At 49.5% G+C, this 56912-nt stretch carries 60 protein-coding genes and 2 pseudogenes (2 of these 62 only partly in view); 50 read left to right on the forward strand and 12 right to left on the reverse strand.

Translation table 11 applies throughout. The features are described 5' to 3' along the window. The 5 genes from AC506A_RS03710 to AC506A_RS03730 form a co-directional block, all read left to right on the forward strand. Positions 1-189, forward strand: partial view of a DUF2705 family protein gene (locus AC506A_RS03710; protein WP_495459622.1) — the 3' end only. Its footprint begins 591 nt before the window's first position; only the last 189 of its 780 coding nucleotides appear in the window; its start codon lies off the left edge, out of view; its stop codon occupies positions 187-189. 76 nt (positions 190-265) lie between these two features. After that, entirely contained in the window at positions 266-979 is a 714-nt protein-coding gene (locus tag AC506A_RS03715) for a response regulator transcription factor (RefSeq protein WP_495459623.1), read from the forward strand. Beyond that, complete coding sequence (locus AC506A_RS03720; RefSeq protein WP_495459624.1) at positions 969-1910, forward strand: sensor histidine kinase; 942 nt, start codon at positions 969-971, stop codon at positions 1908-1910. Before AC506A_RS03715 ends, AC506A_RS03720 begins: the two co-directional genes overlap by 11 nt. A gap of 19 nt (positions 1911-1929) precedes the next feature. Further along, entirely contained in the window at positions 1930-2880 is a 951-nt protein-coding gene (locus AC506A_RS03725) for an ABC transporter ATP-binding protein (RefSeq protein WP_495459625.1), read from the forward strand. Further along, complete coding sequence (locus tag AC506A_RS03730; protein ID WP_495459626.1) at positions 2849-3532, forward strand: ABC transporter permease; 684 nt, start codon at positions 2849-2851, stop codon at positions 3530-3532. The genes AC506A_RS03725 and AC506A_RS03730 overlap by 32 nt, the downstream gene beginning before the upstream one ends. Before the next feature lie 109 nt (positions 3533-3641). Here the strand turns inward: AC506A_RS03730 and AC506A_RS03735 are convergent, their stop codons facing one another. Together AC506A_RS03735 and AC506A_RS03740 are read right to left on the reverse strand one after the other, a co-directional pair. Next, positions 3642-4283, reverse strand: a complete 642-nt coding sequence (locus tag AC506A_RS03735; RefSeq protein WP_495459627.1) for a ThuA domain-containing protein — start codon at positions 4281-4283, stop codon at positions 3642-3644. 25 nt (positions 4284-4308) lie between these two features. Beyond that, positions 4309-5031, reverse strand: coding sequence for an SDR family oxidoreductase (locus AC506A_RS03740; protein WP_495459628.1), 723 nt, complete (start codon positions 5029-5031; stop codon positions 4309-4311). 147 nt (positions 5032-5178) lie between these two features. Here AC506A_RS03740 and AC506A_RS03745 point away from each other — a divergent pair, with 147 nt between their 5' ends. Next, complete coding sequence (locus AC506A_RS03745) at positions 5179-5916, forward strand: WecB/TagA/CpsF family glycosyltransferase (RefSeq protein ID WP_495459629.1); 738 nt, start codon at positions 5179-5181, stop codon at positions 5914-5916. Positions 5917-5926: 10 nt separating this feature from the next. On the opposite strand, the gene dapA is transcribed toward AC506A_RS03745, so the two are convergent. Beyond that, positions 5927-6811: a 4-hydroxy-tetrahydrodipicolinate synthase gene (dapA, locus tag AC506A_RS03750; protein WP_495459630.1), complete on the reverse strand. Its 885-nt coding sequence runs from the start codon at positions 6809-6811 to the stop codon at positions 5927-5929. A gap of 109 nt (positions 6812-6920) precedes the next feature. Between dapA and AC506A_RS03755 the strand changes: the two genes are divergently transcribed. Together AC506A_RS03755 and AC506A_RS03760 are read left to right on the forward strand one after the other, a co-directional pair. After that, positions 6921-7787, forward strand: a complete 867-nt coding sequence (locus AC506A_RS03755; RefSeq protein ID WP_495459631.1) for a LysR family transcriptional regulator — start codon at positions 6921-6923, stop codon at positions 7785-7787. 12 nt (positions 7788-7799) lie between these two features. Beyond that, positions 7800-8693: a polysaccharide deacetylase family protein gene (locus AC506A_RS03760; RefSeq protein ID WP_495459632.1), complete on the forward strand. Its 894-nt coding sequence runs from the start codon at positions 7800-7802 to the stop codon at positions 8691-8693. Between the two features lie 74 nt (positions 8694-8767). Here the strand turns inward: AC506A_RS03760 and murA are convergent, their stop codons facing one another. Both murA and AC506A_RS03770 read right to left on the reverse strand, forming a co-directional pair. After that, entirely contained in the window at positions 8768-10063 is a 1296-nt protein-coding gene (murA, locus tag AC506A_RS03765; RefSeq protein ID WP_495459633.1) for a UDP-N-acetylglucosamine 1-carboxyvinyltransferase, read from the reverse strand. Continuing rightward, positions 10050-10868 (reverse strand): DeoR/GlpR family DNA-binding transcription regulator, encoded by an 819-nt coding sequence (locus tag AC506A_RS03770; protein WP_495459634.1) that lies wholly within the window; start codon positions 10866-10868, stop codon positions 10050-10052. The genes murA and AC506A_RS03770 overlap by 14 nt, the downstream gene beginning before the upstream one ends. Before the next feature lie 138 nt (positions 10869-11006). Here AC506A_RS03770 and AC506A_RS03775 point away from each other — a divergent pair, with 138 nt between their 5' ends. The 18 genes and pseudogenes from AC506A_RS03775 to AC506A_RS03860 all read left to right on the forward strand — a co-directional run bounded on the left by AC506A_RS03775 (position 11007) and on the right by AC506A_RS03860 (position 25712). Continuing rightward, positions 11007-12017: an aminoglycoside phosphotransferase family protein gene (locus tag AC506A_RS03775; RefSeq protein ID WP_495459635.1), complete on the forward strand. Its 1011-nt coding sequence runs from the start codon at positions 11007-11009 to the stop codon at positions 12015-12017. A gap of 159 nt (positions 12018-12176) precedes the next feature. Beyond that, a complete protein-coding gene (locus tag AC506A_RS03780) occupies positions 12177-12938 on the forward strand; it encodes a GNAT family N-acetyltransferase (protein WP_495459636.1) in 762 nt (253 codons plus the stop codon). Positions 12939-12965: 27 nt separating this feature from the next. Then, positions 12966-13577 carry a nucleotidyltransferase family protein gene (locus tag AC506A_RS03785; protein ID WP_495459637.1) on the forward strand — a complete coding sequence of 204 codons (612 nt, stop codon included), beginning with the start codon at positions 12966-12968 and terminating at the stop codon, positions 13575-13577. A gap of 22 nt (positions 13578-13599) precedes the next feature. Beyond that, the gene (locus AC506A_RS03790) at positions 13600-14598 is read left to right on the forward strand and encodes a P-loop NTPase family protein (RefSeq protein ID WP_495459638.1); all 999 of its coding nucleotides are present in this window, start codon (positions 13600-13602) and stop codon (positions 14596-14598) included. Positions 14599-14679: 81 nt separating this feature from the next. Further along, positions 14680-15960 (forward strand): erythromycin esterase family protein, encoded by a 1281-nt coding sequence (locus tag AC506A_RS03795; protein WP_495459639.1) that lies wholly within the window; start codon positions 14680-14682, stop codon positions 15958-15960. A gap of 465 nt (positions 15961-16425) precedes the next feature. Then, a pseudogene (locus AC506A_RS03800) lies at positions 16426-16689 on the forward strand (transposase); the annotation flags it as partial. A 510-nt stretch (positions 16690-17199) separates the two neighbouring features. Next, positions 17200-18564: a DUF6298 domain-containing protein gene (locus tag AC506A_RS03805; RefSeq protein WP_495459640.1), complete on the forward strand. Its 1365-nt coding sequence runs from the start codon at positions 17200-17202 to the stop codon at positions 18562-18564. 14 nt (positions 18565-18578) lie between these two features. Then, positions 18579-19457, forward strand: a complete 879-nt coding sequence (locus AC506A_RS03810) for a GNAT family N-acetyltransferase (protein ID WP_495459641.1) — start codon at positions 18579-18581, stop codon at positions 19455-19457. Between the two features lie 88 nt (positions 19458-19545). Then, positions 19546-20106 carry an FAD-dependent oxidoreductase gene (locus AC506A_RS03815; protein WP_495459642.1) on the forward strand — a complete coding sequence of 187 codons (561 nt, stop codon included), beginning with the start codon at positions 19546-19548 and terminating at the stop codon, positions 20104-20106. A gap of 136 nt (positions 20107-20242) precedes the next feature. Continuing rightward, entirely contained in the window at positions 20243-20737 is a 495-nt protein-coding gene (locus tag AC506A_RS03820) for a GNAT family N-acetyltransferase (RefSeq protein WP_495459643.1), read from the forward strand. A gap of 45 nt (positions 20738-20782) precedes the next feature. Further along, positions 20783-21670: a LysM peptidoglycan-binding domain-containing protein gene (locus tag AC506A_RS03825; RefSeq protein WP_495459644.1), complete on the forward strand. Its 888-nt coding sequence runs from the start codon at positions 20783-20785 to the stop codon at positions 21668-21670. Positions 21671-21794: 124 nt separating this feature from the next. After that, positions 21795-22520: a phytanoyl-CoA dioxygenase family protein gene (locus AC506A_RS03830; RefSeq protein WP_495459645.1), complete on the forward strand. Its 726-nt coding sequence runs from the start codon at positions 21795-21797 to the stop codon at positions 22518-22520. Next, positions 22517-22741 carry a hypothetical protein gene (locus AC506A_RS03835; RefSeq protein WP_495459646.1) on the forward strand — a complete coding sequence of 75 codons (225 nt, stop codon included), beginning with the start codon at positions 22517-22519 and terminating at the stop codon, positions 22739-22741. Before AC506A_RS03830 ends, AC506A_RS03835 begins: the two co-directional genes overlap by 4 nt. Before the next feature lie 70 nt (positions 22742-22811). Next, positions 22812-23669: an AraC family transcriptional regulator gene (locus AC506A_RS03840; RefSeq protein ID WP_495459647.1), complete on the forward strand. Its 858-nt coding sequence runs from the start codon at positions 22812-22814 to the stop codon at positions 23667-23669. Positions 23670-23775: 106 nt separating this feature from the next. Next, the gene (locus AC506A_RS03845; RefSeq protein ID WP_495459648.1) at positions 23776-24438 is read left to right on the forward strand and encodes an MBL fold metallo-hydrolase; all 663 of its coding nucleotides are present in this window, start codon (positions 23776-23778) and stop codon (positions 24436-24438) included. Between the two features lie 49 nt (positions 24439-24487). After that, positions 24488-24673 carry a CcdC protein domain-containing protein gene (locus AC506A_RS03850; protein ID WP_495459649.1) on the forward strand — a complete coding sequence of 62 codons (186 nt, stop codon included), beginning with the start codon at positions 24488-24490 and terminating at the stop codon, positions 24671-24673. Positions 24674-24693: 20 nt separating this feature from the next. Continuing rightward, positions 24694-25035: a DUF1801 domain-containing protein gene (locus AC506A_RS03855; protein WP_495459650.1), complete on the forward strand. Its 342-nt coding sequence runs from the start codon at positions 24694-24696 to the stop codon at positions 25033-25035. A 23-nt stretch (positions 25036-25058) separates the two neighbouring features. After that, the gene (locus AC506A_RS03860; protein WP_495459651.1) at positions 25059-25712 is read left to right on the forward strand and encodes an HAD hydrolase-like protein; all 654 of its coding nucleotides are present in this window, start codon (positions 25059-25061) and stop codon (positions 25710-25712) included. Between the two features lie 12 nt (positions 25713-25724). Here AC506A_RS03860 and AC506A_RS03865 read toward each other — a convergent pair whose 3' ends face one another. Next, positions 25725-26435, reverse strand: coding sequence for a MerR family transcriptional regulator (locus AC506A_RS03865; RefSeq protein ID WP_495459652.1), 711 nt, complete (start codon positions 26433-26435; stop codon positions 25725-25727). 279 nt (positions 26436-26714) lie between these two features. Between AC506A_RS03865 and AC506A_RS03870 the strand changes: the two genes are divergently transcribed. The 6 genes from AC506A_RS03870 (at position 26715) to AC506A_RS03895 (ending at position 31084) form a co-directional block, all read left to right on the forward strand. Beyond that, positions 26715-27158 carry a MarR family winged helix-turn-helix transcriptional regulator gene (locus AC506A_RS03870; RefSeq protein ID WP_495459653.1) on the forward strand — a complete coding sequence of 148 codons (444 nt, stop codon included), beginning with the start codon at positions 26715-26717 and terminating at the stop codon, positions 27156-27158. A 17-nt stretch (positions 27159-27175) separates the two neighbouring features. Then, positions 27176-28747 (forward strand): MDR family MFS transporter, encoded by a 1572-nt coding sequence (locus tag AC506A_RS03875; protein ID WP_495459654.1) that lies wholly within the window; start codon positions 27176-27178, stop codon positions 28745-28747. A 128-nt stretch (positions 28748-28875) separates the two neighbouring features. Then, positions 28876-29400, forward strand: a complete 525-nt coding sequence (locus AC506A_RS03880) for a DinB family protein (protein ID WP_495459655.1) — start codon at positions 28876-28878, stop codon at positions 29398-29400. 161 nt (positions 29401-29561) lie between these two features. Next, positions 29562-30038, forward strand: a complete 477-nt coding sequence (locus AC506A_RS03885; RefSeq protein ID WP_495459656.1) for a DinB family protein — start codon at positions 29562-29564, stop codon at positions 30036-30038. A gap of 27 nt (positions 30039-30065) precedes the next feature. After that, positions 30066-30470, forward strand: coding sequence for a VOC family protein (locus AC506A_RS03890; protein WP_495459657.1), 405 nt, complete (start codon positions 30066-30068; stop codon positions 30468-30470). Positions 30471-30490: 20 nt separating this feature from the next. Continuing rightward, positions 30491-31084, forward strand: a complete 594-nt coding sequence (locus AC506A_RS03895; protein ID WP_495459658.1) for a YdeI/OmpD-associated family protein — start codon at positions 30491-30493, stop codon at positions 31082-31084. Here AC506A_RS03895 and AC506A_RS03900 read toward each other — a convergent pair. After that, a complete protein-coding gene (locus AC506A_RS03900; protein ID WP_495459659.1) occupies positions 31081-31446 on the reverse strand; it encodes an MmcQ/YjbR family DNA-binding protein in 366 nt (121 codons plus the stop codon). The two genes, AC506A_RS03895 and AC506A_RS03900, sit on opposite strands and share 4 nt — an antisense overlap. A gap of 349 nt (positions 31447-31795) precedes the next feature. Between AC506A_RS03900 and AC506A_RS03905 the strand changes: the two genes are divergently transcribed. The 5 genes from AC506A_RS03905 to rpoN all read left to right on the forward strand — a co-directional run bounded on the left by AC506A_RS03905 (position 31796) and on the right by rpoN (position 37345). Continuing rightward, the gene (locus tag AC506A_RS03905; RefSeq protein WP_495459660.1) at positions 31796-32578 is read left to right on the forward strand and encodes a hypothetical protein; all 783 of its coding nucleotides are present in this window, start codon (positions 31796-31798) and stop codon (positions 32576-32578) included. A gap of 133 nt (positions 32579-32711) precedes the next feature. Beyond that, positions 32712-33002, forward strand: coding sequence for a chorismate mutase (locus AC506A_RS03910; RefSeq protein WP_495459661.1), 291 nt, complete (start codon positions 32712-32714; stop codon positions 33000-33002). Positions 33003-33157: 155 nt separating this feature from the next. Beyond that, positions 33158-34519 carry a 4-aminobutyrate--2-oxoglutarate transaminase gene (gene gabT, locus AC506A_RS03915; RefSeq protein ID WP_495459662.1) on the forward strand — a complete coding sequence of 454 codons (1362 nt, stop codon included), beginning with the start codon at positions 33158-33160 and terminating at the stop codon, positions 34517-34519. A gap of 14 nt (positions 34520-34533) precedes the next feature. Then, positions 34534-35961 carry an aldehyde dehydrogenase family protein gene (locus tag AC506A_RS03920; protein ID WP_495459663.1) on the forward strand — a complete coding sequence of 476 codons (1428 nt, stop codon included), beginning with the start codon at positions 34534-34536 and terminating at the stop codon, positions 35959-35961. Positions 35962-36010: 49 nt separating this feature from the next. Then, positions 36011-37345: an RNA polymerase factor sigma-54 gene (gene rpoN / locus AC506A_RS03925; RefSeq protein WP_495459664.1), complete on the forward strand. Its 1335-nt coding sequence runs from the start codon at positions 36011-36013 to the stop codon at positions 37343-37345. Here rpoN and ablB read toward each other — a convergent pair. Continuing rightward, a complete protein-coding gene (gene ablB, locus AC506A_RS03930) occupies positions 37342-38220 on the reverse strand; it encodes a putative beta-lysine N-acetyltransferase (RefSeq protein ID WP_495459665.1) in 879 nt (292 codons plus the stop codon). The two genes, rpoN and ablB, sit on opposite strands and share 4 nt — an antisense overlap. A gap of 152 nt (positions 38221-38372) precedes the next feature. Between ablB and AC506A_RS03935 the strand changes: the two genes are divergently transcribed. The 4 genes and pseudogenes from AC506A_RS03935 to AC506A_RS03950 all read left to right on the forward strand — a co-directional run. Continuing rightward, complete coding sequence (locus AC506A_RS03935; protein ID WP_495459666.1) at positions 38373-39710, forward strand: aspartate aminotransferase family protein; 1338 nt, start codon at positions 38373-38375, stop codon at positions 39708-39710. Beyond that, positions 39707-40432: a CoA transferase subunit A gene (locus AC506A_RS03940; RefSeq protein WP_495459667.1), complete on the forward strand. Its 726-nt coding sequence runs from the start codon at positions 39707-39709 to the stop codon at positions 40430-40432. Before AC506A_RS03935 ends, AC506A_RS03940 begins: the two co-directional genes overlap by 4 nt. Next, complete coding sequence (locus AC506A_RS03945) at positions 40375-41037, forward strand: 3-oxoacid CoA-transferase subunit B (protein ID WP_495459668.1); 663 nt, start codon at positions 40375-40377, stop codon at positions 41035-41037. Before AC506A_RS03940 ends, AC506A_RS03945 begins: the two co-directional genes overlap by 58 nt. Before the next feature lie 21 nt (positions 41038-41058). Next, positions 41059-42315: pseudogene (locus AC506A_RS03950) on the forward strand (peptidase); the annotation flags it as partial. Between the two features lie 1185 nt (positions 42316-43500). On the opposite strand, the gene kamA reads toward AC506A_RS03950, so the two are convergent. Both kamA and AC506A_RS03960 read right to left on the reverse strand, forming a co-directional pair. Next, positions 43501-45003, reverse strand: coding sequence for a lysine 2,3-aminomutase (gene kamA / locus AC506A_RS03955; protein ID WP_495460962.1), 1503 nt, complete (start codon positions 45001-45003; stop codon positions 43501-43503). A gap of 157 nt (positions 45004-45160) precedes the next feature. Continuing rightward, positions 45161-46573 carry a sigma-54 interaction domain-containing protein gene (locus AC506A_RS03960; protein ID WP_495459669.1) on the reverse strand — a complete coding sequence of 471 codons (1413 nt, stop codon included), beginning with the start codon at positions 46571-46573 and terminating at the stop codon, positions 45161-45163. A gap of 134 nt (positions 46574-46707) precedes the next feature. Between AC506A_RS03960 and AC506A_RS03965 the strand changes: the two genes are divergently transcribed. From AC506A_RS03965 to AC506A_RS03985, 5 genes are all read left to right on the forward strand, one after another. After that, positions 46708-47010: a hypothetical protein gene (locus AC506A_RS03965; protein ID WP_495459670.1), complete on the forward strand. Its 303-nt coding sequence runs from the start codon at positions 46708-46710 to the stop codon at positions 47008-47010. Positions 47011-47162: 152 nt separating this feature from the next. Further along, positions 47163-48857 (forward strand): M3 family oligoendopeptidase, encoded by a 1695-nt coding sequence (locus AC506A_RS03970; protein WP_495459671.1) that lies wholly within the window; start codon positions 47163-47165, stop codon positions 48855-48857. Between the two features lie 185 nt (positions 48858-49042). After that, positions 49043-49819 carry an RNA polymerase sigma factor gene (locus tag AC506A_RS03975; RefSeq protein ID WP_495459672.1) on the forward strand — a complete coding sequence of 259 codons (777 nt, stop codon included), beginning with the start codon at positions 49043-49045 and terminating at the stop codon, positions 49817-49819. Positions 49820-49824: 5 nt separating this feature from the next. Continuing rightward, positions 49825-50808, forward strand: coding sequence for a hypothetical protein (locus AC506A_RS03980; protein WP_495459673.1), 984 nt, complete (start codon positions 49825-49827; stop codon positions 50806-50808). Between the two features lie 1325 nt (positions 50809-52133). Next, on the forward strand, positions 52134-52361 hold the full coding sequence (locus tag AC506A_RS03985; protein ID WP_495459674.1) for a hypothetical protein: 228 nt from the start codon (positions 52134-52136) through the stop codon (positions 52359-52361). A gap of 7 nt (positions 52362-52368) precedes the next feature. Here AC506A_RS03985 and AC506A_RS03990 read toward each other — a convergent pair whose 3' ends face one another. After that, the gene (locus AC506A_RS03990) at positions 52369-53121 is read right to left on the reverse strand and encodes an SDR family NAD(P)-dependent oxidoreductase (RefSeq protein WP_495459675.1); all 753 of its coding nucleotides are present in this window, start codon (positions 53119-53121) and stop codon (positions 52369-52371) included. 153 nt (positions 53122-53274) lie between these two features. Further along, positions 53275-53445: a hypothetical protein gene (locus AC506A_RS03995; protein WP_495459676.1), complete on the reverse strand. Its 171-nt coding sequence runs from the start codon at positions 53443-53445 to the stop codon at positions 53275-53277. A gap of 159 nt (positions 53446-53604) precedes the next feature. On the opposite strand from AC506A_RS03995, the gene AC506A_RS04000 reads away from it, so the two are divergent. The 4 genes in view from AC506A_RS04000 to tatA are tightly spaced (at most 27 nt apart) and all read left to right on the forward strand, a layout consistent with a single transcriptional unit that may run on beyond the window. After that, the gene (locus tag AC506A_RS04000; protein ID WP_495459677.1) at positions 53605-54375 is read left to right on the forward strand and encodes a gluconate 2-dehydrogenase subunit 3 family protein; all 771 of its coding nucleotides are present in this window, start codon (positions 53605-53607) and stop codon (positions 54373-54375) included. Between the two features lie 13 nt (positions 54376-54388). Further along, positions 54389-56110 (forward strand): GMC family oxidoreductase, encoded by a 1722-nt coding sequence (locus AC506A_RS04005; protein ID WP_495459678.1) that lies wholly within the window; start codon positions 54389-54391, stop codon positions 56108-56110. After that, positions 56107-56871, forward strand: coding sequence for a twin-arginine translocase subunit TatC (gene tatC / locus AC506A_RS04010; RefSeq protein ID WP_495459679.1), 765 nt, complete (start codon positions 56107-56109; stop codon positions 56869-56871). The genes AC506A_RS04005 and tatC overlap by 4 nt, the downstream gene beginning before the upstream one ends. 27 nt (positions 56872-56898) lie before the next feature. Continuing rightward, positions 56899-56912, forward strand: partial view of a twin-arginine translocase TatA/TatE family subunit gene (gene tatA / locus AC506A_RS04015; protein WP_494819862.1) — the 5' portion only. 184 nt of this gene lie beyond the right edge of the window; the window shows 14 of its 198 coding nt (coding positions 1-14); the start codon lies at positions 56899-56901; the stop codon falls past the right edge of the window.

Below are 56912 nucleotides of genomic sequence, written 5' to 3' on the forward strand. Positions count from 1 at the left end.
ATGCTGAAATCATTCGGCTGGACGAAATATCTGATGTTTGCCAACTTGGATTTATACTCGTATACCGCAGGCAGACCGTTTCTCAGCGACATGACACTGACCTTCTCACTGCTTATTCTAACGGGATATACGGCTGTATTCGCTGCACTCGCTTGGTATGTATTCGCAAAGCGCGATGTCGCGAACTGACGAAGCCGCTTGCTCTGTTCATCGAATGGCAGAAAACGGTATACTGGTAGCAACTAATAACCAAGGTGGTAGCAGCATGCAAAGTCAACTTTTACTTATTGAGGATGATTACGCGATTGCAGATATGGTCCGGCAGCATTTGACGAAAGAAGGCTTTGTTATTCGCCATGCGGCAGATGGGGAAGAGGCGCTTCGTCTGCTGGCCATTGAAACGTATCAGCTAATCCTACTTGATCTGATGCTGCCCGGCGTCGATGGCATGGAAGTACTGCGTCACGTGCGGGGAAGAAGTACCGTTCCGGTCTTGATCCTCTCTGCCAAAGACAGCGATGTGGATAAGGCGCTTGGGCTTGGTTTTGGCGCGGATGATTATTTGTCTAAGCCGTTCTCGCTGATAGAGCTGACAGCCAGGGTGAAAGCCGCGCTGAGAAGGGCATCGCAATATGCGAGTACCGCGTCCGTTACCGCACCGCAGCAGGTGCTTCGCGTTCATGAACTGACACTTCATTCCGAGGAGCATCTGGTGACGAAACGCGATCAGCCTATCAATCTAACAGCCAAAGAGTTGCTGATTCTGAAGCTGTTGATGACATATCCGAAACGAGCCTTTTCCAAGGAACAAATCTACCGTGCGGTGTGGAATGACGATTATTTTAACGATGTGAATGCGATCCAGGTTCATATATCACGGCTTCGGGAGAAGATTGAGGATGAGCCTGCGAGCCCGAAATACATTAAGACAGTTTGGGGTATCGGTTACAAAATGGGGGAGTTCCAGCATGATGCTTGATCTTGTTCTAGCTGGACTCGTCCTGATTCTGCTTGTGCTCGTTGTCATTCTGTTAAAACGTCGAACGGACCTCACTCGTGATCTTCGCTATGTGCAGTACAAACTAAATGCCATTATTGAACAAGATTCCACGGAGAAAGTGCTTCGGCATACGGAGGGAAGGCAGGTTCAAGAGCTGCTTATTGCTGTTAACCGACTTCTTGATGCCAATCGGAAAACGAAGTCAGACTACATCCGGATGGAGAATGCGCTGAAGAAAATGATCGCCAACATGTCGCATGACCTGAAGACACCGCTGACCGTAGTTCTCGGGCTGACTGAAACGATGGCACAAGGCGCTTCGGAAGATCCTGGCGAGCATCGCAGGCTCTCACTTAAGGTTCATGAGAAAACGCTTGATATCATCAATTTAACGAATCAATTCTTCGATTTGGCTAGGCTGGAATCCGGCGATCGACCTGTTCCGCTGTCCAAAATTAACCTAAGCAGTTCATGTAGCAGCAGCATCCTGTTCTATTATGAGGAAATCGAGGCGCATGGACTGCAAGTCGAGGCTGACATCCCGGAAGAGCCGATCTATGTCTATGCGAATGAAGACGCGATTGGCCGCGTACTCCATAATCTACTATCCAATGCCATCCGTTACGGACAAGATGGCGGTGTAGTTGGAATTACGTTAAAGCAGCAAGGAGACCAAGTGCTCATTGAGGTATGGGATAGAGGGAAGGGGATTCGGCAGCAGGAACAAGCCCATGTTTTCGAGCGGCTGTATACGCTGTCGGATTCCAGAAATCAATCGCATCAAGGAAGCGGACTTGGTTTAACGATTACGAAACGGCTTGTAGAGCTGATGGAAGCAGAAATTTCGCTAAAGAGTATTCCGGATGAGAAGACGGTATTCACGGTCCGGTTCACGAAATTCCGCTTCTAACGAAGGGGGGAAGACAGACATGAGCATGATTCTACAAACGAAGCAGCTATCAAAGACCTATAAGAAGAAAGAGGTCGTCTCAGGAGTTAACATGAACGTACGGAAAGGTGAGATCTACGGGTTTCTCGGACCGAACGGAGCAGGCAAAACGACCGTTATGCGCATGGTGACAGGACTTGTACAACCGACAAGCGGCGAAATTGAGCTGTTTGGCGAGAAGCTGAAAGCGGGCTCGTATGAGTGGATGAAGCGTATGGGAAGTATTATTGAATATCCGATCTTCTATGATCATCTGTCCGCTAATGCCAATATGGAGCTGCATTGCGAGTATATGGGCTACTATGACAAAGCTGCAATCGCAAACGCACTGGAGCTTACTGGTTTATCCGGAGTTGAGCGGGGAAAGCCGGTCAGAGATTTCTCGCTTGGCATGAAGCAGCGGCTTGGCATTGCACGTGCGATATGCACGAAACCGGAGCTGCTCATTCTCGATGAGCCGGTCAATGGCATGGATCCGTCCGGAATCAGAGAGCTGCGGGATCTGTTTCGGATGCTGAGCAAGGAGTACGGGATGACCCTGCTGATCTCCAGTCATATTTTGCAGGAAATCGAGCAGTTGGCGGATACGATTGGCGTGATCAATCATGGGCGGCTGATCGAAGAAGTGTCCATGGAGCGGGTAAGAGAAAGGCAGAGTGAATACGTGGAAGTAACGGTTACGGATAGCAAGCGAGCGGTACTTGTCCTTGAAGACAAGCTGTCCATCGCCAACTATAAAGTGATGGGTCAAGGGGCGATTCGCATCTATGATTCCGGCGTAACACCCGTTGAACTGAATCGGCTGCTTGTACAGCACGACGTTGGCGTTGAGGCGCTGAATAAGAAGTCACGTTCGCTGGAAGAGTACTTCCTCGGATTGATCGAAGGAGGCGGCGGGCATGTTATGGAAGCTGATCAAGCTCGAGCTTAAGAAGACGCGTTGGCGTGGACTGCTGCTCTCTGCTGTGGTTACCATTCTGATACTGGCGCTTTGGGTGGTAGGCAGCGACATACCTAATAATGAGGTTAAATCGTATGATCGTGCATTTCAAAGCATTATGAATTACGTGGGCATTACGTTTGTAATCTTCGCATCTGTGCTCATGTCGAGAATGGTCATCGATGAATATCGCAACAAAACAGTGACGATTCTGTTCGTGTATCCGGTGCCTCGCAATATGATCTTCGCTGCCAAATTGATTATTATCGGCCTCTGGACGTTTCTGACTGTTATCATCGGGCATCTTGCCGTATCTGGCGCACTGCTGCTTGCCAATTCTCATTATCACTATATTACAGAGGCGCTAACGAGAGAGCGGCTCTTACAGGAAGCACTTCGAATCATGATCCTCGCTGTTATAGCTGCGGGATTGTCACTGGCTCCGCTGTTCTTCGGCATGCTTCGGAAGACGATGCCCGCGCTGATCATCAGTTCGTTTATCATCTCCAATTCGGGGATGGTCGTTCTTAATAACGTTGTCCTGTATGAGAGTCTGCAATCGATGTCGATATTGGCTGCATGTAGCGTTGGAGTTGGCTCGTTGATGGCTTATTTCGGGGTAAGGCGGAGTGGTGAGTTATAGGGGAGTACGGGAAAGAAGGGAGCCGGAGGGGAGCGCTCGTCGCGTGATCGTTCGTTTCGACGGTCAATTAGCGAGCGAGTACCCACCGGCTCGTCTTGTGTTAGACGGATTATAGCGATCCTGTCAGCCAATCCGCGCTATTGCGGATCAATTGACGGCAAGTCGGATGCAGGAAAGACGGCTTATGATGTCCGGGCATTAGGTAAACCAGCCGGCCTTTTCCACGGTTAGCGGTCCATGCGGCTGGATAACGTTGGCCCTCCAGCGAATATTCCATCAGCACGTTGACGACGCTTGCCGGATGGAACTCGAACATATACGGTTCTTCTTCAAGGGAGAAGGGCTGGGCGCCAAGTGTGACCGGATGCTCCTCTCTGGAGAAGTGAAATTCAAGGCTTTGATAGTCGGGGTGGCCGGTAAAGCGCGCACCGATGAGCTCCACGCATTCTGGACGGGACTGAAGGGATATTCCGTTATGGATGACCAGCAAGCTGCCTCCTTGATGTACAAATTGCATCAGAGAAGCGGCTTGATCCGTTTCAATTGGTGTACTCCAACAGTCCGTGTAGGAGATAAACAGATCGCATGCATGCAAAATATCGGCATCGAGCGTGTTGTAATTATCGGTGTAACTGATCTCATACTGTTCCTCGCCAAGAATGGCGGAGAGCTCATCTTGAATGTTGATCAGCGGGTGGTAAGGCGCCCTCGCATTATCGCCAAGCACGAGCACATGCTTCCTTGTAGTCATCGCAACATCCCTCGCTTTCTAGTTCTCACCAAGGCATTTCATTTCCTAAGTAGTCTCTGTACAGCGGCTTATCGGACGGTTCATTATGTTTTAGCTCACGGATACGTTCGATGATATGAGCTGCAGACTGATCTGCCGTGAGGGTAGCTTCGGTATTTAATGTACCACTCATATAGGACTGAACCCAGCCGGGATGGAGGAGTAGGACTTGCCCGCCTACCTGTTTCACTTCGTTATGGATAAGTGCGCCTTGCATATTCAGCGCTGTCTTCGACATGCAATAGCCAAACCAGCTTGTACGCTCGCAATCGGCAATGCTGCCGGCTTCTGAGGAAATCGTGACGAACAGCTTAGCTTCGCTGCGAAGTACTAGCGGAGCAAGTGCGTTGGTAACGCGCAGCGGTCCGAGCGTGTTGACATTGTACACCTGCTGCATGTCGGCAAATGGAAGCGGATCCATAATTGTCGCTTGAATATCGCCTAATATCCCGGCATTATTGAGCACCAGATCCAAGGTGTCCGTGATGGCGGCTATTTGTACTGCCGCTTCGGCCACGCTTTGATCACTCGAGACGTCCAGCTGCACCAAGCTGAGCGAATCTTGAAGTTCGGACGCCAACAGCTCGAGCTGCGGACTTTGTTCCAAATAGTGACCTGCGATGACGTGATATTGTTCTTGAAGCAGTCCTTTCACAAGAGCAAAGCCAAGTCCGCGATCGGCGCCTGTTACGAAGGCATATCGTTTCATCTAAGCAGCCATCTCCTTGTGCGATCGAGTAGTAGTAATGGGAATTATCGAACCCATTTCCATTTTACTCTTTTTCAGGCTGCCGCTAAAGGGTAATATTGGATATGTAAGCGAATTCTAACTTGTAGGCAAAAGGTGGCTGTACAATTGACAACCTATTCGGGCATTATGGGCATTCCGGTTCCTAAACTAACGATGAATGAAACAATCGCCATTATTGATCAGGTTATAGACGAACGACGAACTGAATTATTTCATGTTGTTACCCTTAATCCAGAAATTACAATGTCCTGCCAGCATGATTCGCAGCTTCGCAGCATCGTTGATGAAGCGGGTTTACTTACAGCGGATGGCATCGGCGTTGTAATGGTTGCTAAACTGAAGGGAAATCCACTTCCTGAACGCGTTACCGGCTGCGATCTGCTTCTGAAGCTGCTGCAGTCCAGGGGTCCGATTGCCAGAACGTATTACTTGCTTGGCGCAAGTGAAGAGACCAATACATTAGCGGCGAAAGAGATTGATCGGAGCTATCCCGGTGCTAAAGTGATCGGAAGACAGCATGGTTTCTATGGAGAACAGGAAGAGGAGCGCATTATTGCGGAGATTGAGAGGCTGAGTCCAGATATCTTGGTTGTTGCGTTAGGAGCGCCTAGATCGGAGCGGCTGATTCACCGCTATAAGAGTAAGCTTAATGCGAGGATTGCCATTGGTGTCGGCGGCAGCTTAGACATCATCGCCGGGACCGTGAAGCGGGCACCGGCGATCTGGCAGAAGTTGAATATGGAGTGGCTGTACCGGCTGCTTAATCAACCGTCCAGATGGCGCAGACAGCTGATTTTGCCGCGTTTTGCAATTCGGGCACTGATGTATAAGGACAAGCGTTAAGACTGCGGCATTAGCTCTGCAGCAGTAGATTGTTCAATTGTTGAGCTAAATTGGCGCTGATCGGACTCATGGGCAGTCGCAGCGAAGGTGATTCTAGAAGGCCTTGCTCAGCCAGTACCCATTTGAGCGGAGCGGGATTAGTCTCTTGAAACAGGGCATGTATCCATGGAGAGAGCGAATGAAACAGACTTTGCGCTTCAGTCATATCTCCCTGGGTAAAATGCTGGAATAATTGCACAAACAGATCGGTCCGAACATTCGCCGATGCTAATATCCCTCCGGATGCTCCGTGAGCTAACATATCCAAGTACGTTTGATCATTGCCGCAGAGGATCGGTTTCGCATCGGATTGTACAAGCCGGGTAAGGAGCTGCGTGCTGCTAGTACTGTCTTTCAAGCCAATTACGCGCTGTAAATCAAAGACGCTCCGAACCGTTTCCGATGTTAACTGCAGCCCTGTGCGAGTCGGGACTTCGTATGCAATAACTGGAATTCCGACTTCGGCTGCTCTATGGAAATGCGCAATGACGCCTTCTTGCGAAGGACGGCTATAATACGGAGTTACGATGAGGACGGCATCTGCGCCTAATTCAGCGGCTAATTCGGTTCGCTGCACAGTGGAGCTGGTGCTGTTCGTTCCTGTACCGACAATGATAGGCAGCTCTCGGTTGCAGCGGGTCATCGTCTGTTTAGTCACTGCATAGATCGCTTCCACTTCATCCCATGTCACTGTCGGGGCTTCGCCGGTGGTACCATTAATGACTAGACCTTGAATGTTATGTTGCAGTAAATTCGCCAGATAGCGCTGGTAGGATTCCAGATCCAGCTCATCTGTCGGCAAGAATGGAGTAATCGTAGGCACGAATGTTCCGGTTAAATCACGTTCGTTCAGCATGACAGCATCCTCCTCAAGTCTCGTTGCTATCACTTTAACATGTTCTTTCGCATCACAGTTATCTATAATAAGTGATGAGCGTTATCAATAATTTTGAAGTGGTGACAACATGGATCTTACCTATTTCCAGACCTTTCGCGAGGTTGCATTCCATCAGAGTTATACGAAAGCAGCGGGAGAACTAGGTTATGCGCAGTCCAGCGTTACGATGCAAATCCAGAAGCTGGAGCAAATGTACGGGGTAAAGCTGTTTGAACGGTTTGGCCGAGGATTGCGGTTGACCTTGGCAGGAGAAGAGCTGCTTAAGATCTCCGTTCAGATGCTGAATTTATTCGAACAATCGAAAGGAATGCTGGCCGTTCAAGGCGGGGGAACCTTGACGATCGGGACGATCGACTCGCTGGCATCCTATTATCTCCCGCCATTTATTCAGCATATGAGGCAGCAGTACCCGGCTCTTACGATTCGAATTCAGCCGGATCGCGAAGCTGCTATTGTGGAGAAGGTGCGAGAAGGGGAGTATGATCTTGGCCTTTTGCTGGAAAACAAGCCAGCTCATACTCCGCTAACCTGGACGGCGATAAGGGAGGAGCCGCTTGTTCTGGTAACAGGCGCAGATCATCCGTATACAGCGGTTGAAGTCGTTAACCTAGAACAGCTTCAAGACGCGGAGTGGCTGATGTCCGAGCCCAGCTGCAATTATCGGGTTATGCTGGAACGGGTTTTGCAAGAGCAAGGCATTTCGTATCGTGTTGGTTTAGAGCTCGGCAACCCGGAAGCGATCAAGCGCTGCTTAAAAGCTGGCTCAGGCATCGCTTTGCTGCCTCGAATGGCTGTGCAAGAAGAGATCGAACGCGGGGAGCTGAAGGTTCTGCCTTTCGTTCATGCAGATATCAGGCTGGACCTGCAGTTAATCCTTCACCCGAAGAAATGGATTTCTCATGCCTTACAAGACTTTATCAAAATGTTGCACTAGGAGGTGACTGGAGTGCTTCACAAGTTAGGTTTTGCAGCTGGGGATCGATTGTTAATGATCAATGCGGATGATTTGGGTATTACGAGGGGGACGAATGAGGCTGTCTTGAAACTGTTTGCCAGCCGCGCCATAACATCGGCTTCTATCATGATGCCATGTCCAGGTGCGAAAGAGGCAGCTCAACTATGCATCCAGGATGACAAAAGTCATATTGGCATTCATCTCACTTTATCCAGCGAGAAGACACATCGATATCGACCTGTGTATGAAGCAGGAAGCTTGTCCAGTTTAGTGACTGCCGATGGTTATTTTCATAATGACGATTCATACATCGGGCAGCATGCCGAGCCGGATGAAGTTCGCAGCGAGCTAGATGCGCAGATACAGCTTGCGCTATCTCTTGGCATCGACCCGACCCATTTGGACAGTCATGGCGGTACGATTATGGGACTTGCGGGAGGGCGTGATTTCTTAGCGATTGTGTTTGATTTATGCGAGAAGTACCGACTTCCTTTTAACCTGCCGACACGCATCCTAGAACAGCCTATGATCACTTCGGAGCTGCGGATGATGTTTCAGGCGAGGATAGATACGGCTCGGCAGCGGGGGATCGTGCTTATCAACGACTTGATCTCTTTGCCGTACTGCATCGATGAATCGATGGGTTACGATCAAACGAAGGATCAGCTAATGAAGCTTATAGACCATCTAAAGCCAGGCGTCACGCAATGGACAGTTCACCCTTCATTCCAAACGCCTGAGGTGGAAACGCTCACATCCTGTGCACGTGATAGGGAAAATGAATATCGATTGTTAATGGATGTTGATGTCAGACGTCACATGACAAGAGAAGGCATTCATCTGGTTTCTTGGAAAGAGATAAGAGATTTGCAGAGAAGTCAGTAAGGAATGGATTTCTTCCATCTCCATGCAACAAAGAACAGCCTGCCAACAAGGGCAGGCTGCTCGTAGACAAATAGTTACTTCATTCCTGTGATCACGCTTTGTGCCGGCAGTTCATTGCTATCATACATACTGATGTTCGCGCCTAGGGAGCGGAAGGAGCCGACAACATCCTCATAACCGCGATCGATATGCTGGACACCGGCAATCGTGGTTGTACCTTCTGCGCGTAAACCGGCAAGGATCAAGCAAATGCCTGCTCTCACATCGGATGCGTGCACCAATGTGCCATGCAATACGCTGCCGCCTCTAATGGAGGCTACGCCTGAACGGATCTTAATATCCGCACCCATGCGAATCAGCTGATGGGCATGATTGAATCGAGCCGGATAAATTCGCTCGCCGATGATGCTTTTGCCGCGGGCTTGGGTAAGCAGTGCGGTCAATGGCTGCTGCAGATCGGTCGCAAAGCCCGGATACATGGCAGTACGCACTCTTGTTGCTCGAAGGATACCGGTTGAATGTGCGGTAATGGCGTTATCGTGTACATCCAACTCCAATCCGATTTCGCGCAGCTTTGCTAAGCAGGATGAGAGATGCTCGGGGATCACATTGTCCACGGTAACCGAACCGCCTGTAACGCCGGCTGCCATCAGAAATGCTCCGGCAATCAGCCGATCCGGTATAACGGTATAGGAACCGCCGTGCAGGGAAGATACACCTTCAATGCGAATCGTATCTGTACCGGCTCCGGTAATTTTTGCACCTAACAAATTAAGTAAATTCGCCGTATCCGTGACTTCCGGATCGCGAGCCGCGTTAAGCAATACGGTCGTGCCTTTCGCACGAACCGCTGCCATCATGACATTAATCGTGGCGCCACATGTAATCATGTCGAAGTATATAGTGGCGCCATGCAGCTCCTTAGCTTCTACGGTGTAAGAAGTCGGTTGAAACGTGAACGTTGCGCCCATCATCTGGAGCGCTTTAATATGTTGATCCATCGGACGGCTGACGAAGTCGTCACCGCCGGGGTATCCGACGGAAACCTTGCCGAATTTAGCTAGAAGTGATCCGACGAAATAATAGGCAGCCCGGAAAGAAGACGATTTGACAGGATCCAGTACAGTACTCGATATATTTGACGGGTCCAATGTAATTGCGCCTGATTCATGGCGCTCTACTTGAAGTCCGATTTCACGGCTTATTTCATAGATGACTCTTAAATCAGCAATGTCCGGAATACCGTGCAGCGTAACCGGCTCATCGGCCAGACAGACTGCCGCAAGCAGTGCAAGCGAACTGTTCTTGGAACCGGGGATTTGAACGCTGCCATGAAGAGAGTTGGACCATTCCACTTTAATTGCTTTCATCGATTACGCCTCCGCTTGGATATTGTTCATCGGCTATGATGACATTGACGTTACGGTTCTCACATTCCTGTATGAATGGATCGGGAGCCTTCTGGTCGGTAATCAGCAGGTTGATCTGCTGCAGGGGGACAGATGTGGCAAAGCTTCGGACGCCAATTTTCTCATGAGGAGCAAGACAAATTCTACGCTGAGAGGCATCGGCGACCGCACGGATTAATGCGGCATTCTCCGGCGTAGCGACACAGATACCATTCTGAGCAATTCCGCCACCGGTAATAAAACCGATATCGAAATTAAATCTGCTGATCATTTCGACGGCTATGACATCGATTAAGCTTTCTCCTGCAGCCCGAAGCTTACCGCCGACAAGATACGCTTCAATATGAGTCATTGTTCGTATAGATTCAGCAATCATGAGTGAATTCGTAACAACGGTAAAAGGAAAGTCAGTAGGGAGATATTTCAGCATGCCGTATTGAATACCGGCTCCTCCGATAAAGATCGTGTCGTTCCGTTGAATGTAAGAGGCCGCTAATTTGGAAATGGCGTTCTGGTGCGGCGCACCTTCCCCGTACCGGATGTTCTTCGGCTGCGGTTTGGCACGTACTTTATGCGATTCGCTCGGAGCAAGCGGAATCGCGCCTCCGTATGTTTTCTGAAGGAGGCCTTGCTCTTTCATAATCGTTAAATCACGGCGAATCGAGTCAATGGAAAGCTGGAATTGCTGAGCCAGCTCTTGTGCGACGACTCTTCCGTCCTTGGCAAGCATCTCTAGGATGCGCTGCCTTCTTTCCTCTGCGAGCATAGTGACAGTGACCTCCGCGGCTTTACTTCCTATCGAACTCTTTTGCCTATATCCTATTCCGTATTGTTCATTATTGTCAACAGCTTTATTCGGTTTTCTTCATGGTTGTTCATTATTGGTCAAGAGAGGGAGAAGAACATGAATATCGAACACAATGAAGTACTTATCCGGCAATGGGCGGAATCGATTGTAGATTCATTAGGGCTGCAGCACGGGACTGATGTGAAGGTTACTTATATTTACAATCCTGGCGGATTTGTGAATCAGTCTTATCGGGTATCCGATGGAAAGACGATGAGGCATCTCAAACTCGCACCTGATGAGAAAATGCATCGACTTCAGCAATGGGCCGAGGTCAGCGACCAGCTGTCGAACCGATATAACGCTCCCCGGTTAATCCGTGAAATACAAGGTGAAATCATACCCGATTATCGATATGGGCTGGTGTTCGAATATATTCGTGGCGATTCTTTGACATCGATTCCGAATCCTTCGGATGCGATTCCGAATGTGCTGCTCAAGTTACAGCAGCTGCATGGCGATCAAGAGCTCGCATCGGCACTCGCTCAAAGTAATGAGGAGTTTACATATGCAGATGCTTTCTCTGATGCTTATATCTCTCGCTTTGAAGGGGACATGGTTACGATCAGAGAAGGGAAGCATCTGCTTCATTTCGTAACGGAAGAGACGCTGGATTGGTTTGATGCTGAGATTAAGGCGTTGCGCGAAATCGTGTATGCTCATCCGGCTTTCCGGAAAGCAGCGAAGGATATTGTGCACAATGATTTAAATTGGAACAATGTCCTGGTGGATGAGAGTAATCAGATTTGGATGATTGATTGGGATGACTTATCTGCAAGCGGAGACGCGGCGATGGATTATTCCGTACTGCTATGGCCGTTCTATCATACGGCTGATTGGCCTTATTGGCAGGCGAAAGTGATCGAGCAGGCAGGCGAGGAGCTTTACGAGCGACTGTCGATCTATTTTCGAGCTAGTCTATTAGATGATGTTATCGACATCCTCGCTGATTATGTAGATTCCGAGGCGATACCGGAGCTGAGAGAGAAGACGCAGGCAAGAGCACAAGCGGTACATCTGCGCGCTTATCCCGAGTATTTGAGGTTATATTCGGCTGAAACCAACTAGGTTAGGAAGGCGGAGAACCTTTTGAACATTGAAGTAACTTTACTGCCGTATGAGGACAAAACGATCCTTTACCAGCTCATTCAACTTTATCGTTATGACAGCAGCGAGTAATGATCAATAATGTGTCGCTCTCGTACCTCACAGGAAAGTAGGGATTGTATGACTGTGCTTAGCCGCAGCGCTGCGAAACAAATGATCTTGTCGGTATTGTCAGCCAATTTGGCTTGTTCGGCATCCCATCTCACCAACCCAGGTGTGACCTATCATCTAGCAGCGAAGAGGGAAGGTGCGTTTCGGTTTCCTTTTCGCGAGAAATCTCTACAGATTGTCACATTGGGGCAAGGTGTCGTGGTGTCTTGCAGCGCTGATAGGATGGACTGGGTAAGAGGGCAACTAGAGCATTTGACGCGAGGACAAATCTTCTCGGCCCGATCGTTGGCAGCGCTCGATGCTTATGTAAGAGAAGACAAGCAACTATTGGCTGGTCCGGATCAGAAATATGTCTGTTCATCGGATGATATCGTCCAGTTTGATGTGCCGCAGGATATTGTGATCAGGATGTACGATGAGGCGAATGTCGCAAGTTTATATTCCCAAACCCAATTTAACCATGCACTCTCCTTTAGTTTGGATAGTTCAAGACCGGATCGATTAGCAGTAGCTGCGGCGTGCAACGGAAAGATCGTAGGCATTGCCGGAGCATCGGAGGATTGTGAGCGAATGTGGCAAATTGGCGTCGATGTACTTCCCGAGTATCAAGGACGTGGTATTGGAAAAGCGATTGTCGGGAGGCTAACTCAAGCTATATTAGCTAATGGCATTTTGCCGTACTATTCAACAGAGGTAAGTAATCTCCAATCTCGTCAGCTAGCGATATCATTAGGATTTTGGCCGGCCTGGGTAGAAGTATATGCACGGTAGATGAGTTAAACAAGGGGAGTAGAAGGGATGCTCGTGACGTCATATTTTGCCCAAAATCAAGATCTCGCAACTCAGATGGACAGCCTTATCCGGATTGTTCAAATGAATCCGGTACTTGAGCAAGTGACGGAGAAGGCACAGTCGCTCCAATTGGACCATTATTACATTGGGGCGGGCTGTGTGACACAAACGGTCTGGAATTATCTGTGTGGGCGTCCGCTGAATGATGGGATTAAGGATCTGGATTTTGTGTATTTTGACGAGGATTTGTCGTACGACAAAGAAGGGGAGGTCATCGACAAAGTCAGAGAAACATTCGGTGAACTGCCTTATCAGCTGGATGTGAAGAATCAAGCTCGCGTTCATCTTTGGTATGAAGACCATTATGGGTACCCGATTCAGCCGTATCGATCCTTGGAAGAAGCGATAAATAAATGGCCAGCGACAGCAACTGCAATTGGACTAAGAAGAGCGGTAGATGGAGCTTGGAAGGTATATGCGCCATTTGGCTTAAATGATCTGTTCGGACTGATTGTTCGAGCAAATAAGGCACAGATCACGCAGCCGTTCTATGTGAAGAAAGCGGAGAAATGGAAATCGAAATGGCCGGAGTTGACAGTCATTCCATGGGATGAGTAACGAAGCGGAGGCGAGACGTGTTATGAGGAATACGAAGCTCATTCTCCTTGAAGGGATTCCTGGATCGGGAAAATCGACTTCAGCACAGTTCATTTCAGGAGCGCTGACCCGTGCCGGCTTGAAGCATAAATGGTGGTATGAAGAAGAGGCCGGGCATCCCATCTATGTCTTTAACGATTCGGCAACGCTGCAAGCGGTTGTGCAGGACCTAGAGAACGGGGATTATCAGAAAGTGATAGATGCCGCTCTTGAACAATGGCACAAATTTAGCACAGCTGTTCAATCATCTGACGAGATTATCATCATCGATAGCTGCCTGTTTGGCTATCTAAGTTGGAGCTTATTCCCGCAGCTCGTTCCTCCTGATGAAATCATTCAATATGTCGCGGAAGTGGAGCGAATCATTGAGAAGTGTAATCCGCATTTGATTTATTTTCATCAGCAGGATGTCGGGAACGCTTTGGGACGTATTTTCTCCCGCAGGCGTGGTCATACGGAGTTACAGTTCATTGATGCAGCTACACAGTCCAACTATGGCCGAGCTCATCGGTTGAGTGGCTTCGAAGGAACAGTTGCTTACTGGCAGGCTTATCGTGCGATAACGGACGAGATGTTTGAGAGACTGATCAGTAACAAGCTGTCGATCGACAATACGGACGGGGATTGGTTGGATTGCGAGCAACAGTTGTTAGCTTTTCTGGGGCTTGATTCGAGTCCTGGTAGTGGAGTTCTGACTGAGGATTTGCGGCGGTTTGCTGGGATTTATTACTCAGAGTCAGAAGGTGAGATCCATTGCGAGGTGCGGTATGATCCTGATTCCGATTCGATTAACGTCGACCGACTTCCACATGTATGGACGCGAACGCCATTAATTCATTTAGGCGAAAATGTCTTCGATGTTCAGTCCTTTCCGTTCCAAATTCGCTTCGAAGAAGAGAACAGTGTTGGTATTCGCTTGCGCTTAACCGGGCCAACGCTGCTAGGCGGGAAGGTAGATCATTTGTTTATGAAGCGGCTTTAGATTGTCCTGCTCATAACTCCCGTACAAATTGGAAAATATAAACATCATATTTTCTAACTTGTGAGAAGGAGACAGTCTACGATGAGCCTTACTGGAAAATCGAACGATCGACAGGAAGTAGTCGATGCGATCAAGCAACGGGCGAACCGTTTGGAGCAGCCTGCCGATCTTCAGCGGCTTGCGAACGCAGCGGCCGGATCAAAATACGTTTTGCTGGGCGAAGCAAGCCACGGAACGAGTGAGTTCTATACGAATCGGACGGCGATCTCCCAAATGCTGATCGAGCAGCATCAATTCACATTCATTGCCGTTGAAGGCGACTGGCCTTCCTGTTATGAAGTGAACAAGTACATCAAGCATCACGCTGAGGCGAAAGGTTCCATCGAAGAAGTGCTGCAAGCTTTCGACCGGTGGCCGTCTTGGATGTGGGCTAATCGGGAAACGGCGGAGCTCATTTCTTGGCTGCGCGACTATAATCGCGAACTGCCTGAGGAATATCGGATCGGTTTTTATGGACTTGATGTGTACAGCCTCTGGGAGTCGATGGATGAAATTATTAAGCATTTGAAGAAGACGAATTCGCCGGAGCTTGCTGCAGCGCTGAACGCCTTCTCGTGTTTCGAACCGCACAGCAGGGATGGTCAGAACTACGGCATGTCCTCTGCCTTCTTCTCAGAGTTGTGCCAGGATGAGGTGCTTCAACTATTGAGGGACCTGGAAGCGAAGCGCAATCGAGCCGGAGGCACACATGAAGCGTTGTTAAATGATGAAATCAATGCTTTGGTTGCCGTGAATGCAGAGCGTTATTATGAGGCAATGGTAAAAGGCGGCCCTGAATCGTGGAATATTCGTGATCGGCATATGGTCGAAGCGCTCAATCGAGTTATGCATTTCTATGGTCCGTCTGCAAAAGCAATCGTATGGGAGCACAACACCCATATCGGGGATGCGCGTGCCACAGATATGGAAGCCGACCATATGGTGAATGTCGGTCAGCTGCTCCGGGAGCAGGGCGAAGAGATTGAAGTGTTTGCTATTGGATTCGGGACGCATAGCGGTAAAGTCATCGCGGCCGATGCTTGGGAATCACCGCTTGAGGTGCTGCGAGTGCCCGAAGCGCGGCGAGGCAGCTGGGAGGATCTGATGCACGAAGCCGGCCCGTATGATCAATGGCTTATTTTCCGTGGGACGGATACAGAGGTTTTTCACCATACGTACGGTCATCGTGCGATTGGCGTGGTTTATCATCCGCACTACGAGCGAGGTAATTATGTCCCCAGCGTCATGGCGGAACGGTATGATGCTTTCGTGTTTATCGACCGATCCAATGCGCTTCAGCCGATAATTCCGGTTACGGTGTAACGTGGTGAATGAGTAAGGAGAGCTAAGCATGAATATGCTTAGCTCTCAGTGTGTCGAGAAACCCACGTTTGATATAATTGTACACCCGCGATGAGCGAATGCTTTGTCGTATTCCAACTCTAACGGTTGTGAAAGTGGTTATTTGGCATAAATAGACCCTTTTCAAATTGTAACGGTTGCCAGCGAGCTTATTTGAACATTTTCCATTAGGAATCGACCCATTTGCTGCAAATAACGTCTGTCACAACCGTTAGCCTTTCAATAAGGCTTATTTTCATCAAATAGCCACGCTGACAACCGTTAAAAATTTTGTTCATGAATCATATTAAAATGGCTGCACTCCTAGAGTGCAGCCCCAGGCTGTCGAGAAAGTCTCGACAGCCTTCATTTTGTCCAAAAGGTTTAATACGTCACCGCGTTACTGCGTTATAATATAACTAACATATACGAACGGATGGTGCCGCTATGCTACGCTCGAATAAAGAGAAACAACAGAATTATGAATTGGTTTCCATTGAAGAGTTGGTGCCTGCCGATCACATGCTCCGCAAGATCGATAAGTATATTGACTTCACCTTTATCGACGAAAAGGTGCGCCATCTCTATTCACAAGATAACGGGCGTCCAGCCATCGATCCGTTGGTCCTCTTCAAAATGATCTTTATCGGTTATTTCTACGGCATTCGTTCTGAACGTCAGCTTGAACGCGAGGTCCAAACGAACTTAGCGTCATGGGTTTCGCTATTGCCGTTTGCGGGGGTTGCACAATGTGATGGAACAAGCGTTGATGACCGCTGCCGTGCAGAACATGAAAAAGATTGCCCTCCACCTGGAAAGGAGGGCTTCGGAGGGGTAATTCGCCCTCCAAAGCCCTGAGGCTGAACCAAAAACTAAAAAGAGAAACCCGCCGTTTTGAAAAAACGTGGGTTTCTCTACAATCTGGGAGCTAAGCATGAATATGCTTAGCTCTATTTTTCTGCTAAATCCGTTCACTTTCTGCCGAAGTGTTGCTCTAGGAGCAACACATCCACGAAATCCGCTCATATACCGCTAAAGTGTTGCCCTGCAAACCACAATTTTGCCAACGCCAACTACTTCCAGCCAAGCTGTCGCCAAACGAGCTATTTTTCTCCCGAAGACCGAAAAAACACGGACTAAAACGCCTGTTTTGTATGCTATGATGGAGATATTTGGGACGGTTCTTGATGTCTAATCAATCATCGGTAGGGGTGAGATCCAATGACGATTACGATTATGGCAAATGGGGTATTAAGAAAGAGCGAGCGGAACCCGAGGTATTTTGAAGATGGTTTAGGGAACATCATCTTGTTGACCGGCTCGCATACGTGGGCAAACCTGCAGGATATCCGATTAGAGGGTGGTCCGACGTTTGACTACGAGGAATATCTCACTATGTTGGAAGATCATAACCATAATTTCATGCGGTTATGGCAGTGGGGGCATCCGCTCTATGCACCATGGACGTTAGATAACGTGTATTTCGATCCGATGCCCTACATGCGGACCGGAGACCAAGCAGCTCATGATGGGCTGCCGCAATTTGATTTGACGAAGTGGAATGAGAGCTATTTCCTAAGATTGCGGGAACGAGTAGTGCAAGCCGGGGAACGCGGCATCTATGTATCTGTAATGTTCTTCGACGGCTGGTGCCCAAAGAATGCGAGAGAGGGCAGCGATCCTTGGCTCTCACACCCTTATAACCGTGCTAATAATAGCAACGGTATTCATGGGGATCGCAGCGGCGATGGCAGGGCTGATATTTATAGCATGGAAATTCCGGCGATTGTAGAATTGCAGCAGGCTTTCCTCCGCAAATGTATCGATACGCTGAATGACTTGGATCATGTGCTCTTCGAAATTATTAATGAAGTCGAGAACTCGGATCGTGCACTGGAGTGGCATTCCCACATGATCCAATACGTGCAGGAATACGAGTCAGTTCTACCTGAGCAGCATCCGGTCGGGATGACAGCAGTAGGCGGCGAGCAAGAGAATGCCATATTGTTTGCCTCTCATGCCGACTGGATGTCACCGGGAAATGGACCGAATCAGGAGTATAAGCTAGACCCTCCTGCTGGGGATGGAAGCAAGGTCGTCATGACGGATACCGATCACTTGTGGGGACATGGAGGAAACTATCATTGGGTGTGGAAATCATTCCTTAGAGGATTAAATCCCATATTCATGGACTCGTGGTGCCCGGTTCCGGGTGCCCCGCTGCCGGATTATCCGGGTAATACGCAGCTGAATTCTCGTGATTATCCGGATTGGGAGCCGCTTCGCCGAAATATGGGCTATATTCGGCAGTATGCCGATCGAATCGGTCTTGAACGTACGATACCAAATGAAGAAATCGCCAGTTCCCGTTATTGTCTTGCTTCTCCGGAGAACGGTTTTCTTATTTATACCCAGCAAACAAACGAAACGTTAATCGTCGATTTAAGCGAGGCCAACGGAATTTGGCGCGTAGAATGGTTTGATCCGGTGAATGGCACTGCTCAAGCGACTGATTCCATACAAGGCGGTTCAAAAGTGACGTTTGCGGTTCCATTCTCAGGTGGAGCCGTACTTTACCTATATTAGAAAGGGGTATCAGCATGATTACGTATAACCGATTCAGTCAAATCCCAGCTAACGAACTCGTCTCCCTGTGGAACAAAGGCTTTGAAGGGTATTTCACAAATGCCGCACTGGATCTCGACCGTTTCCTGGCTCGAACAGTAAGTGAAGGGTTATCGCTCGATCATTCGCTCGCGATGGTTATTGACGGGGAACCAGCTGGGTTTATCATGAACGGCTTTCGAACCATCCATGGCAAGAAAACGGCCTGGAACGGCGGTACAGGAATTGCCCCGGCACATCGAGGTAAAGGATACGGAAAACGGCTCATGGAGCAAAATATTCAATTGTATCGGGAACAAAATGTTCAACATGCACTACTCGAAGCGATTATTCAAAATGAACCGGCGATCAAGCTCTATCAAGGTGCTGGCTACCAGATAACAGGACAATTGGTTTGTTCCATTCAGGAAGACGCTTTAGACCCTGCCATATTGCTGCCTAGCTTTCCACATCGGTTTGTGATCAGGCATGCGAAACCGCGCGATGCCAGAGTACTTTCCTTCTATAACCACGATGCCGCTTGGCAGACAGGCTGGCAAAGTCAGAGGGATGGAGAATGCTGCATCATCTCGGATGGTGAAGAACAGGTAGGCTATGCGTTATACAAACGGAATTATGGCGAAGACGGATTTTTGAATTCGATCGTGCTCTTTCAATGTGAGGCTGCACCTAGCAGGTCAGATTCAGGGAAGATTATCAAAGCGCTGCTCAAAGAAGTATTCGGTCCGCTGGAAATGCCATATAAACGGATGACGCTTAACATCAGGCATACCCATCATGAGCTGCTCGAGCTGCTGGATCGTCTTGGTTTCAAGCCCTATATCGAACAGGTGCATATGTCACTCCAGCTGTGATGGACAACTTGCAACCGCTCTATGGAATGGCTTATGATGTGCATAGCAAGCTGCTATGATCTGTAATCCTATGAAGGAGTGATTATTCATGTTCGACATTATCATTATCGGAGCAGGCCCTGCAGGAGCTAGTGCAGGATTATTCGCAGCAAAGGCTGGCAAGAAGACACTTCTGATTGACAGCGACAAGAGCATGACGAAGAAGGCATGGATCGAGAATCATTACGGATTGCTGGAAACGACAGGTCCTGAGCTCGTGGAGACAGGTAAGAAGCAAGCAGTTAAATTCGGTGCAGAGCTGATTCAAGATACAGTTGTCCTTGTTACAAAGAATGAGAACGGTTTCAGCGTTGCTACCGAATCGCAGCAATACGAAGGCAGCCATGTTATTGTTGCTACGGGCATTTCGACAGATTTGGCTGAGAAAATCGGATTGTCGGTAAAAGAGGGTACAGAACCGCGCATCAAACAGGTGTTCGATGTGGATGCCAGCGGCAAATCGAACGTGGCCGGAGTCTGGGTAGCTGGCACGGCGGCTGGTGTCAGCGTGCATACGATCATCACGGCTGGCGATGGCGCTAAAGTTGCGATTAATGTAATTAGTGAGCTGAATGGAACACGTTATGTGGATCACGATTTGCTGAAATAAGGTAAGATTCTAGATTCGTTTAACATCGATGAAGCATATTAGGATATAACACAAAGAATAGCCCAACTGAACGTAGAAGTCGTTCAGCTGGGCTATTTTTTCGTTTTGATAATAATCTAGAAATGAGGTGATAAATGTGGAAAAAGATGGGCGAATTGAACTCCTTGCTCCTGCCAACGAAGAGGATAAGGAATGGCTGACAAACCTGTGGTTAAGCGAGTGGGGCAGCGAAATCATGATCTCGAGAGGAAAACAGTATCATCTGAATGACATGGAAGCAATCATCGCTTGGTCAGATGGTATGCGAGTCGGAGCAGCGACTTATCGAATTAGCGAGCACGAAGGAGAGTTGATGAGTTTTAACGCAATGATTCAAGGACAAGGAATCGGAAGTCGATTGATTTCGGAAGTGGAACAAAGAATCAAGCTTTTGGGGAAGCCTCGTATCTGTTTTGTCACGACGAACGATAATGTGAATGCGATGAAATTTTATCAACGACGTGGCTACCGAATTAGCGCCATAACTATAAACGCGATTGACGAGGCTAGGAAACTGAAGCCAGCAATCCCCTTAGTGGGTTATTACGATATTCCGATTCATGACGAAATTGTATTCGAGAAAATACTATGATCATTCGCGTGAATACCGTATATAGCCTAGAGAGGAGAACTGCGCATGATCTATGTCGTTCAAGGCGGCGATACATTAGAGCGAATCGCTGACCGCTTCGGCTCAAGTGTCGCAAGGCTGTTGGAAGTGAATGTGATCTGTGACCCGCAATTGATTCTGATAGGTCAACCCATTCTGATTCCGGACGCAGGCATCGACTACCAAAGGGCCGGCGGATATCCCTATTATGTCGTTCAATACGGGGATTCGTTAACCTGCTTAGCGCCTCAGTTTCATCAAACACCGGCTGCCTTAGCATCTAGTAATCGACTTTCGATAGCCGCGCCTTTAACGGTTGGAAGTGAGCTGCTTGCTGGCTTCACAGTACCTGATCCGATACGCTTAGCTTCCGAATGGGAGAAAACGGCCGCACCGCCAGACTGCAATCTCAACTCTATGCAGCAGCATGGCATTTACTATATTGGTTCTTTTCAGTGGGAGACACTCGGGGAAACAGCGGTTCCGTTCCTTGTGCCGCTGCTGAAGCATGCTTGTGAAACGGTGCGATACTACACGGTAATGAGTTTAGGGCGAATCGCAACAGGCGAAGCAACTCAGGCCGCATTAGAGTCGGCTCTGCAAGATAAAGCACCGTATGTGGCAGAACTTGCGAAGCAGGCCTTGCGCCGAGCGAAATTAGTGCCGGAGGTGACCAAGCGGCTGCATCTCTTAACGGCAGATCAACGTTTGTATTCGGAGCCTAATGGGAGTTCTACTTCGATCCCGTTACCTGCCGGTACGGAGATTTTCTCGATGCGATGGAACATTCCAAGCAGCACGAATGAAGAAGGTCCTAGAGGCGGACTGGAATATTATGACCAAGTGCAGGTTCGGAGCACCGGTCAGGTCGGCCATTTGGGTCGTATCGGCTTCAATGATGCTCAGATGATTTAATCGGACTAGGGTGGTGGAAAAAGTACAATAACTGCTGGAACCTGTTCATTGTCCGATGCTCGAATCTCCTTGATAATAAAGGTAAACCACCTTCTTCATCCACTATCGAGGAGTGAAATGAAACATGCTGAATGCGGAACAGTTGAAGCAGTATCATGAGTTGGGATATGTTATCTTAGATCATCTATTCACAGACGATGAGATGGACCGAATTCGCGCCATTATTGACGTTTTTGATTGGGAAGGCGAAGAGGCGTTGAAACAGAGCGGCAAAGGTTTCATCAATATTCCGAATCAAATTAATTTCACATGCAATTTGGCTAGACGGAATGAGGAGCTGGAGCAGTTCATCGGCGATCAACGTTTTGTCGATCTGACCACTAGTGTGCTGGGCGGAGACATCCGGCTGTACTGGGATCAATCCGTCTATAAACGACCGGAGGCGAAGAAAGACTTCCCTTGGCATCAGGATAATGGTTATGTGCCGACTGATCCTGTTCATTATATGACCTGCTGGCTGGCACTCGACGATGCGACCATCGAGAATGGCTGCATATGGATTCAGCCCGAATCGCATCTGCAAGGATATGTCGAGCATGTGCAGACGGACACAGGCTGGCAGTGTTATTTTGGCGAAGATCCGGGTCAACCGGTTCCGCTGCCTAAAGGCAGCATGGTGATCTTTCATTCGCTCCTCTTTCACCGCAGCACGCCGAATCAAAGTGACAATACGCGCAAAGCTTATGTCATTCAATATTCGGTTGAAGGCGCTAAGAACCCGGTAACCGGCAAAGTGTTCGACAATGGGCCGCTTATCGCCCAAGACGGCAGAGCACTGATTGCCAAATGAGTACAGTCATCGTTGTTTGTTTGCGTAATTTGCAAGAGAATCGACACGGCACGACGCTTGATCAGCTCGTCGAAGAAGGTCATGATGTCTCCTTATCTCACTGCCTGAATCAGTGCGTAGGCTGCAGAAGAGGACCGGCGCTTTCCATCGATGGGTCATGGATCGGTGCTGTCGATGAAGCAGCGCTTCGAAATGAGATTGACGCGAAGCTGATGAAATAACGTTTCCAAACGATGCTACGGCTGGTGTAAACTAGGAGTATACTAGCTGATAGGATTGGCGGGGGAACCGGTGGAAACCAGATCGCTTATTAGCACAAGCTTCGATCAGTGGCAGGTCAACGTCTACATGGTGGACGAAGGTAAATACGAGTCCCTTAATCATCAGCACATTATGTATCCGAATTGGGTTATCAGCCATGTGCGGCAAGGGCAAGTAATCACAACGACGAATGGCGAACAGCACGAGGTACGCGAAGGAGGGGTTATGCTGCACCCTCCTTTTTTGCCGTTCTCGGAACGGGCGGATCGGCCAGGCCTTCATGAATGGGTTTCGGTACAGATTCAAACGAGCTATAACGTAGACCTGTTTCAGCTCTATCAAGTGCAGCCCGTAGTGCAACTTCTAGATGGAGACGCATATAGTCTCGTGTTTCAGTCACTGCTTCGCACTTGGAAGAGCAGCTCGTCATTTCGCGAAATTTCACTAGCTGCAGATATGCTTCGATTGTCTACAATGCTTCTCGAGAGCTGGGAAGCACAGGGTAGAATCGGCCGCAGCGAAGCCTTTTCCGCGAAGTATGATCGATTCTTTCCTATTATTCGTTATATGGCTGACCATATGGCAATGAAGCTTTCGCGCGATATGCTGGCGGAACAGGTTCACTTGAATACGAATTATTTTGACCGAGCCTTTCAAGAAGCCTATGGCATTAACCCGATGCAGATGCTCAGACAAATGAGGCTGAACAAGGTGAAGCGTCTGCTCGAGACGACTGAGGAGCCGCTCAGCCAGCTGGCGCAATTATGCGGGATGGGTGACGCTGCGTATTTAAACCGCCAATTCGTGAAGACGTTCGGCATGACGCCGGGCAAATACAAGCAAACGATTCGTTCGGCGCAAACAAATTTTATGGCGGATAAGAAATAAAGACTAGTGAAGTGAAAGTAACTGACTTTTGTTCATGCGGCACAAATGGTACGATTATTAGGAAGAGTGTACAAGTTTGCAAAGTTGAGAGGAGTGGCAAGTAACCTTGGAGAAATCAGGCATTAAGGCGCTTCAGCTGCCTATGTTGGCGAATGGGAATGACTTCATTGTCCATGCAGCACTTGTTTGGGACGAGCAGGAGCTTATCCTCGTGGATACCGGAATACCCGGACAAGTAGAGGTGATTCGAGAGGCAATGGCCAAGGAAGGCTTGAATCTGACTGATCTGACCAAAATCATCATCACACACCAAGACCGTGATCATATCGGCTCGCTTCCTGAGCTTGTGGAATTGTTTGATGGCCGTATTAAGGTACTTGCTCATGAAGTAGGAGTCCCTTACATTGCCGGCGAGCTTCCGCTTCTGAAGAGTAAGACACTGGTACCTCCTGTCAAGGTTGATACTGTTCTGAATGATGGGGAGCAGCTGCCGTTTGCCGGCGGTTTGCAAGTCATCTATACACCGGGCCATTCGCCGGATCACATCGCGCTCTATCATATTCCAAGCAAGACGCTGGTTACGGGCGACGCGCTTACCTCAAACGATGGCGTACTGATGCCGCCTGCCGCTAATTTCACCCCGGATTGGGACACGGCGATTGCTTCCGTCAAGAAATTCCAAAAGCTTGATATTGCCACGGCCATTACTTATCATGGCGGCGTTTGTTCGGAGAATTTGCAAGAGCGATTGGCTGATATCGTCAAATGAATGTTCAAGTGATCACGATCCTGATCTTCGTTGCCGGTGCATCGGGTTCATGATCTCGTTTGTCGGCTTGCTATTGATTCGACTCTTTATGCGAGACTACTTGTCTGATCTGGATCCGAATGAACTAAGTGCTATTTTTATCCTGGTGGCTGTCGGTTACGTCATTCCATGGCGTGTCGCAAGTTATATTAAATTCCGTACCGTTTATGCAGGAAACATGCAAGTATCCGAATAATATTGAGGAGCGTGTGGAGGATGAATCAAGAAGTCAGCAGCTTTATCGAGGAATTGAAACAACCATGGCAGGTTGAGGCTTGTAATCAACTCCGTCAAATGGTTCATCAGACAGTTCCATCGATTGATGAGCGTATTCAGTACAAAAAGCCGCATTTTATAAAGGACGGCAAATACGCAGCAGTCATCAGCACGGCGAAAGATACGGTTACGTTTATGATCTTCAATACGTCGAATCTTGATCTGTCGGATGGAAAATTTGAAGGGCCGACGGAACGAAGATGGATGAAGTTTCGTGAAGGGGATCCGATTGACTTGGCCTTACTAGGTAAGGTGCTTACGGAGGCGTCGAGCACATTATAGACGAGAGAGAGCGTGCACTCATCATGTATAAGGCGATATTGTTCGATCTGGATGGAACGCTTACCGATCCGAAACAAGGGATAACAAGAGCAGTACAGTACGCGCTGGCGAAATACAAGATCATCGAGCACGATTTGGATCTGTTGGAGCCGTTTATCGGGCCGCCGCTTGCGAATTCTTTTCAAGAACGCTATGGTTTCACTGCATCTGAAGCGCGAACGGCGGTAGATTATTATCGTGAGTATTTTGCCGATAAAGGCATCTATGAGAATGAGATATATGGCGGAATACGAGGGCTGCTAGAGCTGCTTGTGGAACAAAAACGGACTTTGATTGTCGCGACGTCCAAACCAACCGTATTTGCGGAGAAGATTTTAACCTATTTCCAAATCGATACCTATTTCGATTATGTTTGCGGCAGCAATCTCGATGGCTCAATGTCGGATAAAAGTGAAATTATCGCTCATATTCTGCATTCGCAGCAGCTTGATGCGGCATCGGCCGTTATGATCGGCGATCGTAAACATGACTTGATCGGCGCTCATCGTAACGGAGTTGCATCTATCGCGGTAGAGTATGGTTATGGAAGTGAAGAAGAATTGCTGGCGCAATCGCCGAAGCATTATGTGCGAAGTGTTCGGGAACTGCATGAACTGTTCCAAGGTGGCGCCAAGTAAGGATCGCCGGAATCACTCCATTAGCTTAACTGTTCGACATAGCTCAATCAATTGATGAACACCTTGAAATTGATTCCGAATTCGCGCATGGATGCCTTGAATTGCAGTCTCTGTCAGCTTTCTAGCTTGCTCAACGCTCTGGTGCTCCACGGCATGAACGATGTCTTTCAAATTTCGGAGTAGATAAACGGTACTTCTTAGCGTCCTGATAATCAGGATTTGCCGGATATGCAGAGGGGTATACAGCCGATAGCCGTTGTCCGAGTCGCGTAGTGGCGTGAGGAGCTCTTCTTTCTCCCAGTGACGGAGAGCAGATGTTGTGACTCCGGTATAAGCAGCCGCTTCGCCAATGGACATCGGATGTTTCCTCCTCGAATCAACGAAAGCGGGAAGCTCCAAGTGATGAAGCAGTTCCAAGGTTTGATCTGCGGCTGTTTTATCCTGCTGCAGCAGGGCCTGTTCTTTGTTCACTAGCCAGAAAGCATCATCCATTCGGCCCGTCTGGATGTGACGCAGAACTTCACAGGTGACAGCGACACCGAATCCGGCAAACATCGTACGCAAGCATCGGAAATAAGCCAAATGGGTGTGGGTATAGAGGCGATAACCATTAGAACCGCGTTCGGGGGCTGGAACGACACCCCAAGACTCATAATGTCGTAAAGCGCTTGTACTGATCTGCAGCTCTCTGGCAATCTCGATTGGCTTATAGATTGGTTGCATGACTCCGCTTCACCTCGATTCTAAACGGATCGTTAATGATCCATATTACCAGATGGTAAGCCTACTGGCAATCGCCTGAACAATCGCCTAAATACGCGATCGTTCAGGCTTTTTTGTTTGAGTAACAAAATAATATGTAAAAATTATTATATCAAAACTATTGACGCCAGCTGTCAAAGTGTAGTATTTTCTTAGAGGCCTAATATCTTATCCAGTAAGATAATGAGAGGGTAAGCAACTGATGAAGGAAAGTAACGCATTGTTCAGATCGGAGGGAGGATGATGACCATTTCAGGCGGAAATAAACTAGCTGAGCTTCAGCTCCTCATGGAACGATTTGCGCAGAGAGCGAAGAATCAGATGAAGATGCTTGAAAATCCGTTTAACCTCGCGAATGGGCATATTTTCGTATTGATGTATTTAAAACGTACGGAAATTTGCCGGGTGAATGATGTCGTGAAGCTCCTCGGCATTACATCAGGCGCTGCTACGGGATTGACGGATAAGCTTGTTGCGCTTGGCCTCATTGAACGGACGAGACCGGAGGATGACCGCAGAGTCGTACAATTAAGCTTAACGGAGAAAGGCAAGGAAACCGTTGAACACATTCGTAAGCAGCGAATGGAATGGTTCACTAACTTGGTCGGACAGCTGGAAGAAGATCAGGTAGATCTCATCGCGGATGCGTTTAAACTGCTATTGCAAGTTCTCGAGGAAAAATGACAGAAGGAAGTGGTACCATGACAAATTTAAGTCCAAGGCAGCTACGCTGGATCGTGACAGGACTAATGCTGGGCTTGCTGCTCGGATCGCTCGATCAAACAATTGTATCGACGGCCATGCCGCATGTCATTGCAGAGCTAGACGGTTTTAGTCTGTATAGCTGGGTTTTTACGATTTATATGTTAACCTCAACAACGGCTGTTCCGATATTCGGAAAGCTTGCCGATTTGTTCGGCAGAAGACTTGTTTACTTGATCGGGATGGGGTTGTTCCTGGTAGGATCAGCTCTTTGCGGTCTGTCTCATAATATGACGGAGCTCATTATCTTCCGGGCGATCCAAGGTATCGGTGCAGGTGCGCTTATGCCAATCGCGATGACCATTATCGGGGATATCTACCCACCGGATCGTCGTGGTAAAATGCAAGGTATTTTCGGAGCGGTATTCGGATTGTCCAGTGTTCTAGGTCCCGCAGTAGGTGGATTTATCGTTGACCATATTGCTTGGCAGTGGATTTTCTACATCAATCTTCCGTTCGGCATATTCGCAGCTATCATTCTATCCATGGCATTGAAAGAATCAAAAAGCACGGAGAAAAAATCGATCGACTGGGGCGGCGCATCAACGCTTACAGGCGCGGTTGTTGCCTTCTTGCTCGCCATTGAAATGGGTGGAAGCGGTCCAGCAGAAGGCGGCATCACGCATTACGCTTGGGATTCACCACAAATTCTCGGCTTGTTCGGAGCGAGCATCCTGCTCATTCTGATCTTCATTTGGATCGAATCCAAAGTGAAGGAGCCGATCATTCCGCTTAAATTGTTTAAGCTTCAAGCGATTTCGGTCTCCAGTATTGTTGGCTTCATGATGGGAATGGGGATGTTCGGCGCGATTACGTACATTCCGCTCTACTCACAAGCTGTTATCGGTACGTCAGCATCAAATTCCGGCTACATTCTTACTCCGCTCATGCTGTCGCTTATTCTCTCCAGTATCATCGGCGGGATTCTCATTAAGAAGCTGAGCTACCGCACAATCGTGATGTCAGCTATGGCGATTATGACAATAGGTTACTTCTTTATGTCTCAAATGAGTGTGGATACAACCCGATTCGAACTGATTATTTACATGATTATTATCGGTTTCGGTATGGGTGCACTTATGCCAGTACTCACAATTGCAGCTCAAAGCGCGGTTGGTCATGATCTACGCGGAGTTGCAACCTCGACTACGCAATTCACACGCTCCATTGGCGGTACGGTTGGTGTTGCGATCATGGGTGTTATTATGACGAATAACATGACAAGCGGGATCAAAGACATTCAAGGTGATTTCACCGATATCCCGGCAGATAAGCTTAGTCAGTTTGCCAATCCACAGTCGCTGCTTCAGCCGGAAGTGAAGGCGCAAATACCGGATAAGCTGCTTGCCGCCTTGCAAGGCATTCTGAGCAATGCGATTACGTCTGTGTTCGTGATCGGTATAGTTGTCGTCTTGATCGGATTGGTTGCGGCCATCTTCTTCGGCAAACTTCGCATGCCTAGAAGTGAAGAGGGCAAGGAAGCATTCAAAGCGGAACCGGATATGCTTTAAAGGATTGAAGTGGACAGCATTGGAGCTGTCCACTTTTTTCATAATCACAGTGGGAAAAATACCCATACAAAACATGCAGAAGCTGATATAATACGGTTTATTACAAATTTGCGAATGAGGTGAGCAGTATGTACATACCGAAACCGAAAGCAGGGGAATATATCGCTGTATGGGACAATTACTATGCAACGGTTGATGAAGGTGATATTCATCAGCTTCTCGTAAGCCAAGGGAAACAAATTTGCGAGTTGTACAGTTCGCTGACGGAGGATCAAAGCCTATTTCGCTACGCGGAAGGCAAATGGAGTCTCAAAGACGTGCTGGGTCATATTATCGACACTGAGCGGTTGATGACGTATCGGATTCTTGTTGCCGGACGGGGAGATTTGACCCCAATGCCAAGGCATGCTGACGTGTATGTGAGCTTAACCAACTTTGATCGACGTCCGCTTAGTGATTTAATCGAGGAGTACCGTACGGTGCGAGCCGCATCTTCTTCACTGATCCACGGTTTAACGGAAACGGAAATCCAGCAATTCTGCATCCTAAATGAAACGAAAACGTCGGCTGCTGCAGGTGCTTATTTCATCCTTGGACATGCTGAACATCATATGAATGTTGTACGTGAACGATATTTGCCTCGTTTAACTTAATTTAGGAAGCCGCGATCAACGTTCGCGGCTTATTTATTTTCTGGCTTGCCGGGTCATGATGTTCGCATCTGGAAGACAGGATTTACGAACACGTTGGCGAATAGGTATGATGTTGAAGAATGATACCGTAAATTCTGTTCGCGAAGGAGTGTCCACGTCAAATGCTGAAACTGTTTGAATACAATTGGCAGGTCCGTCAGGACTGGTTTGCATGGTGTGAGAACGTATCTGAAGAGGAATTGCTTAAGACACGTGTTGGCGGAGTGGGCAGTATTCTCTATACCTTGTTTCATATTATCGATGTCGAATACAGCTGGATAAGCGGCTTGCAGGGCAAAGCCGAACCTCAGATGCCGCCCTTCGAAGAGTATGCAACGATTGGGAAAATAAAAGAATATTCGGAGCAATGTCACGCGGAAATTGCCTCATTCGTATATAGCTGGAGCGACAGCTTGGAAGAGAAGATCCTCTCCGACATCAACGATGAAGGCGAGACAGAAGTATTTAAATACGGTGAAATTATGAGACATGTCCTTGCACATGAAATTCATCACATGGGGCAATTGTCGATATGGTCACGTGAGCTGGAATTGAAGCCGATAACGGCCAATCTCATTCGAAGAGGGCTGTTCAATTAATTCATAGATAGAGGAGCGAGTTCAGAGATGCCGAAGGATATTTGGATTAACCTGCCTGTAAAGGATGTCTGCAAATCGAAAGCGTTTTTCCAAGAAATTGGCTTTACATTGAACAAACAGTTCGAAGATCAGGATGATAAAGCAGGGCTGATCATTGGGGAGAAGAATGTTGTCGTGATGCTGTTTCCGGAAGAAACGTTCCGGACGTTTACAAGCAGTCCAATCCCAAATGAAGCATCAGAAGTATTGCTCTCCATTGGAGCAGACAGCAAGGAAGAAGTGGACGAACTGCTCGTGAAGGTCGCTGCTGCCGGTGGAACGATCTATAGCAAGGCACATGATGCAGGCTGGATGTATGGCGCAGGGTTTGCGGATCTAGACGGGCATAAGTGGAATGTGCTCTATATGGACTTTAGCAAAATGAACGGATAGTTGAAGAGGAGTGTAATTTGATGACCAATAGCCGATTGAACCATAAAGTGGATGTGTTCTTAAGTACATCCAAGACTTGGCGAGAAGAATACGAGGAATTAAGAAATATCGTTCTGGATTGTGAACTGACCGAAGATTTTAAATGGATGCATCCTTGTTACACGTTTCAGGATAAGAACATCGTCTTAATCCACGGATTTAAAGAATACTGCGCGCTGTTGTTTCACAAAGGTGCTTTGTTAAAAGATCCGCAGGGCATTCTCATTCAGCAAACGGAGAATGTGCAGGCCGCACGCCAGATTCGGTTCACCAGTGTTCAACAAATCGTGGCCATGGAATCCACTTTGAAAGCCTATATTCGTGAAGCAATCGAGGTTGAAAAATCCGGCGTGGAAGTGAATTACAAGAAGAATACAGAATTTGCTGTTCCCGAAGAGTTTCAAACGAAACTGGGTGAAGTCCCGGCATTGAAAACCGCTTTCGAGGCGTTGACGCCGGGACGACAAAGAGCTTATCTTCTTCATTTCTCTGAACCGAAACAATCCAAAACAAGAGTGTCACGGGTTGAAAAATATACGGAACACATTCTCAGCGGCAAAGGATTAAATGATTAATTCACTTCCATGAGCTGTTTAACCAGTCGTTTTGGCGCAGCATGCAAATAAGCTTCCTTCAATAGAACGGCCATCTGATCCCAATCCGTAGGTGAATTCACGCCGACCCATCCGCGATGCCCGATATACTTGGGTTTGTAGAATTGCTCCTGCTGCAAAATAATTTCTTGATTCTCCAGATCAGACTTAAATGTCATGCCATAATCGCTCATGATAATAAACGATTTGTCTTTCACTTTAAACGTGTTATGACCATGCCCGTCGATGAGTTCGATTGTTTCGGGAAGGCTGCTGCAAATTTTTCTAACCTGTTCCAGCATGTGAATGCCTTCCGGTGTTTGCATCCCAATTGGATGATTCATTCGTTTGTCCTCCTTATGAAATGACCGGCTTGTCTGACTCTGCAAGACAAGCTCTGCATTCTCCTTATATAAACATGACAGGAAAGAGTTCGCATTTCAAGCAGATCATGTTTGGTGCAACCTTTTGAAGCCCAGTCGAGTCAGTATAAGTGTAGTGCAGCTTGACTAATGAGGGGGTTAGAGAATGAAAACATCCGTTCTCTTTATGTGTCTAATTAGTGGGGTCGTCATGGCAGCAGGCGTGTGGAGTTGGATCGTCGTTCAAACCATTTAAGTAAGATTTCGTTTTCTAATAGATATAGCAAGTTAAGAGAAGGTGGCTAGTCTGGAACTGTCAACTAGATGGCGTATGATTCGGGCATCAACCATTCTGCTGGGAATCGCAGCGGTTCTCGGCGGAATGTTACTCTTGCTGGTGAAAGCATTAAATGCCCATCATACACCGAGAGTGGTTCGATATCCTGCGCATAATTATCAATATATGGAGCGGGGAGCGTCAAACGGATTCAAGCTTCATGTGCTGCAAACGCAGCCATCGAATATAACCTTTGAAACGATACGTCAAAATATTACGTTATCCGATTATTACGGCATTAACGGTGGGTTCTTCTATGAATCCGCTCTACTCAGTATGGCGGTTGTGAATGGAAACCCGGTAGCGGGCGAATTAAATCATTATGGCTCCGGATCGGAAAATGCGAAATACCCGCGCGGCACACTCGTCTGGGATGCAGCAGGTAATAAACTGAGTGTTCAGGTCGTATCCAACGTTTCTGAGCTGCAAGTGAAGGATCGGAGACATTTCTGGGCGCAAGGCGGAATCAGCATGAACCTTGGAGATGATGAGGGGTGGCTGATGAAAGCACAACGTGAGCATGCACCCAATATGGACGATAACAGGCTCCGAACTGCAGCCGTTTATGACTACTCGGGAATGTTGTACTTAATTGTGAGCAGCACGAAGGGGACGCTTGCTGAGTTTCGAATGGCGATTATAGAGCAAATTGGAGATGGCCAGTTAGCGGATGGGATATTCCTTGATGGTGATGGTTCATCGCAAATGCAAGCTGCCGAAACGGTGCTGTCAGGCGACAACAGGCAGATTGTACAGATGATTCGGCTCATTCATTGAGTGATTTCCGAACATTTTACACTTACATAACGATTCAAATTGTGGTAATCTAGTAGCTATTATTGCTTTATTGCAAAAAAGCGTCAAAGCGCGAAACTGCGACGTTTGCTAAGCGACTAAGGAGAGACTTTAGATGACTACTAGATTGGATGAACTCAGACAAAACATTGATGTCATTGATAACGAGCTGGTTGCGCTGCTTGCCAAACGGTTCCAACTGACGGAAGCAGTAGGGAACTATAAAGCAAACCACAATTTGAATGCCCAGGATACAAGCCGCGAAACGCAGCAGTTTCTCAAAATCGTGCAATTGTCGGAAGCTCACGGACTAAACGCTAATTATGCGACAGCTATATTCAGATGTGTGATGGATCAAGTGATCGCCAGGCACGAGGAGTTAAGGAACATAAGTGTACCTCGGTAACGAATCACGGGGATAACATTACAGCATGAAGGAACAGACGCCAAAGGAAGTGAGGCGTCTTTTTCTTATTTCAGAGAGGTTGGCACGGGAATTGCTCATTCAGCATACAGAAGGAAGAACCACTTCGCGCGCGGAGCGCGGAAGGAGCGCGATGAATGAAGAAGCACAGAGCCTTTGTATCGGTTTCGGAACCATTTCCAGGTCCAGTGGCGAAAGCGCTGCTGGAGAAGCGAAAGCAATACGTACCGCTCGGCATTGGCAATACGACTCCGATCTTTGTGCAGCAGGCCAGCGGCGCACAGGTGACGGACGTGGACGGGAATGTGTTCCTTGATTTTGCCGGTGCGATCGGTACACTTAATGTCGGGCATTGTCCGCCAGAGATTGTAGTTGCCGTGCAGAAACAAGCTTCACAATATATCCACACCAGCTTCCATGTGGCGATGTATGAGCCTTATGTTCAGCTTGCGGAGAAACTGGCGGAGATCACGCCGGGCAAGTATTCGAAGAAAACCATTCTGCTGAACAGCGGGGCTGAGGCGGTAGAGAACGCAGTTAAGATTGCGCGGAAGTTTACTGGGAAGCCCGGGATTGTGTCGTTTACCCGCGGATTTCATGGGCGTACGCTGCTCGGGATGTCGCTCACCAGTAAAGTCAGGCCGTACAAATATCGTATGGGACCTTTTGCGCCTGCTACTTACAAGGCGATGTATCCATATCCCCTGCACAGACCAGATGAAATGACTGAAGAGCAGTATGCTACATTCTGTGTGGAGCAGTTCGAGGATTTTCTGTTGACGGAAGCGGCCCCCGAAGAGCTGGCAGCGGTCATTATGGAACCGGTTCAGGGAGAGGGCGGCTTCATCGTTCCACCTGTATCATTCGTGAAAGGGATCTATGAGATATGTAGGAGAAACGATATCTTGTTTATTTGTGATGAGATCCAAACCGGCTTCGGGCGAACGGGATCGATGTTTGCTTCGAGTTATTTTGGCATAGAACCGGATCTGATTACGATGTCCAAATCTCTTGCAGCAGGTATCCCACTAAGCGCAGTTACCGGTCGAGCAGAGATTATGGATGCCCCGGCTCCGGGTGAAATCGGCGGTACTTACGGCGGCAGCCCGATTGGCTGCGTTGCTGCGCTGGCGGTTATTGAGAAGATCCAAAGGGAAAATCTCTGTAATCGCGCGCTGGAGATCGGAAAACAAATCATAGACTGCTTCACAGTGCTACAAGAACGTGTACCTGTCATTGCAGAGGTGCGCGGCTTAGGTGCGATGTGCGGCGTTGAATTTAAAGACCCCTCGTCCAAGAAGCCGTTGAAGGATTTTACCGCGAAAGTTATTCAAGCGTCGTATGAAGCAGGTGTCATCTTGCTTAGTGCGGGCATCTATGGCAATGTGATTCGTTTCTTGACGCCGCTTGTGATGACAGATGAACAGCTGCAAGAAGGGCTGGACATTATTGGTAATATCGTGGAACAGCTTTATTCGCAGGAACTGGCAAACAGATAAAGGAGGCTTGGCAGATGATAAAGAAGCAGCTTTATATAGGTGGACAGTGGCTGGAGGCCAAGGCCTATACGACGTTGACAGCGCCATACTCGGGTGAGGCATTAGCCGAAATTCCGCTCGCTGACCGAGAGGAGACGGAGCAGGCAATCGAAGCTGCCTATCAGGCAAGAGGCGCAATGGCGAAGCTGCCCGCTCATAAACGGGCAACGATATTGGAGACATTAAGCCGACTTCTAACGGAGCGAGCAGGTGAGGCTGCCCGTATTATAGCGACGGAGGCGGCCAAACCGCTCAAAGCTGCGCGGGCTGAAGTGGATCGCACCATTCAGACATATAAGTTTGCAGCTGAAGAAGCGAAACGCCTCAGCGGTGAAATGATTCCGCTTGATGCTGCTCCTGGCGGTGAGAGGCGAATCGCGTATACGATAAAGGAACCGATCGGCGTCATCGGCGCGATAACCCCGTTTAATTTTCCAATGAATCTAGTGGCACATAAAGTAGGTCCTGCAATTGCGTCTGGGAACACAATCGTGCTTAAGCCGGCATCGCAAACGCCGTTGTCTGCTTTCTTCTTGGCCGAATTGCTGGAGGAAGCGGGACTTCCCGCAGGAGCGCTGAATGTGGTGACTGGATCCGGTTCCGTCATCGGAGATATCATCGTGAAGGACGATAGAGTCAAGGCGATCTCGTTCACGGGCAGCCCCAAGGTCGGCATCGGCATTCGCAATCGTGCCGGCTTGAAGCGTGTTGCGCTTGAGCTAGGCTCGAACTCCGCTTTACTTATCGATAAAGGGGTTCAATTGTCCAAAATCATTCCGCGCTGCGTAGTCGGTGCGTTCTCTTATCAAGGTCAGGTATGTATCTCCCTGCAGCGAATTTATGTGCACTCGGATAGTTATGATGAGTTTGTCGCTCAATTCTGTGAGGCAGCGTCTAAGCTGAAGGTAGGCGATCCGCTTGATCCGGATACCGATCTATCCGCGATGATAACGCAAGGCGATGTCAGCCGCGCACTGTTATGGATCGATGAAGCGGTTCAACAAGGCGCAGTGGTTGCATGTGGAGGAGGTACTTCTTCCGCTCAGATTCTTCATCCTACGGTGCTTCTGGAGGTGGATCGTTCGGCCAAAGTATGCTGCGAGGAAGTATTTGCTCCAATCGTACTTATTAACCGGATCCGGAACGTGGAGGAAGGGATCGAGCTTATTAACGATTCCAGATTCGGTCTCCATGCCGGGATCTATACGGACAATATTCATACGGCGCTCGATGCCGCGGAGAAGCTGCATGTTGGCGGTGTCATGATTAACGATATCCCTACGTTCAGGGTGGATCAAATGCCGTATGGCGGTGTGAAAGAGAGCGGGCTTGGACGTGAGGGAGTAAAATATGCCATCGATGAAATGACGGAAATCAAAACGGTTATTATTAATCGAACCTAGCCCATCCCGAATATACTATAGGAATCCACCCTCAAAGCAGGTGATTCTTATGACCTCCCGGTACGGGTTCGGGATGTATCAGCAGCAGAAGTCGCATGTGCATATGTCTCCGCAGCTGCAGCAGGCGATCAAAATTTTGCAGCTGCCGACATCGGATTTGCTTGACTTCATTCGGGAAGAAATCGAGGATAATCCGTTTCTGGAAGCGTGGGATGGTCAGGGAGGAGCAAGGCAGAGCATGGACTTCGCACGAAGTCAGCGAAGTGCGGCTCCGCTCGATTACATCGCAGCAGAACAGGGGCAGACACTGGAGAAACACTTGAACGAACAGCTGCGTTTCGATTCGGAGATGCCGGGTTCAATGAAGAAAGTGGTCGACTATATCATTGGAAATTTAGATGCGAATGGTTATTTGGACTATCCGCTGGAGCAAATTTCCGGTGATCTGCAGATTGGGCTAGACGTGGCCGAGCAAGCGTTAAGCTATGTGCAAAGCTTGGAGCCCGCAGGGGTTGGTGCCAGAAATTTGGCAGAATGTCTGCTGCTGCAAGTGAAAAGACCGGAGGTTAGCAGTCCACTGGTTGTCGCGTTAATTGCCTCACATCTGGAAGAGGTTGCGGATTATCACATTCAGAAATTAATGAAGTTGCTGCATGTCTCGTACGAGGAGATCATATCGGCAATCGGATTCATTAAATCGCTGAATCCTAGACCGGGTGCAGCCTTTCAGCCGAAGCACGCAGATTATATTATCCCGGATGTGCTCATTCGCATGGTCGGCGATCAGTTTGTCGTGGCCGTTCAAGATTCGGCAGCGCCTAGACTTACGATGAACGCAAGGTATGAAGGGCTCGCGAGGGAGGCGGGAAAATCGGATGAATCTAGCCGCTATTTCATGGCTAAACGAAGTGCCGCTTCTTTCCTGCTCAAGTGTTTGGAGCAGCGCAGACTGACGCTATTGCGAGTGACGAGGGCGATTGTGGAAGAACAGTCTGGATTCTTTCGAGGAGGCGCCAGCCACCTGAAACCGATGGTGCTCAGGCAAATCGCGGATAACGTCGGCCTGCATGAATCGACGGTCAGCCGAGCGGTCGCAGGCAAATACGCGCAGACGCCATGGGGCACTTTCGAGCTTGGTTACTTCTTCCCGTCCGGCTTCAACAGCGGTCAGGAAGATGCGTCTACAACGGAGAGTGTGAAGGCGAAGCTTCGTGAACTGGTAGAGCAGGAAACGGGCGGTGTACCGTATTCCGACCAAAAGTTAGCGTCTATGTTAGAAGTGGAAGGCATTCCTATCTCCCGGCGAACCGTTGCCAAGTATCGGGAGGAGCTTGGCATTGCCTCCTCCTTCAAACGCAAACGTACGAACAAGGGTTGTGATTAGTGCTCCGGTAGTATTTTGCACCATAAATTCATATCCTCGAACTTATCGTAGATATCGCAGTTCTTCGTCAGACGGCCATGATAGTCATAGCCTAATTGAAATAAGGCAGCATTCATGCCGAAGGACAACGCGCGTGAGAGCGAATAAGCACAGTGGATATTTCGCAGCTGCAGATCCTCTTCCAGCGCTTGAAGCAGCTGTCGCATCAAACCATGTCCGCGATAGGCGGGCAGCGTCAGGCAGTCCGTGAGTTCCGCGTTGCGATAGGTATTGTTGATTTCGGCAGAGGCAGCGCTGATGATTCGGCCCTCATGCTCCACGACATAAAACACTGTACCTTCTTCCATGACATGTGCCACATAGGCGGGATCATTCATCGGAATGGGATAGGTTTGAAAAATCTGTCCATACAGGGAGGCCAGCTCCTGCGCATCCTGGACTGAAGCACTGCGCATGGAGAACGAATCAGGCAGTGGTTCTCTCTCTTGCTTCGGTTGTAGTGCGAGCACTTGCTCCAGAATCAGATCCTCTTCGATCCAGTGATCGCTCGAGCGTCTGGTGAGGTCGGTGTATTTGGCCATACAATACGCATCTTGCCCATCGTAATACCCCTTATAAATCCCTTCCAGCATATAGCCCCGGGCCATAAAGGATCGCATATCTTGTTCCCGCGTCTTAATAAACAGCTTCGTAAACTGGGGGTTTCCCATTAAATCCGCGAGGCGTTTGCAAAGTGAATCCACATTACCCTCGTAACTGTAATCATCGACCCGCAGCCGTTTGTTGAATTCATCTCTGCATAGTAGAAGGGTGAAATTCCTTCCCTGTTCGGTTTCCATTGCGTAATACTGCTTGTTGTTCGGCTTCGATTCCATGAAGACTGATCCTCCAATCCCGTTTCCGTTATTCTACATGGATTGGATGCAAATTCAATGCCAGATTGGTGAAATCGTAGGTTATTAGCTCGAGTTGGCACCAAAATTGCTTCAAATTGGGCAAGAAGATAGGCCGATTGGAGGGGAAGCGATTGACGCGGGAGCATTTGATCAAGCCGCTGCTTAGTACCCAATATCCGAAGATTGACTATGGCAAGGGCGTATTTCTGTACGACGAGCATGGAAAAGCATACTTGGACGCCTCGTCAGGCGCTGTAACAGCAGGGATCGGACATGGCGTGCAAGAGGTGATCGATGCGATGCTGGCTCAAGCGCAGAAGGTTTCTTTCGTCTATCGGTCCCAATTTACGAGTGAACCAGCGGAACAGCTTGCGAAGCGGCTCAGTGATTTAGCACCGGGCCAGGATTACTGGTCCTTCTTCGTGAACAGCGGCTCCGAGGCAACGGAGACTGCAATGAAGATTGCGATTCAATATTGGCAGGAGCGAGGTCGATTCGGCAAAAATAAAGTGATCTCAAGGCGGATGAGCTACCATGGCATAACACTTGGAGCCTTGTCGATGTCTGGTCATGTCACAAGGAGGCGACGTTTTATTCCGCTGCTTGAGGAGCTGCCAGTAGTAGCAGCACCGTATTGCTATCGGTGTCCCTACCACCTCTCGGCGTCGAAATGCGGGCAATCGTGCGCAGATGACTTAGAAACGAATATTAAGCGGATCGGCGCTGAACATATAGCGGCATTCATCGCGGAGCCGATTATTGGAGCGGCCGGAGGAGCCGTCGTCCCGCCGGACGGCTACTACGAGCGGATCAAAGGCATCTGCGAGAAATACGAAATCCTGTTCATCGCCGATGAGGTCATGACCGGCATTGCCCGCACGGGAGCGATGTTCGGTATGGAGCATTGGGGCGTTGAGCCGGATTTGATCGCCCTCGGTAAAGGGCTTAGTGCGGGGTATACGCCGATCGCGGCCACCTTGGTGAAGGACCGGATCATGGAGCCCATTCTGGCCGGCTCTAAGATTGTCATGTCGGGCCATACCTTTAGTGCAAATCCGTTGTCAGCGGCTACAGCGCTGGCCGTTCTCGATTACATCGATGCCAAGCAGCTTGTGGCTGCCGCCGAGGAGAAAGGCAATTATCTGCTGCAAGCGTTGGAGAGAATCGCGGCTAACTGCGCCATTATTGGCGATGTCCGGGGCAAAGGGCTGCTGCTTGGGCTGGAGTTTGTCGCCGATCGGGCGAGCAAGGGGGTTTTTCCAGCTGCGCTCGGCGTAACGACTCGGATTGTAGAGCGTGCCCAGAGCAAAGGGCTGCTCATTTACCCTGCGGCCGGAGGCGTGAATGGAGAGGGAGATGCCGTCATCATCGCACCGCCGTTAGTGATCTCAATGGAAGAAATGGACCTGCTGGCCACTCTGCTTGAAGAGACGATTGTTGAAGTGATGGGGGAGGTCATGGCCGGATGACGAAACGGAAGACGATCGCGATCGATGATGCGCTTCAATGGATTGTAGATGGCTGTACGCTTATGTACGGCGGATTCGGCGGTATCGGGACGCCTCCGACACTTGTTGATGCGCTTCTAGATAAAGGTGTAAGGGACATCACGCTGATCGGGAACGATACCGGTTTCCCGTGGATTGGCATCGGTCGCTTGGTCACGGAAGGCCGTGTTCGGAAAGTGATCACCTCGCATATCGGCTCCAATCCCAATGCCGGTCGCATGATGGAGGATGGTCGGATGGAAGTGGTTTTCTATCCGCAAGGCACGTTAGCTGAGAAGATCAGGGCAGGCGGCGTTGGGCTGGGCGGTATTCTTGTCGATGTAGGGATTGGCACGACTTTGGAAATAGGCAAGGAAAAGGTCGTGGTTGACGGCAAAACGTATCTGGTCGAACCGGCGCTCACAGCAGATGTGGCTATCGTTCATGCCTTGAAGGCTGACGAATATGGCAACTTGATCTACGACAAGAGTGGCCGTAACTTCAATCCGCTTGTTGCTATGGCTGGCACGCGGACGATTGCGGAGGCGGATGAGATCGTTCCAATAGGCGATCTGGATCCCGAGAGTATTGTGACACCGGGAATCTTCGTAGATGCGGTCGTTGCAGGGAAAGGAGTGAACTGGCAATGGGTGTGGGAGAAACAAGCCGCGACCGGATCGCTAGGCGAGCCGCCCGTGAAATAAAGGATGGCATGGTCGTTAATTTAGGGATCGGCATTCCGACGAGAGTGGCTGATTTTATTCCGGAAGGCATCCATGTGACTTTCCATGCGGAGAACGGTATCTTAGGAACGGGTCCAACGCCTGTGCCAGGCGAGGAAGACGGGTTTCTTTGCAATGCAGGCGGTTACCCGGTAACGCTTGCTATCTGCGCTTCTTATTGCGATAGTGCGATCGCTTTTGCCATGATTCGTCGCGGTTGTATCGATATGACGGTGCTCGGGGCGCTGGAGGTCAGCGAGCAGGGGGATTTGGCCAATTGGATCGTACCCGGTAAACGGACGGCGGGAATCGGCGGTGCGATGGAGCTGGCGCAGAAAGCCAAACGCGTCGTTGTCGTGATGAATCATGTGAATCGCGACGGCAAGTCGAAGATCAAGAAGCAGTGCGAGCTGCCGCTCACTGCCCAGCGTTGTGTCGATTTCATCATTACCGAAATGGCGGTTATGGAAGTTACGGATGAAGGACTTGTGCTGAAGGAAGTGATGTCTCCTTTCACGATTGAGGACGTAATCAACTGTACCGAGGCCACGCTCCTCATACCCGATAAGGTTGATTACATCACGTAGCCGATGAAGGAGGCGGACAGCATGAACCTGAAGGCGCAACTCCATGAATGGATGCTGCAGCACCGCGAGGAAGGCATTGGATTGCTGCAATGCTTGGTCCGAATCGCCAGTACGCAAGGCAATGAACAGGAAGCGCAATTGCTCGTTGCGGGCAAATTATTCGAGATGAAATTGGATGTGGATCTGTGGGAGCCCGATGGTGCCCTACTGGAAAAGCATCCTTATTTCTATTCGCCGAGATCGAGTTTCGCAGGCAGTCCCAATGTCGTGGGCATCATGCGGGGGAGTGGAGGCGGCCGATCGATCATTTTAAACGGTCATATGGATGTGGTGCCGGAAGGTGATCGATCGCAGTGGCGCAGTCAGCCTTACAGCGGCGAAGTGGTGGATGGGAAGCTGTATGGGCGCGGTGCTTCGGATATGAAGGGCGGCAATGTTTCGTTGTTGCTTGCGATACAAGCGATTAGGAGCTTAGGTATTACGCTGAAGGGAGATGTGATCTTTCAAAGCGTCATCGAGGAAGAAAGCGGAGGAGCCGGGACGCTCGCGATGATCATGAAAGGTTATAAAGCGGATGCGGCTTTGATTCCGGAGCCGACCAATATGCGCATCTTTCCAAAGCAGCAGGGGTCCATGTGGTTCCGCATTGTGGTGAAGGGCCGGGCGGCGCATGGGGGAACAAGATACGAAGGTGTCAGCGCGATTGAGAAAAGCATGCTTGTGGTCGCTCATGTACTGGAGCTTGAGCAGGTGCGCAATGCGGGGATTCACGATCCATTATTTGCGGATAATCCAATTCCGATTCCGATCAATATCGGCACGATTCAGGGAGGCAATTGGCCATCCTCCGTGCCTGATACGGTCACGTTGGAAGGACGCATGGGTGTAGCGCCGGAGGAGTCGCTTGAGCATGCCAAGGAACAAATGGCTAATTGGCTGGAGCTGCTCGAGGAGAAGGACGATTGGTTTCGCACAGCGCCGCCGGTACTGGAATGGTTCGGTGCAAGGTGGGTGCCGGGAAGCGTGGATCCGGCACATGAATTGGTTCGGATCGTGGCGGAGCAATACACGTCGGTGACGAATAATCCGGCGGTATTGGAGGCTTCGCCGTGGGGCACAGATGGAGGCCTGCTGACAGTTCTGGCCGATACGCCTTGTATTGTATTCGGTCCCGGCCTGACGCAGATGGCCCACTACCCAAATGAGCATATCGAGCTCGATGACATGTTCGAAGCAGCGGAGATTATCGCGCTCACGTTAGCGGAGTGGTGCGGGGTTGAGGTTGATGGTGCCGGCGATGGTGAGGGTGTAGTTGGGAGTGTGTCTGGCTGCTACGAGGAGAATGAAGTAGCGGTAGAGGTTGAGGTTGAAGTTGGAGCGGAAGCTGCGGAAACGGTAGCGGGAGTGAGTGTAGGGGCGGAACCGGTAGGAGTGGTCGTGGAAGCAGGCGTAGGAATGAAAGTTGAAGCAGAAGTAGAAGCAGAAGCAGAAGCAGAAGCAGAAACAGAAACAGAAACACTACTAAAAGACCGTATCAGAAACTAATCGGCACTAGATTTTCGAGCGGAAATGGTCACCGATGAAGGAAAAAAAGCTCTAACGAATCGTGAGAGCCTTATTCATGCGAAAACTGCTCTTAATTAATTCTAACGAATCGTAGAAGGCTTATTTAAAGGAATTGGAGTGCAAATGGACATTTTGACAGCCAATAAGACCTGTAGGATTCGTTAGCGTTTCAAATGGAGTCAAAAGGGCCAAATAAGGCCTCTGTGATTCGTTAGAGTTTTGCATATGGCGAACGCCGCTAAATTAGCATAACAAAGGCCGCCTCAATTGCGTATCGCGCATAATGAGGCGGCTTTTTTAGAGCTGTTCGATGACTGATGGTTGCGTTCTACTTGTGATTCGCGTCTTACGCACCATAGCCTGCCGACGTAGTTACACGCTCACGAACATGAACTCGCACACTTTACGTCTTCGCCAACGGTCGCCCGAGCTCGGATCCCACAGGCTCGCGCACCTACGCACCATCGCCCGAGCTCGCCGCCGCGCGTACTCGCTCGATCCCCCTGGCTCGCGCACCTACGCACCATCGCCCGAGCTCGCCGCCGCGCGTACTCGCTCGTGCCCCCAGGCTCGCGCACCTACGCACCATCGCCCGAGCTCGCCGCCGCGCGTACCGCTCGATCTCTCAGGCTCGCGCACCTACGCACCTTCGCCCGTGCTCGCCGCCGCGCGTACCGCTCGATCCCCCTGGCTCGCGCACCTACGCACCATCGCCCGAGCTCGCCGCCGCGCGTACTCGCTCGATCCCCCAGGCTCGCGCACCTACGCACCATCGCCCGTGCTCGCCGCCGCGCGTACTCGCTCGATCCCCCAGGCTCGCGCACCTGCGCACCATCGCCCGAGCTCGCCGCCGCGCGTACTCGCTCATGCCCTCAGACTCGCCTATCAACGCCTAGCTTACTCGCTCGAGCCCTCGGGCTCGCCCTTCGGCGCCGCCGCTTGCTCCGGCGCGCCATCCCCGCTAGCTGGCGCTGCCTGCTGCTTCGCGCCTTCGCCAGCCGACTGATCCTGCTGCCTCGCCCGCATAAGCTTTTGCTTCATCTCGTCGCGCTTCTCGCGTTTATCCTTGAGCGAGTGGTGGTCGGCCGCCTGCTCGTATAGTTTGCGTCTCCCGATGCGGCGCAAATTTTCTGGCACCAAATTGAAATTTTCATCTTTGATGAGCGAGATGATGCCTGTGCTGGGCGGCTGCTTCTCAATGCCATAGATTTCGTTAAAATATTCATCTGCACGGCCGGACACATAATTGGTAGGCTCAGGATAACCGACGATGACGCCTTCATAGTTGCGCAGAATCACTTTATCTTGACTTTGCGAGATGAGATAGTTCGGCTGCAGCGCAATTTTACCGCCTCCACCGGGAGCATCGACGACGAAAGTAGGCACAGCATACCCGCTGGTATGGCCGCGCAGCGCTTCAATAATCTCCAGCCCTTTGGAAACGGGCGCCCGGAAGTGGCCGATCCCTTCAGATAAGTCACACTGATAGATATAGTAAGGCCGCACGCGGATTTTGACCAACTCATGCATGAGCTTTTTCATAATATGGGTACTGTCGTTAATCCCTGCGAGGATAACCGATTGATTGCCGAGCGGCACCCCAGCATCAGCTAACATCGCGCATGCCTTCTTGGCCTCATCTGTAATTTCCAGCGGATGATTGAAATGCGTATTCAGCCAAATCGGATGATATTTACGAAGCATCGTGCACAGGTTCTCTGTAATCCGCTGCGGGAATACGACCGGTGCCCGCGTGCCGATCCGAATGATCTCCACATGGGGAATCTCGCGCAAGTTTTTCAATATATATTCGAGAATCGTATCATTGATCAACAAACCATCCCCACCGGATAACAGCACATCCCGAACCTCCGGCGTATTGCGGATATAAGCGATGGCATCGTCCATCTGTTTCTTCGGCACGCCCATGCCCACTTGGCCGGAGAAACGGCGGCGCGTACAATAACGGCAATACATCGAGCATTGGTTCGTCACGAGGAAGAGGACACGATCCGGGTAACGATGGGTTAATCCAGGGGTTGGTGAATCTTCGTCTTCATAGAGCGGATCCTCGAGATCATATTTCGTCTTCAGCAGCTCCGCGGAAATCGGAACCGATTGCAGCCGAATCGGGCAGCGCGGATCGTCCGGATGCATAAGGGAGGCATAGTAAGGCGTAATGTTGAGCGGGATCGTTTGCGTCGAAATGAGCACACCTGCCTCTTCATCGGGCGTCAAATTGACCACTTGCTTCAGCTCATCCAATGTCTTAATCGTATGGGTGAGCTGCCAGAGCCAGTCATTCCATTGTTCATCAGTCACATCTTTCCACAACGCTACTTGCTTCCAGTGCCTCTTGCTGCTTAGGGGCACCTTGTCCGTCCTACCATCGTTTGACATGCTCATGATTGGCGCACCTCCACGGATATTTGCTACTCACCCTTATTGGTGCAAGAAACATGCCAACAATGCCATTCGGAGCACATTCCACAACAAAAAGGCCTCTGCCTATAAGCAGAAGCCAACTCGCCAGCCTATCACCTTGCCATCTATCCCTTCATGGTTTCTTCGTGATCCCATACCTGTTCAGCTTATATTGCAGAGCTTGACGCTTCATACCGAGTTCCTGCGCCGTTTGACTAATGTTGAAGCCATTCTTCTGAAAAGCTATCGCAATCGCCTCTCGCTCCATCTGCTTCATACGCTCCGGCAGTCGATCGATACCACCGCTTTCCGCTTCAGCGACGACCCGATCCACAATCAGTCCGGCAGGTAAATGTCGTACTTCGATTGTTTCCTCATCGATTTCCACCATATTAAAGGCAGATTCAATCGCATGACCCAGCTCACGAACATTGCCCGGCCAGTTATAGGCAGTCAAAAGGCGCAGTGCATCAGGTGAGATGCTTCGGATTTGAAGTCCAAACACCGGATTTAGCTTCTCGATAAAATGGTTCACCAGCAGTGGAATATCTTCTTCCCGTTGCTGCAAAGGGGGAAGCTCAATCTTCACCACACTCAGCCGATAAAATAAATCATATCGCAGCAGCCCTTCTTCGAGCGCCTGCGCCGGGTCCATATTCATGGCGGTAATGATGCGAACATCTGCCTGCTGCTCGTTGGTCCCGCCAATTCGCCTAACCATGCCGTCTTGCAGCACCCGCAGCAGTTTTGCTTGTAAATAGACATCCAGACTGCTCAGCTCATCCAGGAATAATGTGCCGCCGCTAGCTTGCTCGAACAGACCCGCCCGGTCGACAGCACCGGTAAACGCGCCCCTTGCCGTACCGAACATAATGCCTTCCAACAGATCGGCCGGAACAGCAGCGCAATTCTGTGCTATAAAAGGACGATTCCGCCTCGCTCCGGCATTATGAATGCTTTGTGCGAACAATTCCTTGCCAGTACCGGTCGGTCCGCAAATCATGACCGGGGATACGGTACGCGATGTTTTTTTCGCAAGAGCCAATGCATCTTGAAACGGTTTGGTTCGACCAATGAGATCACTGAACTCGTACCTGGCTGTACCTTTATTCTTGTTTTCCTTCTGCTTGGACTGATAGAGCTGATGCCGAAGGTCGAGAATCTGATCATGCAGCTGCACAATGCTCGTAATATCTTTCGCGACTTCCAGTGCGCCGATCATTTTGCCGTTGTCGTAGAGCGGATACGTGCTGTTAATGGTCATAATGCGTTTACCCGTCACATTGAAATAGGTTTGAATATGGGCGGGCAGCTGTTGTCCGGTTTGAAGCACCTTCTCAAGCGTGCTCGTTTCTTGCGTGAGGGAAGGGTAGAGGTGCAAAATATTTTTCCCGAGCACTTGCTCCCGGTCCAGCCCATCGATTTCAGCCATTTTATCGTTGTAGAAGACGGTATTGCCTTCTTGATCAATGAAATGCACACCCACATCTATCGTGTTTAAAATCTTCTCAAAATAGTCGGACACGAAGCTGTTCCGATCGGACATCGTTCGCTCGCCTCCATGCATGCCACGATAATCTCCAACAAATCACACGCTATACACAAAAGTTATGCACCACAGCGAATAATCATCACCCAGAAAGCAACCTAGCATACTGTGTAGGAAGGTGGTGATGAAAAATGACATTTACACTTGCAGCTTGGGTGACCTACACGATGTGGGCCGTATTTGCCCTGATGATCATTGATTTTGTTATAGCCTTTTCCAAATCGTTCTGGAAAGGGACTTTCGATACAACATTTCTCGGCTATTTGAAAGACATTGTCTTCTATGTACTTCCTCTGAATTTCCTGCTTTCGATGGTTTCCATCGACCCGACCGAGTACACGCTTATCGTGCTCTTCTTCTTAGGCGGTGCTTCTGTCATGTATAAGTACGTGATGGATATCATCGGACGCTTCCGTGAGGAAAATACAAATTGAATTGCTGTAGGGGGCTGCGAGGGGCGAGCCCCAAACGGCCTCTTTTGGTATGGATGCGTTTAGGCTATAATTGGGAGGTCATGCTGGTAACGCTTGCATGCATTGTTGCATTATTCTATTCATTTCCGTTACGAAAGGTTAGGTGCGTATTCATGAAATTTAGCGAGTACCGGTACGAACGCCCGGATGTTAAAGAGTTTGAACAGAAGTTTAAGTCGCAATTGGAATCGTTCCTATCCGCGCAAACCTATGACGATCAAGACCTTGCCATGACACAGCTAAACCAACTTCGCAGCGAATTCGATTCGCAAGCGCAAATCGCGAGCATCCGCCACTCCATTGATACGAATGACGAGTTTTATAAAGCCGAGCAAGATTTCTTCGACGAAAGCGGCCCGATTGTGCAAGAATACATAACGGATTACTATCGCGCACTCGTGGGTTCCAAATTCAGAACGGAGCTGGAGCAGAAATGGGGCCGTCAGCTGTTTCAATTGGCCGAGCTGTCGCTCAAGACATTCAGCCCGGAGGTCATTGAGGATCTGCAGCAAGAAAATAAGCTGACGACCGAATACTCGAAGCTGATTGCCTCTGCCAAAATCCAGTTCGAAGGAGAAGAACGGACATTATCCCAACTAGGGCCGTTTCAGCAATCCAAGGATCGCGATATGCGCAGACGAGCTATGGAAGCATCTTCTGGCTTCATGGCAGAGAACGAAGCCACATTCGATCGCATTTACGATGATCTCGTGAAGGTGCGTACGAAGATCGCGAAGAAGCTTGGTTTTACCAATTATGTAGAGCTCGGTTATGCGCGAATGAGCCGCACGGATTATAACGCGGAGATGGTTGCGAACTTCCGTAAACAGGTGCTTCAATATATCGTGCCGGTTGCCTCGAAGCTTAAAGCAGCGCAGCAGAATCGCATCGAAGTCGATGAATTGCTGTACTACGACGAGAATTTCGTGTTCAAGTCCGGTAATGCGGCACCTAAAGGCAATCCGGAATGGATTGTAAAGAACGGCGAGAAGATGTATGCGGAGCTGTCACCGGAAACCGACGTGTTCTTCCGTTTCATGCAGGAAAACGATCTGATGGATCTGGTGGCTAAGAAAGGCAAGCAAAGCGGCGGTTATTGCACGTATATCAGCAAATACAGAGCGCCTTATATTTTCTCGAACTTTAATGGAACTTCGGGTGATATTGACGTACTGACGCACGAAGCCGGCCATGCCTTCCAGGTCTATGAAAGCAGAGACTTCGCGGTGCCGGAGTACGGTTTCCCGACCTATGAGGCTTGCGAAATTCACTCGATGAGCATGGAGTTCTTTACGTGGCCGTGGATGGATCTCTTCTTCGAGGATGAGGCGGACAAATACCGGTTCGATCATTTAGCTAGCAGTTTGATCTTTATCCCATATGGCGTAACGGTGGATGAGTTCCAGCATTTCATCTATGAGAACCCGGATGCAACACCTGCAGAGCGTAAGCAAGCATGGCGCCAAATCGAACGTAAATACTTGCCGCATCGCAACTACGCGAACAATACGTATCTGGAGCAAGGTGGATTTTGGCATAAACAGGGTCACATTTTCAGCACGCCGTTCTACTATATCGACTACACGCTGGCACAGATCTGCGCGTTCCAATTCTGGAAGAAGATGCATGAGGCGCGTCCGGAAGCATGGGCAGATTACTTGCATCTATGCCGCCAAGGCGGAAGCTTGTCGTTTACGGAGCTGGTGAAGGTTGCCGGTTTGAACTCCCCGTTTGAAGATGGCTGCGTAGCTTCCGTAATCGGCAGCATTGAGAGCTGGCTGGATGAAGCAGCGCCGAACGTTGAATAAGGAATTTTGGGATGAAAAACCGCCATTTTGGCGGTTTTTTTTGTGGGTAAACAGGTTTCAGCTTTGCTGCGAGGAATTAGAGTACAGAGTACAACGGGATTTGTTGCAAATTTTTTTAACCATTCAGATAGATTGCAGCCTCGGCTGGCATCCATAGATATAGGTTGATGAAAGGAGGTAGTGAATTGTTGGTTTCTGCGCATGCTGATCCGGAGCAAAAGGATGAGAAAGGACCAGCTGGGGAAGCGGAGCTGGTAGCCTTGGCTAGAACAGGAGACCCGGATGCTTTCGGGGAACTTGTCCGAAGAAGCCGGGCCAAAGCATTCAATCTGGCGTACTCCTTAACGCAGGACCACCATCTTGCGGAAGATGTGGTGCAGGAAGCGCTCGTACGCGCATTTCTTCATCTAGGATCGCTCGTGGACAGCAACCGGTTCGCCCCTTGGCTGAAGACCATCGTGCGTAATGAAGCCAACATGAAGCTGCGCCGAGGAGGGCCACATCGAAAGGAGCGGCCATTCACAAGCTGGAGCAATGCGGAGTTTGCTTCGGTCGAGGGGGCAGTCGCTACCTTGGACGATCCGTATAACATTGACCATGTGCTGTTCCGTCTCAGTAAGCTTGCGCTTGATGAAGCGAAGCAGGCGAATGATCCTTCTGCTGCTTTGCTGCGCAAAGATTTAGTCGATGGTATTCGCGGCTTGATGCACTGCTTAACCAGTCGGGAGAAACGAATCTTCGAAGCTTATTTCTTTGATCAGCTGCCGCCGCAGCATATCGCTTCCTTGATGAACACGGCGGTTGCCAATGTGTACAACAGCATTTCAAGAGCGAAGCAGAAGCTGCAGCAAGAGCGAATTCGCAATCAAATCAGCATGTACGTCGACGGACGCAGGAAGTTAGGAAAGCCGGCAGTTAAACTGCTCGCTCCACCACAGTATCAAACTACATGGAGGGATTGATAACAATGGAAACGATAGCGAAAACCGAGTACAACTGGAGCCATAATACGGATACGACGGCACTGCACAGCATGATACAATATTCGGAATTAACGGGCATGTCTTTGGTAGAAGTGATGGGCTACACCGCACATGCGTTTAAGATCATTATCGATCCAGAAGCCGTGGAAGTGGGGAGCTATTCACACTTCGATTGGAAGCTGCATCATGAAGAAGCGCTGAACAATCTCGGATTCTCGGTTCAATATGCAGGCAAACAAACGAATAATCCTCCGACACCTGAAGAGCTTGAGGAAGGGATTGCGCTTGTACAGCAGGCGATAGACCGCGGCATTCCTGCGCTTAGCTGGGATCTCTTCATACCGGAGTGGGGCGTCATTTATGGGTATGACGATAATCGGCGCGTATTCCAGTGCAGAGATGTTCGTCAAGACGGCGAACTGCCTTATGAGAAACTCGGTCGAGGCGAAGTAACCGAGCTATATGTGCTTGGTATTACGGGTTATCGCCCTGTCAATCGGAGAACTATGTTGAAAGGGGCACTTGAACTTGCTGTTCGGCATGCGAAGGAGACTTTGCCAGGACTAGAAAAATCGAAGCATCGCAATGGTATTGCCGCTTATGATGCCTGGATCAAAGCGTTCTCGAACCGGACAGTTGAACCGTTTGGGAACAGCGTAAATACGGTAAAAGTTTGGGATGCGCGTGAATTTGCCGTGAAATTTCTGGAGGAACTGGCGGCAGACCAGCCGGAAGTGAATGATATGAATTCGTTACAGTTGCGCCAGCTCGCATCTGAAGCGGCCGCGCATTATCGAATCGTAGCAGAGCGACTTGGTGCTCTAGTGAGTATGTGCCCTTTCCCGCAAGGAGGCGAGCCCAATCAAGAGGCGACTGCTGCTCGCGCGATCCAGCTGCTGCAAGATGCGAAAGATGCAGAAATAGAAGGTGTTCGTGTTCTGGAACAGATGTTAGTGTCATTGAGTTAAACATGTTTGATGTAGAGAGCGGTATATCCGCTCTCTTTTTTTGAGAAACGGGAAGTCTGACTCTCCTCCGAACAAACTAATCCAATGCCCCTCGCGTCGGATGGTGATAGTCTCAAAAATGAACTCTCACCGCCGAAATCACGGAGAAAAGAAGCTGAGAGTCGCGGAATCGAACTCTCAGCGAACAAACTAACCCAATTGCCTCTGCGCCGGATGGTGAGAGTGTCAAAAATGAACTCTCACCCCCGAAAACACGGAGAAAAGAAGCTGAGAGTCACGAAATCAAACTTTCAGCGAACAAACTAATCCAAATGGCCTCGCGCCGGATGGTGAGAGTCTCAAATATGAACTCTCACCGCCGAAAACACGGAGAAAAGAAGCTGAGAGTCGCGGAATCGAACTCTCAGCGAACAAACTAACCCAATTGCCTCTGCGCCGGATGGTGAGAGTCGGATAACCCTACTCTCATCAGCAAAACCTCCTAAGAGTCGGATAATCCGTCTCAGTACATACCAGCCTCCCGAAAGTCTACTTTCGACTATGGTTGAAATACGAGAGCGGGATATCCGCTCTCGTTCCTCTTTTCCGCAATGATTATCATCTGATAGCGGCATATCCGCTATCAGTGAGGATGCGGGGCGATTTAGTGCCACGTTTGTCGGGTTCGAAGAACTGAGAGCGGTATAGCCGCTTTCGATGCCATAGATTGGTTAGTTTGATCGCTGATAGCGGCATATCCGCTATCAGTGAAGATACTGGGCGATTTAGTGCCACGTTTGTCGGGTTCGAAGAACTGAGAGCGGTATAGCCGCTTTCGACGCTAGAGATAGGTTAGTTTGATCGCTGATAGCGGCATATCCGCTATCAGTGATGATACGGGGCGATTCAGTGCCACGTTTGTCGGGTTCACAGAACTGAGAGCGGTATAGCCGCTTTCGATGTCAGAGATTAGTTAGTTTGATCGCTGATAGCGGCATATCCGCTATCAGTGAAGATACGGGGCGATTCAGTGCCACGTTTGTCGGGTTCACAGTACTGAGAGCGGTATAGCCGCTTTCGACGCTAGAGATAGGTTAGTTTGATCGCTGATAGCGGCATATCCGCTATCAGCTTCCGACATTACCCATCCGTTTTAGGCTATACACTCTTCAGCCCTCACCTTGGCTGCGATTGGTTCACCGAGCGCAGCCGTTCAACTCTTGCAAACAGCCCCCGACTACTCAAAGTCGGGGGTCGAACTGGATTTATTTCCCATACACAAAATGATCGAAAGCCGCTTTCTCCTCATATAGTAACTATATAAGCAACTAAAGGGAGGCTGGAGTATGGAGGAAATTTGGGAAGGGATTCTCGAAATGCTTGCGGGAATGGGTGTGTTGTTTTTCATTATGAGCTCTTGGTTCTGGTTCGCCGTTGGAAGTGTATGCTGGATTCTGTACTCAGTGTTTTTTCATGCCGATACGATGCACTATATCTGTCTGGGAATTACCGTTTGGTGGCTCATTACATTATGTATCTCAAGAGAAACAAAGGATGATCTTTGGGGCGGATAACTACTCTCTATTCGAGATAAATCATTTTACGTGTCATTCCGCCATCGATCACGATATTCGTACCCGTCACGAAATCGTTGCTGGGATCTGTTAAATACAGACAGGCTCTGGCGATGTCATCCGGTTTGCCGACCCGCTGTGACGGATGCTGGAGATGATCCTCCGGCCGAAGTTTATCGTAATCCCCTGTTTCGATCCAACCGGGACTGATCGCGTTAACACGTATCCGATCTGGACCCAGCGAGACCGCAAGTGCATGCGTCAGCGAGAGAATCCCGCCTTTGGACGAGGCATAAGCTTCCGAGTTAGGCTCGGACATGACCGCTCGCGTGGATGCGATATTCACGATGGCTCCACCACTGCTGCCAGCCTTCATTAATTTCGCTGCTTCACGTGCGCATACAAATGTGCCGCGTAGATTGGTATTAACCACACGATCCCATTCCTCAACCGTAAGCTCATAGACCGATTTCCATATCCCGAAACCGGCATTATTGATGAGTACATCAAGCTGTCCCACACTTTCCGCTACTTCTGAGAAGCAGGCTTCTATGTGAGAAGGCTCGCTTAAATCCACCACGCGATTAATCGGCCGGTTAAGTCCCTCCGCCACAATAAGCTCCGTAGTTCCTTCAAGCGCCTCGGCATTTTTGTCGACGAGTATGACGGTTGCCGCTTCCCGCGCATACGCAGCAGCCACGCTTCTGCCAATTCCGCTCCCTGCGCCAGTGACGAGCACAACTTGGTTCTGAGCACTCACTATGATCCACTCCTGTTCTTGTACATGCCTGATATTGTTACTGTATACGATTATGAGGTGGTGTTGTCAAACGAACTGTAATCAGTAACCTATCAAAGGCTGTCCCAAAAGCGCGGTAAGCGACTTTGGAGACAGCCTTCTTCGGGTTCTGTGTCACTTCATGTATTTCTGCAAGAAAGTCAACGGAGAGTACGAATTATCGACTTCGGACAAACCATACAGCTCACTCCAATTGTAAATGACAAGGAAAGGTAACAGCCCAATCGCGAGTACAGCAATCAAGAATCCGAACATCAGCATCCGTAAAGCTTTTGCGGCATTCATTGCTTTTTCATCTCCAATCGTGACTTCGAGTTAACCTGCTCCTTATAACCATATGCCGCCCAAACGCCAAATCGGCACTTTAATAAATAATTGGATGTTTATTCATGAAGTGGAAAATACTAAAGCCTACTTAGCTGAAGTGAAATAGAAGGAGAGATCATGATGGCAACGGATTCGAAACAGCCACAAGATGAATCCAGACGAAGGTTTCTAAAATATTCCGGTACCGCTCTGGGAGGCGTTGTCCTAGGAGGTGTAATAGGCGGATTAATCGGCTCGAGCGTGAAGCAAACCACGAAGGACGAAGAACCCGCTGCACCGGCGCCGACTCCGACCGAAACGAAAGATTACAATCAAGCGCTGATGTTCTTCTCGCAAGATCAGTTTCTGACTGCAGAAGCGGCGGCCGAACGGATTTTTCCGAAGGACGATCTGGGGCCGGGAGCCAAAGAGTTAGGCGCTGCTTTCTTCATCGACCACCAAATGGCCAGTGCTTTCGGAACCAACTCGCGCGATTATATGTCGCCACCGTTCTATAAAGCGGAAGCCTCGCAAGGCTACCAGCTTACTTTCAAGCGCAAGGAGCTCATGGCCCTTGGCATCGACTCGCTCAATTTGTACAGCAACTCTAAGTATCAGAAGCAGTTCGTGGACATTGCCCCCGAAGAGCAAGATGCGGTTCTAACTGCGTTTGAGAAAGACGAAGTGCATTTGAAGGGAGTCCCGGCTTCGACCTTCTTCTCGATGTTTCAGAATCTGACGATCGAAGGGATCTATTCCGATCCGCTCTATGGCGGCAACAAGAACATGCAAGGGTGGAAAATGAGAAACTATCCGGGCAATCAAATGAGCTATTCCAAAGAGATCGAGAAGGAAGAATTCGTCAAAATGGAACCGCTTAGCCTGCATGATCATCTCGATTTAGGTTAAGGAGTGATGGAATATGGCGACTAAACTTCCGAAAGTACCTGTCGTTATCGTCGGAATGGGCTGGGTTGGCGGCATTATCGCTGCAGAATTGTCCAAAGCCGGCATTCAAGTGGTCGGGCTCGAGAGAGGGAAGGGGCGAGGGACGCAGGATTATTTTCATGTCCACGATGAGCTTCGATATGCCGCTCGCTACGAGCTGATGCAGGACTTGTCCAAAGAAACGGTGACCTTCCGAAACACCTATAAAATGCGAGCACTGCCGATGCGCACCTACGGTTCCTTCCTGCTTGGCGACGGTCTTGGCGGCGCTGGCGTACACTGGAATGGCCAGTATTATCGTTTTCTGCCATATGATTTTGAAATCTACAGCAAGACGGTTGAGCGATATGGGAAAAAGAAGATCCCCGTTGGCATGACGATCCGCGATTGGGGAATTACATACGACCAGCTTGAGCCGTATTACGTCATGTACGAACAAATGTCAGGGATATCAGGCGAGGAAACGATACCCCCGAATATTGGCGCGATGTCCAAACCGTTTGCTACGCCGCCTATGAAAAAGACACCGGGAATGAAGCTGTTTGAGGAAGCAGCCACTAAGCTTGGTTACCATCCTTACGTCATTCCTTCTGCAAACTTAACGGAGGTTTACAAGAATCCGGATGGCATCGAACGCGCAGCCTGCCAATATTGCGGCTACTGCGAACGGTTCGGCTGTGAATATGGAGCGAAGGCGGACCCTGTCGTCACGGTGCTTCCAGTCGCTCAAGCATCCGGAAAGTTCGAGCTGCGCACGCACTCGAATGTGACTTCAATCCTGCACAACGGTACGAAAGCAACAGGTGTCACCTACGTCAACACGCCGACCGGGGAAGAGTATATTCAACCGGCGGACGTTGTGATTCTAGCCGGCTATGTGTTCTCTAATGTGCGTTTGCTGCTGATGTCCAAGCTTGGCAAGCCGTATGATCCGGACTCGGAGACAGGCTCTGTCGGCCGAAACTATGCCTATCAGGTGAATGGTGCCAGCACGAGCGCATTCTATGAAGACCGTGAATTCAATCTGGCGATGGGCGCAGGTGCTCTGGGCAGCAGCTTGGACGACTTTAATGGCGACAACTTTGATCACAGCGATTTGAAGTTTCTGCATGGGGCCAATATCCGTTTCACTCAGACGGGACTGCGGCCCATTCAATACCAACCGGTTCCAGCCGGTTCTCCGAAATGGGGTGCGGAGTTTAAGAAAGCTACCATTCACAATGCAAACCGAATCTTATCTGTTACCGGTCAAGGGGCAAGTATGCCAAACCGCTACCACTTTCTTGATCTGGATCCGGAATACAAGGATGCCCTTGGACAGCCGCTGCTGCGTATGACGTTTGATTTTGAAGAACAAGATCGGGAGCTTGTTAAATTCATTGCGCAGAAAACGAAGCAAATCGCAGATGGCATGAGCGCCACGAAAGTTGAAATGCATGACGCGCTCAAGCAGTACAACATCGTTCCGTACCAATCCACTCATAATACGGGCGGGACGATCATGGGCAGTGATCCGAAGACGTCGGTCGTGAACAACTATTTGCAAATGTGGGATGCCGAAAATGTGTTTATTTGCGGGGCTTCCAACTTCGCACATAACAGCGGCTATAATCCGACGGCAACGGTTGGCGCCTTTGCTTACCGGGCTGCTGAAGGGGTCCAAACCTATCTTAAGAAAGGAGGACCTCTAGTGTGAGCAGCGGTAAAGGCCAGGCGACAGAGCTGCTGGACCGTGATTTGATTGTTCACTTGTCGGAGCTGCGCAAACGTCTGATCTATGTTGCGTTATGGTTTCTGGTCGCATTTGCTGCCGGGTTGTTCGAATCACCGCGCATTATCCGGTTCATCAAGTCGCATCTAGGCGGCATTCAAGTGGAATGGAGCGTTTTTGCCTTATCGGATGGGCTCGTTGTGTACATGAAATGTGCGCTTCTGATTGGGATTACGATCACGCTTCCATTCCTGATGTATCATTTCTGGGCATTTGCGAAACCCGGGATGACGGAATCGGAAGCAAGAGGCACGCTGATCTATGTACCGATGTCTGTTCTGCTCTTCCTGTTAGGAGGGTCGTTCGGGTATCTGGTCGCGCTGCCGATGATGATCCGGTTCATGATCAAGCTCAATCAATCGATGGGAGCCGCCGAAGTGTATGGCATTCAACATTACATGTCGTTCTTGATCAGCTTCCTGCTGCCGATGGGAATCGCCTTTGAAATGCCGCTCGTAATGACATTTCTTACCCGAATCGGACTGCTGACACCGGAGAAAATGAAGCAAGTTCGCAAATACGCGTACGTCAGTTTAGCCGTTCTCGGTTCATTGATTTCACCGCCGGATTTCGTTTCCCATTTGTCCGTCACCGTGCCGCTTATTCTTCTATTCGAGATTAGCGCACTGGGATGCTCGATTTACTACAGACGGAGGCTGCGAATTGCCATGCACCCAGCTCAGTAAAATAATTTAACAATTGGAGGTGCTCCTATGTTTAACAATAT

Source organism: Paenibacillus sp. N22P23, assembly GCF_059383735.1.

Excerpts from the sequence above, each read along its gene's own strand:
- AC506A_RS03715 (WP_495459623.1), top strand. The coding sequence starts at position 266 with ATGCAAAGTCAACTTTTACTTATTGAGGATGATTACGCGATTGCAGAT.
- AC506A_RS03720 (WP_495459624.1), top strand. The coding sequence starts at position 969 with ATGATGCTTGATCTTGTTCTAGCTGGACTCGTCCTGATTCTGCTTGTG.
- AC506A_RS03725 (WP_495459625.1), top strand. The coding sequence starts at position 1,930 with ATGAGCATGATTCTACAAACGAAGCAGCTATCAAAGACCTATAAGAAG.
- AC506A_RS03730 (WP_495459626.1), top strand. The coding sequence starts at position 2,849 with ATGTTATGGAAGCTGATCAAGCTCGAGCTTAAGAAGACGCGTTGGCGT.
- AC506A_RS03735 (WP_495459627.1), bottom strand. The coding sequence starts at position 4,283 with ATGACTACAAGGAAGCATGTGCTCGTGCTTGGCGATAATGCGAGGGCG.
- AC506A_RS03740 (WP_495459628.1), bottom strand. The coding sequence starts at position 5,031 with ATGAAACGATATGCCTTCGTAACAGGCGCCGATCGCGGACTTGGCTTT.
- dapA (WP_495459630.1), bottom strand. The coding sequence starts at position 6,811 with ATGCTGAACGAACGTGATTTAACCGGAACATTCGTGCCTACGATTACT.
- AC506A_RS03755 (WP_495459631.1), top strand. The coding sequence starts at position 6,921 with ATGGATCTTACCTATTTCCAGACCTTTCGCGAGGTTGCATTCCATCAG.
- murA (WP_495459633.1), bottom strand. The coding sequence starts at position 10,063 with ATGAAAGCAATTAAAGTGGAATGGTCCAACTCTCTTCATGGCAGCGTT.
- AC506A_RS03770 (WP_495459634.1), bottom strand. The coding sequence starts at position 10,868 with ATGCTCGCAGAGGAAAGAAGGCAGCGCATCCTAGAGATGCTTGCCAAG.
- AC506A_RS03775 (WP_495459635.1), top strand. The coding sequence starts at position 11,007 with ATGAATATCGAACACAATGAAGTACTTATCCGGCAATGGGCGGAATCG.
- AC506A_RS03780 (WP_495459636.1), top strand. The coding sequence starts at position 12,177 with ATGACTGTGCTTAGCCGCAGCGCTGCGAAACAAATGATCTTGTCGGTA.
- AC506A_RS03785 (WP_495459637.1), top strand. The coding sequence starts at position 12,966 with ATGCTCGTGACGTCATATTTTGCCCAAAATCAAGATCTCGCAACTCAG.
- AC506A_RS03790 (WP_495459638.1), top strand. The coding sequence starts at position 13,600 with ATGAGGAATACGAAGCTCATTCTCCTTGAAGGGATTCCTGGATCGGGA.
- AC506A_RS03795 (WP_495459639.1), top strand. The coding sequence starts at position 14,680 with ATGAGCCTTACTGGAAAATCGAACGATCGACAGGAAGTAGTCGATGCG.
- AC506A_RS03805 (WP_495459640.1), top strand. The coding sequence starts at position 17,200 with ATGACGATTACGATTATGGCAAATGGGGTATTAAGAAAGAGCGAGCGG.
- AC506A_RS03810 (WP_495459641.1), top strand. The coding sequence starts at position 18,579 with ATGATTACGTATAACCGATTCAGTCAAATCCCAGCTAACGAACTCGTC.
- AC506A_RS03815 (WP_495459642.1), top strand. The coding sequence starts at position 19,546 with ATGTTCGACATTATCATTATCGGAGCAGGCCCTGCAGGAGCTAGTGCA.
- AC506A_RS03825 (WP_495459644.1), top strand. The coding sequence starts at position 20,783 with ATGATCTATGTCGTTCAAGGCGGCGATACATTAGAGCGAATCGCTGAC.
- AC506A_RS03830 (WP_495459645.1), top strand. The coding sequence starts at position 21,795 with ATGCTGAATGCGGAACAGTTGAAGCAGTATCATGAGTTGGGATATGTT.
- AC506A_RS03835 (WP_495459646.1), top strand. The coding sequence starts at position 22,517 with ATGAGTACAGTCATCGTTGTTTGTTTGCGTAATTTGCAAGAGAATCGA.
- AC506A_RS03850 (WP_495459649.1), top strand. The coding sequence starts at position 24,488 with ATGATCTCGTTTGTCGGCTTGCTATTGATTCGACTCTTTATGCGAGAC.
- AC506A_RS03855 (WP_495459650.1), top strand. The coding sequence starts at position 24,694 with ATGAATCAAGAAGTCAGCAGCTTTATCGAGGAATTGAAACAACCATGG.
- AC506A_RS03860 (WP_495459651.1), top strand. The coding sequence starts at position 25,059 with ATGTATAAGGCGATATTGTTCGATCTGGATGGAACGCTTACCGATCCG.
- AC506A_RS03865 (WP_495459652.1), bottom strand. The coding sequence starts at position 26,435 with ATGCAACCAATCTATAAGCCAATCGAGATTGCCAGAGAGCTGCAGATC.
- AC506A_RS03870 (WP_495459653.1), top strand. The coding sequence starts at position 26,715 with ATGATGACCATTTCAGGCGGAAATAAACTAGCTGAGCTTCAGCTCCTC.
- AC506A_RS03875 (WP_495459654.1), top strand. The coding sequence starts at position 27,176 with ATGACAAATTTAAGTCCAAGGCAGCTACGCTGGATCGTGACAGGACTA.
- AC506A_RS03880 (WP_495459655.1), top strand. The coding sequence starts at position 28,876 with ATGTACATACCGAAACCGAAAGCAGGGGAATATATCGCTGTATGGGAC.
- AC506A_RS03885 (WP_495459656.1), top strand. The coding sequence starts at position 29,562 with ATGCTGAAACTGTTTGAATACAATTGGCAGGTCCGTCAGGACTGGTTT.
- AC506A_RS03890 (WP_495459657.1), top strand. The coding sequence starts at position 30,066 with ATGCCGAAGGATATTTGGATTAACCTGCCTGTAAAGGATGTCTGCAAA.
- AC506A_RS03895 (WP_495459658.1), top strand. The coding sequence starts at position 30,491 with ATGACCAATAGCCGATTGAACCATAAAGTGGATGTGTTCTTAAGTACA.
- AC506A_RS03900 (WP_495459659.1), bottom strand. The coding sequence starts at position 31,446 with ATGAATCATCCAATTGGGATGCAAACACCGGAAGGCATTCACATGCTG.
- AC506A_RS03905 (WP_495459660.1), top strand. The coding sequence starts at position 31,796 with ATGATTCGGGCATCAACCATTCTGCTGGGAATCGCAGCGGTTCTCGGC.
- AC506A_RS03910 (WP_495459661.1), top strand. The coding sequence starts at position 32,712 with ATGACTACTAGATTGGATGAACTCAGACAAAACATTGATGTCATTGAT.
- gabT (WP_495459662.1), top strand. The coding sequence starts at position 33,158 with ATGAAGAAGCACAGAGCCTTTGTATCGGTTTCGGAACCATTTCCAGGT.
- AC506A_RS03920 (WP_495459663.1), top strand. The coding sequence starts at position 34,534 with ATGATAAAGAAGCAGCTTTATATAGGTGGACAGTGGCTGGAGGCCAAG.
- rpoN (WP_495459664.1), top strand. The coding sequence starts at position 36,011 with ATGACCTCCCGGTACGGGTTCGGGATGTATCAGCAGCAGAAGTCGCAT.
- ablB (WP_495459665.1), bottom strand. The coding sequence starts at position 38,220 with ATGGAATCGAAGCCGAACAACAAGCAGTATTACGCAATGGAAACCGAA.
- AC506A_RS03940 (WP_495459667.1), top strand. The coding sequence starts at position 39,707 with ATGACGAAACGGAAGACGATCGCGATCGATGATGCGCTTCAATGGATT.
- AC506A_RS03945 (WP_495459668.1), top strand. The coding sequence starts at position 40,375 with ATGGGTGTGGGAGAAACAAGCCGCGACCGGATCGCTAGGCGAGCCGCC.
- kamA (WP_495460962.1), bottom strand. The coding sequence starts at position 45,003 with ATGTCAAACGATGGTAGGACGGACAAGGTGCCCCTAAGCAGCAAGAGG.
- AC506A_RS03960 (WP_495459669.1), bottom strand. The coding sequence starts at position 46,573 with ATGTCCGATCGGAACAGCTTCGTGTCCGACTATTTTGAGAAGATTTTA.
- AC506A_RS03965 (WP_495459670.1), top strand. The coding sequence starts at position 46,708 with ATGACATTTACACTTGCAGCTTGGGTGACCTACACGATGTGGGCCGTA.
- AC506A_RS03970 (WP_495459671.1), top strand. The coding sequence starts at position 47,163 with ATGAAATTTAGCGAGTACCGGTACGAACGCCCGGATGTTAAAGAGTTT.
- AC506A_RS03980 (WP_495459673.1), top strand. The coding sequence starts at position 49,825 with ATGGAAACGATAGCGAAAACCGAGTACAACTGGAGCCATAATACGGAT.
- AC506A_RS03985 (WP_495459674.1), top strand. The coding sequence starts at position 52,134 with ATGGAGGAAATTTGGGAAGGGATTCTCGAAATGCTTGCGGGAATGGGT.
- AC506A_RS03995 (WP_495459676.1), bottom strand. The coding sequence starts at position 53,445 with ATGAATGCCGCAAAAGCTTTACGGATGCTGATGTTCGGATTCTTGATT.
- AC506A_RS04000 (WP_495459677.1), top strand. The coding sequence starts at position 53,605 with ATGATGGCAACGGATTCGAAACAGCCACAAGATGAATCCAGACGAAGG.
- AC506A_RS04005 (WP_495459678.1), top strand. The coding sequence starts at position 54,389 with ATGGCGACTAAACTTCCGAAAGTACCTGTCGTTATCGTCGGAATGGGC.